The following is a 57,446-nucleotide window of genomic DNA, read 5'->3' as shown; positions in this document are numbered from 1 at the left end:
CAGCCGGTACGCGCGCAGCGCGACGTCGACGTGTTCGGCGTGCGCGAATGCGGCGAGCGCCTCGTCGAAGCGCCGCTTGCCGATCCAGCACCACGGGCAGATCAGGTCGGACCAGATTTCGACGGGCAGGGTCGGGCGGGCAGTCGGGGCAGGGGTCGTCGTCATGGGCAGTTCCGGGCGGCAAAAAGTGTAACCGCGACTATATCACTTTATGCTTCGGCACTTCGCCGCCGGCCGCTCCGCGCGGCACGGGCCGGCCGGCGACGCATCACGAAGCATGGACACGGATGCCGGATCCCGATAGCGGCTGCCGACGACGACGGCGGCGCACACCGCTTACGCTTCCCCCTGGGTTTCCTTCAGGTGCTTCAGGTGCTTGTAGACGGTCGCGCGGCCCATCCCGAGCACGTTCGCGACGTAGTTCGCGGCGCTCTTGCCGCGGAACGCGCCTTCCGCGTACAGCGCCTCGACGAGCTCGCGGCGATGTTCGCGCGTGAGGCCGTTCAGGCCCACCTGCCGTTCGCGCAGCCAGCCGTGCAGGAACGTGTTGATGCGCTCCTGCCAGTCGTCGCGGAACAGCTCGTCCGGTTGCGCGACGATGCCCGCGCCCTTGATGAACACGTCGAGCGTCGCGCGCACGTCGTCGAACACCGCGATGTTGAAGTTGATGCACATCATCCCGGCCGGGCGGCCTTCGTCGTCGAACAGCACGTTGCTCACGCAGCGCATCCGGCGGCCGTCCCAGTTCAGCTTCTCGTACGGGCCGATCACGCGCTCGCGCGCCGAATGGTCGATTTCCTCGAGCGCCGAGTCGTCGCCGACCTCGCGCTTCGACAGATTGTTCGCGAGGTACAGCACGGTCTGGTCGTGCAGGTCGTGGATCACGACTTCCGCATACGGGAAGAACAGCGCCGCGATGCCGTCCGCGATCGGTGCATAGCGGGTCAGCAGCAGGTCTTTGACGGGGGATTGCTTCTTGCGCATCGGAATCGCCATCTCGGGTGAGCGGGGGCCGGGCGCTGCGTCGACGCGGCGCACGGGCGTACCGTCGATCGGCTGGCCCGTGCGCCCGCGCGCTGCCGCGGCGGTTGCGCCATTGTATCGGCCCCGCATGCGCGCGCCGCTCATGCGCGCGTCAGATGCGCGTACAGCGCATGCGCGATCGCGATGTCCTCGAGCCCGAGGCCGATCGAGCGGAACAACGCGTGACGCGTGCGCGACGGCGCGGCGCACGTGCCGGTGACGAGCGCGGGCAAATCGCCGACGATCCGCTCGGGCGTCCAGCCGTGTTCGGCCGCCGCGATCTGCATCTCGCCCGCGCTCGCGGGCGTCGTGTGCCGGTAGTCGCAGTACACGTCCATGTCCGGCAGCCAGGCGGGCGGAATCTCGTGCGCGCGTGCGACGTTGGTGCTGATCGACGTGACGAGCGCGGGGCGGGTGAGCATGCCGTCCGCGAGCACCGGCGTGCCCGACGACGTGCACAGCATCACGACGTCGGCGTCGCGCACGCACGCGTCGACGCTCGCGGCCGCACGGGCGCGCGGATCGATCCGCGCGAGCGTGGCCTGCAGCGCCCGATCGCCGGCGAGTGCGGGGGAATGGACGCTGATCGACGCCCAGTCGCGCAATGCCGCGGTGTGGCGCAGATGCGCGAGGCCGACCGCACCGGTGCCGATCACCGCGAGCCGGCGGGCGTCGCGCGGCGCGAGGCAGTCGACCGCGAGCGCCGTCGTGCCGGCCGTGCGCTCGACCGTCAGCAGCCCGGCGTCGCACCACATCAACGGCTGGCCGGTGCGCATCGACATCAGCGCGGTCCAGGCGGTGACGATCGGTCTGGCGCCCGTCACGACGTACGGCGACAGCTTCGCGCCGAACACCTGCTCGTCGGCAAGCGCGCCGAGGTAGGTGATGAAGTCGCCGGCCTGCTCGGGGAACAGCGTCAGCGTTTGCGGCGGCTGCACCGCGCGGGCCGACGCCAGCGACGCGAACATGCGGCGCAGCGTGCCGAGCACGTCGAGCGACGGCAGTGCGGCGCGCACCGCGGCTTCGTCGACGGTCAGCGGCAGGGTCGGGGCGGGTTGCGTCATGGCGTGTCTCCGGTCGGGGCCGGACAGGACGGTCTCGAAAGAGCGGGTCCGGCGGTGTTCGTGATGGATTAAAAGTCTAATATAGACAAAAGAATGCGGGTGAATTTTTCTTTTCGGGACGGAATCCTGCCGCTGTGCCTACGAAAAATCTCAGCAAATCAAGGACGTTCCGGACAGCACGCAAATTTCCGAGCACGCCAGTCGAGCCGGGATTATCGTATCCCCTATAGTCTATAGTAGACTAAGAGTCTATATTTGAGCTGCAGACCGACGTGTCGCCGCACGGCAGCCCGGCTGCACCGCATGCCGATCCGGCGCCCGGCGACGGCGTCGTGCGACCGGTCTTCATCGCCCCAATCAGGAATCGAAGGACATCCGTCATGAACTGGAAGCTTTCCCTCTGCGCCGTCGCGGCGCTTGCGTGCGCGGCCGTCACGGCCCACGCGGAACAGACCACGCTGCGCTTCGGGATCGAAGCCGCGTACCCGCCGTTCGAGAGCAAGACGCCGGCCGGCCAGCTGCAGGGTTTCGACGTCGACGTCGGCAACGCCGTGTGCGCGAAGCTGAACATGAAGTGCGTGTGGGTCGAGAATGCGTTCGACGGGTTGATCCCGGCGCTGCAGGCGCGCAAGTTCGACGCAATCAATTCGGCGATGAACATCACCGCGAAGCGCAAGCAGAGCATCGATTTCACGCCGCCGATCTACGTGGTGCCGATCGTGATGGTCGCGCGCCGCGGTTCGCCGCTGCGGCCCGATGCCGCAAGCCTGCGCGGCAAGCACGTCGGCGTGCTGCAGGGTTCGTCGCAGGAGGATTTCCTGAAGGCGCACTGGGCGAATGCGGGCGTGGACGTCGTGTCCTATCAGGATCAGGACCAGATCTACGCCGATCTCGTCGCGGGGCGTCTCGATGCGGCCGTGCAGGAAGCGCAGACGGCCCAGGACGGTTTCCTCGACAAGCCGGCCGGCCGCGACTACCAGATCGTCGGCGAGCCGCTGAAGGATCCGGCGACGCTCGGCGAAGGCACCGGCTTCGGACTGCGCAAGGGCGACAAGGCGCTGCAGGCGAAGATCGTCGGCGCGCTCGACGCGCTGAAGAAGGACGGCACGCTGAGCGCGCTGTCGCAGAAGTACTTCAAGCGCGACATCGTCGCGAAGTAAGCCCGGTCGCGCGCCGGCCGCGGTGCCGGCGCGTGTTGCACCGGATCCCGCACCGAATCTCGACGCAGTACGGAAGAGCATGGATTTCGACGTCATCGTTCTGGGGGCCGGCATCGTCGGCGTGTCGTCGGCGCTGCATCTGCAGGATCGCGGGCTGCGCGTCGCGCTCGTCGACCGGCGTGCGCCCGGCGAGGAAACGAGCCACGGCAATGCCGGGCTGATCGAGCGCTCGTCGGTCGTGCCGTATGCGTTCCCGCGCCGGCTCGGCACGCTGCTGCGCTATGCGCGCAACCGCTCGGTCGATCTCTATTGGGACTACAAGGCGCTGCCCGCGTATGCGGGCTGGCTCGCGCGCTTCTGGCGCGAATCGTCGCCGCAGCGGCTCGCGGCCGCCGCGCGCGACATGCTGCCGCTCGTCGCGGCGAGCGTCGTCGAGCATGAAGCGCTGCTCGCGCGCACCGACGCGCAGCCGCTCGTGCACGACGGCGGATGGATCGAGGCGTTTCGTTCGCCCGCGCTGTTCGACGCCGAAGCGCGCGCGCAGCAGCAGGTGGCCGACGCGCACGGGTTGCGGATGCGCGTGCTCGATGCGCGCGCGTTGCGCGACCGCGAGCCCGGCATCGGCGACGCGTTCTGCGGCGCATTCCACTGGCAGGATCCGAAGACCGTGTCGAGCCCGGGCGGCCTGACGAAGGCGTACGCGCGGCTGTTCGAGCGCGACGGCGGCACGTTCGTGCGCGGCGACGCGACGACGCTCGTGCAGGTGCGCGACGGCTGGCAGGTCGATACGGAGCACGGGCCGATCGCGGCCGGCTCGGCGGTCGTCGCGCTCGGGCCATGGTCCGATCATGTGTTCGCCCCGCTTGGGTACCGGATTCCGCTACGCGCGAAGCGCGGGTATCACATGCATTACCGGCCGACCCGCGCGCCGCTGAACGTGCCCGTGTGCGATACCGAGGCGGGTTTCGTCGTCGCGCCGATGGACGGTGGCCGCCTGCGGCTCACGACCGGCGTCGAGATCGCGTTGCGCGGCGCAGCGCCGACCGGCGTGCAGCTCGCGCGAGCCGAGCCGCTGGCGCGCGACGCGTTCGGCATCGGCGAGCGGCTCGATGCGCAGCCGTGGCTCGGGATGCGGCCCTGCACGCCCGACATGCGGCCGGTCATCGGGCCGGCGCCGCGTCATCGCGGTTTGTGGTTCGTGTTCGGTCATTGCCACCACGGCCTCACGCTCGGGCCCGCGACCGGGCGGCTGCTCGCCGAGATGATGACGGGCGCGCCGACCTATATCGATCCGCGTCCGTACCGGCCCGGGCGTTTCGGTTGAGCGCGTCGCGGCACGATGGCCGCCGCGCGGGGCGGCCGTCACAGTTTTTCATTTCGCTGTCCGCATGATCGAAAGCCGCGCGGCCGGAAATGATCTGCGTAATCGATCGGAAAGAAATCGCGGAATAATAAAATCAGCAAACAAGCGATTTACCAATGCATTTTCATGGAAATGAAATGCGAAACAGGCAGGTCGTCGGGAGACGCTTCCTGACCGACCGTTCCGGTGTTCCCCGATGTACCGGAACACGTTACTTCGCGGCTCGCAAACGTTACGTTACATCGGCACTGCTGCCAGTCTGTTTGTCAGATGATTGACTCGGTTAGATGCATTTATTTAGCCGGAAAACCATATAAAAACGTTATTGGCTTCCAATAAGCCAACGAATGAATCCGTTTTATTCCGGTGGCACACTTCCTGCAATCCGTCCCCTTGCTTTATCAACGTAGTGCCAACGGAGACGGATGAAGATGGGACAAAATCTTAAATTGACGGGTGTGGCGCTGTCGGTGGCGACGGTGTTCGGGGTGCTGGCTTCCGGTTCGGCTAGCGCGGGGACGCTCGATGCGTTGCCGATTCCGCAAGTGATCGTGGCTCCGTCGTCGAACGGCGTGTCGGTCGGGCTGGCCGCGACCGGCACGTCGCCGCTGGGTACGGTGACCGTGGCGGCAGGCGGGTCGGGCGCGATTCAGACGTCGTTCGGCAATCCGGGGCAGGCGTTGTCCGGCGCGGTGAATGCGCTGACGGGCGCGCTCGGCGCCGGTGGCGGCACGGTGACGCCGCTCGCGCCGGTGCAGGGCGTCGTGAACCAGGTGACGGGTGCGCTCGCCGGTGGTAACCCGGCAGGTGCGCTGAGCGGGGCGGTGAATACGGCGACGGGGACGTTGAGCAATGCGGTCGGCACGGTCACGGGTGCGCTGGGGAATGTCGGGGGTGGCGCGAACCCGCTGGCACCGGTTCAGGGTGTCGTCAATCAAGTAACGGGTGCGCTGGGCGGCGGCAATCCGGCAGGTGCGCTGACTGGTGCACTGGGTACGGTGACGGGCGCACTGGGGAATGTCGGTGGCGGTGCGGATCCGTTGGCGCCGGTTCAAGGCGTCGTCAATCAAGTGACGGGTGCGCTCGGTGGCGGTAACCCGGCGGGCGCGCTGACCGGTGCGCTGGGTACGGTGACGGGCGCGCTGGGTAACGTCGGTGGCGGTGCGAATCCGCTGGCGCCGGTTCAAGGCGTCGTCAATCAAGTGACCGGGGCGCTGGGTGGTGGCAATCCGGCCGGCGCGCTGACTGGTGCGCTGGGTACGGTGACGGGTGCGCTGGGTAACGTCGGCGGCGGTGCGAATCCGCTGGCGCCGGTTCAAGGCGTCGTCAATCAAGTGACGGGTGCGCTCGGTGGCGGTAACCCGGCCGGCGCGCTGACTGGTGCGCTGGGTACGGTGACGGGCGCGCTGGGTAACGTCGGCGGCGGTGCGAACCCGCTGGCGCCGGTTCAAGGCGTCGTCAATCAAGTGACCGGGGCGCTGGGTGGTGGCAATCCGGCCGGCGCGCTGACTGGTGCGCTTGGCACCGTTACGGGCGCGCTTGGCGGTGGCAATCCGGCTGGTGCGCTGACCGGCGCACTCAATACGGCGACCGGGACGCTCAGCAATGCTCTTGGTACGGCCACGGGTGCGCTGGGCAACGTCGGGGGTACCAATCCGGCAGGCGCATTGACGGGCGCGCTCGGCACGGTAACGGGGGCATTGGGTAACGTCGGCGGCACCAACCCGGCAGGCGCATTGACCGGTGCTCTGGGCACGGTCACGGGTGTGCTGGGCAATGTCGGCGGCAGCAACCCGGCGGGCGCATTGACCGGCGCTCTGGGCACGGTAACGGGCGCACTGGGCAACGTCGGCGGCAGCAACCCGGCAGGCGCGCTGACTGGTGCGCTCGGTACGGTGACGGGCGCACTGGGCAACGTCGGCGGCAGCAACCCGGCAGGCGCATTGACCGGTGCTCTGGGCACGGTAACGGGCGCACTGGGCAACGTCGGCGGCAGCAACCCGGCAGGCGCATTGACCGGCGCTCTGGGCACGGTAACGGGCGCACTGGGCAACGTCGGCGGCAGCAACCCGGCAGGCGCATTGACGGGCGCTCTGGGCACGGTAACGGGCGCATTGGGCAACGTCGGCGGCGGCAACCCTGCAAGCGCACTGACCGGCGCTCTCGGCACGGTCACCGGCGCACTGGGCAACGTCGGCGGCACCAGCCCGCTGGCACCGATCCAGAACGTCGTCGACCAGGTCACCGGCACGCTCGGCAGCGGCAATCCGGCTGGCGCGCTCAGCAACGCGGTCAACACGATCACGGGCTCGCTCGGCAACGTCGGCGGTGCGTCGAGTCCGCTGGCACCGGTGCAGGGTGCGGTCACGCAGCTTGCCGGCACGCTGGGTAACGGCGACCCGGCCGGCGCGCTGTCGAACGCGGTGAACTCGGTGACGGGCGCCCTCGGCAACCTCGGCGGCACGAACCCGGTGGCGCCGGTACAGGGCGTCGTGAACCAGGTCGTCGGCACGCTGTCGGGTGTCGGCGGCAGCAGCCCGATCACGCCGATCACGAACCTCGTCAGCGGCCTGCAGAACGCGCTGCCGACGGGCGGCAACGCGGCTGGCGCGCTGACGAACGCGGTCAATTCGGTAACGGGCGCGCTCGGCAGCCTCGGCGGCACGAATCCGCTGGCGCCGGTGCAAGGCGTCGTGAGCCAGGTCGTCGGCACGCTGTCGGGTGTCGGCGGCAGCAGCCCGATCGCGCCGATCACGAACCTCGTCAGCGGCCTGCAGAACGCGCTGCCGAACGCGGTCAGCTCGGTGACGGGTGCGCTCGGCAGCCTCGGCGGCACGAACCCGCTGGCGCCGGTGCAAGGCGTCGTGAACCAGGTCGTCGGTACGCTCGGCAGCAACCCGGCCGGTGCACTGAGCAACGCGGTCAGCTCGGTGACCGGCGCACTCGGCAGCCTCGGCGGCACGAACCCGCTGGCACCGGTGCAGGGTGTCGTGAACCAGGTCGTCGGCACGTTGTCGGGCGCAGGCGGCAGCAGCCCGATCGCGCCGATCACGAACCTCGTCGGCGGTCTGACCGGCGGCACCAACCCGGCCGGCGCACTGACCGGTGCGCTCGGTTCGGTGACCGGTGCGCTCGGGAACGGTCCGGCTGCGCTCGGGCAGGCGGCCGGCGCGCTGTCCGGCGCGGCCGGTTCGACGGCGGCGGCGGGCGGCAGCCTGCTCGGCTCGGGCGCCAGCGCGGCCGGCAGCACGGCCGGCGCAGCCGGCTCGCTGGTGTCGACGACCGGCAACGCGACGGCGACGGTCGTCAATGCGGTCGGCACGACGCTGGGCACGGCGCTGGGTTCCGCGCCGAGCCTGTCGGTCACGCCGCATTCGGGCAGCGGCTCGGCCAGCAACCCGCTCGCACCGGTGTCGACGCTGCTGCAGGCGGTGACGGGCGCACTGCCGAAGTAACCGTCCGGGGCACGCGCGGCGGCGGTTCATCGCCTGCTGCGCACGACCGGTTGCGCGACGCGGCATGACAGCAATGTCATGCCGCGTTTTCTTTTGGATTCGCGATTCCGTTCGTCGGAGGAATACCAGGCCTGCATGCCGCCGCGCGCCATGTGGGGCGACATGGAATAACCGCCCGCGCCCGTTCGTTTACATACCGAGTCGCGGCGCAACCGGACGGCGGGATAATGACCATGACGAAGTCGACCGTTCCGTCGGGCGGCACCATGCCGCGATGCCGTGCCAGGCCATGACAAGGAGAACGAGAATGAAAACGATGCTGTTCGCGATCGCGCTGACCGCCGCCATTGCGCGGCCGGCAGCCGCGGAACCGCCGCAGGTCGGCGACGGGAAGCTGGTCGACGAAGACCACATGACGCTGTACGTGTTCGATCACGACGCGCCGGGCAAGAGCGCCTGCGGCGGCACGTGCGCCGTGAACTGGCCGCCGGCGCTCGCCGACGGATACGACAAGGCATCGGGCGCGCTGACCCTCGTCGCGCGCGACGACGGCAAGAAGCAATGGGCGTATCGCGGTCGCCCGCTGTATCGCTGGAAGATGGACCGCAAGTCCGGGGACGCCGGCGGCGACGGGATCGGCGGCATGTGGCACGTCGCGCGCCCCTGATCGAGTGAAGGACCGACGGACCGAAGCCGCGGCGACGCGCGAGGCATCCGGATGAGCTACGAATCGGATCTGCTGGTGTGGCTGCCGCATCTCACGCGGTATGCGCGCGCGCTGACGGGCGACCGGGCCTGGGCGGACGATCTCGTGCAGGACACGCTCGAGCGCGCGCTGAACCGGCCGCCGCGCGACGGCGGCAATCTGCGCGCGTGGCTGCTGACGCTGCTGCGCCATCGTTTCATCGACCAGTTGCGCGCGCGGCACGAGATCGCGGTCGACGACGCCACCGCGCCGTGGCAGACGATGGCCGCACCGGCCGACGAGATCGGCGGGCTGGTGCTGCGCGACGTGCAGCGCGCGCTGTACCGGCTGCCCGTCGAGCAGCGTGAAGTACTGCTGCTGGTCGCGCTCGAGGAGTTGAGCTATCGCGATGCCGCGCAGGTGCTCGGCGTGCCGGTGGGGACGGTGATGTCGCGGCTGTCGCGGGCGCGAGAACAGATGCGTGCGCTGCTGTCCGGCGAGCCGCCGGCGCACGGCGCGGCCGCGTTACGGGTGGTCGGGAAGACATGATGGACGATTCGCACAAACCTTCGAACGATCGGGACGACGGCGCCGATGCATCGGCCCAGCTGCTGTCGGCGCTGCTCGACGGCGAGCTGTCCGGGGACGAGCGCCGCGAGGTGCTCGCACGGCTGCAGTCCGATCCGCGGGAAGCCGGGCGCTACGAGCATTACCGTGCGCAGCGCGACGCGCTGCACGCGCTGTTCCCGCTGCCGGCGGTCGCGCCTGCGCTGTTCGTGCAGCACCGTGCGCCGCGCCGCCGCGTGGTTGCCTGTACGTTCGCGGGGCTGGCTGCCGGGCTGGTGCTCGGCATCGCGCTGCATGCCGGCTGGACGACGTTCGGCGTCGACCCGGCGTTCGCCGCGCGCGCGGATGCCGCGTATGCGGTGTACGCGGCCGATCGCGACCATCCGGTCGAAGTCGACGCGCGCGATCCGGCGCGCCTGGCCGGATGGCTGTCCGCGCGTCTCGGCCGTCCGGTGCGCGCGCCGTCGCTCGACGAATACGGCTACGCGCTGCTCGGCGGCCGGCTGCTGCCGGGCGTCGCGGGGCCCGCCGTGCAACTGATGTACCAGCGTGCGGACGGCGCGCGCGTGACGTTGTACATGACGGCCTACGCTGCGCGGCATCTCGCGCCGCAGGCGATGTCGGCCGACGGCCGTCATACGTATTTCTGGTCGGATCGCGGCATGGGTTATGCGCTGTCGGGGCAGGGCGACGAGCGGCGTGTGCGCGAGCTCGCGATCGACGCGTGCGGCGCACTCGGCGGCTCGACCGACGCGTGGAAGGGATGACGCGCGCGGCATCGACAGGGAGCACGGCATGAATGCGAAGGCGGCGATGGTAACGGTGGCGCTGATGGCCGGCGCCGTGCTCGCGCGGGCGGACGGCGATGCGCCGGTGCGCGTGCCGGTCGACGCCGACGGCGTGCAGCGGGTGACGATCGTCGGCGGCAGCTATTTCTTTCGGCCGAATCACGTGATCGTCCGCGCGCACGTGCCGGTCGAGCTGACCCTGTCGGCCGAACCTGGCCTCGTGCCGCACAGTTTCGAAATCGACGCGCCGCAGGCCGGCATCGCGGTGCACACCGAACTGGCCACGACGCCGCGCACCTTCCGCTTCACGCCGACGGAGCCCGGCCGCTTCGCCTACTATTGCACGCATCGACTGCTGTTCTTGCGCAGCCATCGCGAGCGCGGCATGGAAGGCGTGCTCGACGTCGAGGCGGCGCCATGATCGCCGCATGGGTGGCCGCAAGCCTGATAGGAGCAAGCATGACAGCCGACCCGGTGACCGTTGCGCAGGCCCGTTTCGATCAGGTGCACTCGTACCGCGCGACGATCCGCTCGTCGGCGCGAAGCGGCGAGCACACCGAATTCCGCTATGCGTACCTGAAGCCCGGCTTCGTCCGGATGGATTTCGTGTCGCCGCATCGCGGCGCGGTGCTCGCGTACGATCCGGGCGACGGCAAGGTGAGGCTGCGCCCGTTCGGCGAGCATGCGCTGCCCGCGCTGACGCTGTCGCCGTCCAATCCGCTCGTGCGCGACCGCAGCGGCCACCGCGTGGACCGCTCGGACGTCGGCGAACTGTTGCGCAACGTGCATGCGCTGCAGCAGGGCGGCGCGACGGTGACGGAAGGCGAGGAAACCGTCGCGGGCCGGACCGCGCTGCGCGTGTCGGTGACGGGCGCGCCGGCGCACGCCGTCGACGGCGTGCATCGCTACCGGCTGTGGCTGGACGCCGAGGACGGCTTTCCGCTGAAGGTCGTCAGCTTCGCGGATGGCGAAGGCGAGCCGCTCGAAACGGTGACGCTCGACGACGTCGAGATCGACGTCGCGTTTCCCGCCCGCTTTTTCTCGCCCTGATCGCGCCGCCGATTCCGCGGATCCCGATTCCCTGCCGGAGGTTGCATGGCGAAGTACCGGTTTTCGACGACGTGGCGCGTGGATGCGCCGCTCGCCGCGGTCTGGGACGCGATCTACCAGGTCGACCGCTGGCCCGAATGGTGGAAGAGCGCCGTGCGGACGGTCGAGATCGAGCCCGGCGACGCGCGCGGCATCGGCGCGCTGCAGCGGTACACGTGGAAAGGCGCGCTGCCATACCGGCTCACCTTCGACATGCGCGTGCTGCGCGTCGAGCGGCCGCACGTGCTCGAAGGCCGCGCGAGCGGCGCGATCGAGGGCGACGGCCGCTGGTCGTTCGCCGCCGACGGTACGCGCACGGTCGTGCGCTACGACTGGCACATCCGCACGTGCGAACGATGGATGAACTGGCTGGAGCCGGTCGCGCGCCCGCTGTTCATCTGGAACCACGACGTCGTGATGCGCGAAGGCGCGAAAGGCCTCGCACGGCTGCTCGGCGCGACCGTCGAGACCGACGGCCGCACGTTCCAGCCGGTCGCGGGGTGCCCCGACACCTGACGATCCGGCCGCGGCGCGCAGTGTGCGGGCGGCGCCCGAGCGGCCTTTTTCACGCGGTGCCGGACGGTCGCGGGAACTCGGTGCTTACCCCGTGTCAAACCGGGGCAATGGTCGGGAAATCCCGTATCGTGCCCGCTCCCGGAGTGCGGGGTTCAGGTCTATTTGATTGTTTATAAAGGGATTTTTTGATCCGCTTCATGTTTTTCCGCCGCCCCGCGCGGGCGAAAAAAACCTCCGGCTCCCCTTCTTGAATTTGTCAAAACCCGTCCATATAATTAGCACTCGCTGCACGAGAGTGCTAACAATTCTCTGCCGGGCGACATGCCGGGCAGATTCCCTAAGCGTTCTTCAATCTCAGTCAAGAGAGGAGTGAATATGAACCTTCGTCCTTTGCACGATCGCGTGATCGTCAAGCGCCTGGATCAGGAAACCAAGACCGCCTCGGGCATCGTGATCCCCGACGCAGCAGCTGAGAAGCCGGATCAAGGCGAAGTCCTGGCCATCGGCCCGGGCAAGCGCGACGACAAGGGCGCGCCGATCGCGCTCGACGTGAAGGTCGGCGATCGCGTGCTGTTCGGCAAGTACGCTGGCCAGACCGTCAAGGTCGACGGCCAGGAGCTGCTGGTCATGCGCGAAGAAGACATCATGGCCGTGGTCAACGCGAAGTAAGCGTCCACTGACGGTACATATTCCCAAGAATTCAAGGAGTTAGAAGATGGCAGCTAAAGACGTCGTATTCGGCGATTCCGCCCGTTCGAAGATGGTCGAAGGCGTGAACATTCTGGCCAACGCGGTCAAGGTCACGCTGGGCCCGAAGGGCCGCAACGTCGTGCTCGAGCGCAGCTTCGGCGGCCCGACGGTCACCAAGGACGGTGTGTCGGTCGCGAAGGAAATCGAGCTGAAGGACAAGCTCCAGAACATGGGCGCGCAAATGGTCAAGGAAGTTGCTTCCAAGACCAGCGACAACGCAGGCGACGGCACGACGACGGCGACCGTCCTCGCGCAATCGATCGTTCGCGAAGGCATGAAGTACGTCGCATCGGGCATGAACCCGATGGACCTGAAGCGCGGCATCGACAAGGCAGTCGCAGCGGCTGTCGAAGAGCTGAAGAAGATCAGCAAGCCGTGCACGACGAACAAGGAAATCGCACAGGTCGGCTCGATCTCGGCGAACAGCGACTCGTCGATCGGCGATCGCATCGCTGAAGCGATGGACAAGGTCGGCAAGGAAGGCGTGATCACCGTCGAAGACGGCAAGTCGCTGGCTGACGAGCTCGACGTCGTCGAAGGCATGCAGTTCGACCGCGGCTACCTGTCGCCGTACTTCATCAACAACCCGGACAAGCAAGTCGCCGTCCTCGACAACCCGTTCGTGCTGCTGCACGACAAGAAGGTGTCGAACATCCGTGACCTGCTGCCGGTGCTCGAGCAAGTCGCGAAGGCTGGCCGTCCGCTGCTGATCATTGCTGAAGACGTCGAAGGCGAAGCGCTCGCAACGCTGGTCGTCAACAACATCCGCGGCATCCTGAAGACCGTTGCGGTCAAGGCGCCGGGCTTCGGCGATCGCCGCAAGGCCATGCTGGAAGACATCGCGATCCTGACCGGCGGTCAAGTCATCGCGGAAGAAACCGGCCTCACGCTCGAGAAGGCAACGCTGGCAGAACTGGGCCAGGCGAAGCGCATCGAAGTGGGCAAGGAAAACACGACGATCATCGACGGCGCAGGCGAAGCGGCAAGCATCGAAGCGCGCGTGAAGCAGGTTCGCACGCAGATCGAAGAAGCAACGTCGGACTACGACCGTGAAAAGCTGCAAGAGCGCGTGGCCAAGCTGGCCGGCGGCGTGGCAGTGATCAAGGTCGGCGCTGCGACCGAAGTCGAAATGAAGGAAAAGAAGGCACGTGTCGAAGACGCACTGCACGCAACGCGCGCAGCTGTGGAAGAAGGCATCGTGGCAGGCGGCGGCGTTGCGCTGATCCGCGCTCGCACCGCGATCGCAGGCCTGACCGGCGCGAACGCCGACCAGAACGCCGGCATCAAGATCGTGCTGCGCGCGATGGAAGAGCCGCTGCGCCAGATCGTCACGAACGGCGGCGAAGAAGCGAGCGTCGTGGTGGCGGCAGTTGCTGCAGGCAAGGGCAACTACGGCTACAACGCAGCAACGGGCGAGTACGTCGACATGGTCGAAGCCGGCGTCGTCGACCCGACCAAGGTCACGCGCACCGCGCTGCAGAACGCAGCTTCGGTTGCAGGCCTGCTGCTGACGACGGACGCAGCTGTCGCAGAACTGCCGAAGGAAGACGCTCCGATGCCGGGCGGCATGCCGGGCGGCATGGGCGGCATGGGCATGGACATGTAATCGACTTCGGTCGAGGGTGTCCGGAGCGCGCAGCGATGCGCGTTCCAGCCAAAAGAAAAGACCCGCAGCGATGCGGGTCTTTTTTTATGCGCGCGCGAAAAAGGCGGACGGGCCGCCCGCAGCGCACGCGTGCCGCACGCCGCGGCGGCTGCGGGCCGCCGTGCGCGCGTCAACGGTCAATGCCGATGCGACGTTCTCGGCACCGGATCGGCCTTCACGGCCGGCGGCGTGTCCGCATCGTCGTTGCTGCGCGCCCAGAAGAACCGGTCAGGCAGATACGCGCCCATGCCGGGCCGGAACGCGTCGCGCACGGCCTGATACAGGTACTCCTGCGCTTCACGCACCGCTTCGGGCGGCTCCTGGCCGTTGGCGAGCAATGCGGCAATTGCCGCGCCGAGCGTGTCGGTGATGCCCATCAGCCGGTGCGGCGAGCGATCCCACATGTCTTCGCGCAGCTGCCCTTCCTCGCCGTACAGCGTGTTCACGAGCCGGTGCGAGCCCGTCTCCGACGACAGGATGTATTCGCAACCCTGCGACAGCAGGTGCGACACGGCCGCGTCGAGGTTCGGCGCCTCGGCATCGCCGTCCGGCTGCGCGAGCGCGATCAGCGTCGCGTGATCGGCGACGAGCAGCGTCGTCTGCGGCGCGAGCAGGTCGGCGATCGATTCGCGCAGGTCGTCGGCGGCGAGCACGTGTTCGTCGTCGAGCGTGAAGTCCGGTGCGAGCACGAGCGGCACGCCGTCGTAGTCGGCGACCACTTCGGCGATCGCGCTCACGACTTCCGCGCGCGTCGCGGCGCCGATCTTGAACGCGGCAACCGGCATGTCCTCGAGCAGCATGCGCGCCTGGGCGGCGACGACATCGGGATCGAGGCCGGTCACTTCGTCGCAGGCGGCCGAGTCGCGCACGGTATAGCCCGTCAGGACGGAGACGCCGTGACAGCCCATGCTCGCCAGGGTCATCAGATCGGCTTGGAGGCCGGAGCCGCCGGTGGGATCGGACAGGCCGAAGGTGAGGACGATCGGAGGGGCGTTGCTGGACATGTAAAAATGGGGCAAGAAAAAAACGGGGAACCGACGGAGATGCGGACAGCGACGCGAAATGGGCGGCTTTTGCCCTGTGTTGCCCGGCAGGCCGCACCTTGCAGCCATTATGCGGCGGAATCCGGCCCGCACGTCGGATTTTTTAGCGCAGCGCAACGTAGTTGCCGCCCTCCAGTGCGATTGCTAGGCAGTCCGGCCCCGACACGGTACCATCATGGCTCCCGAATTTACCGACTTTCCCGACGCGGCTTAAGATGGAATACAAGAGCTGGATGTGCCTGATTTGTGGCTGGATTTATGACGAAGAAGCCGGGCTGCCCGAAGAGGGCATCGCCCCGGGCACGCGCTGGGAAGACGTCCCGATCAACTGGACGTGCCCCGAATGCGGCGCTCGCAAGGAAGACTTCGAGATGGTCCAGATCTGACCGGACCCTTGGCCCGCGGACACACCGCTCCGGCCTCGCGATCGCCCGGCGCCAGCGCGCCGCGGCGCGCGCGAGCGAGTTGACGATGACAGGCGCGCGTGTCCATGACGTCCGATCCGGCGAACACTCCCCACCCTGACGCTCTGCCCAACCCGCGCGGCGGCGCCGTGCGCGCGGCCGACGCGTGGCTCGCGGCGGCCGTCGACGCATTCGAGCGTCGCGACGATGCGGCCGAGCCGCTGTCGGCCGCGGCTGCGGTGCTGGCGGAAGCCGGCTGGTTGCCGGCCGCGCGTTTCGCGGGGCAACTGGCGGCCTCGGCGCCGCCAGGCGCCGCCGAACCTGCCGCTGCCGTCTGGCGGATCGCGCTGGACGATTTCCGCGCGGCGGTCGGGCGTCACAATTTGCGCGAACTCGCCTGCTCGCCGGTTCTCTTCGACCATTTTCGTGCGCTGCGCGCGCAAGGCGCGGCGGACCTGCACGCGAGCGTGCCGCTCGACGTGCTGGCGCTCGTCGGGCGCGCCATGCCGCCTGCGACGCTGCGCGCGTTGCCCGACGCGTTCGCCAGCCGCGCGCGGGCTCGCTACGAGCAGGCGCTGCTCGGCGTGTTGCGCGCGTCGAACGGTGCGCGGGACGCGGCGCTCGACGAACTCGATACGACCCTCACCGCGCTGGCCGACGGCGCGCCGTACGACTTCTGGCGGCTCGCCGCCGCGTGCCTGCGCGCGCTGCGCGCCAGCGCCGCGCCCGAGCTGAAACGGTTTCTCGCGCGAACCAACCTGCTCCTCGGCGAGCACGCGCAGGGCCGGCGCCACGCGCCGCCCGAACTCGTGCGCGAGACGGTTGCGCTGCTGTGGCGCGATTTCGCGCTGTTCGGCGCGGCGGCCGAGGACGTCGCGCTCGTCGACGTGCTGCACGACTACGGATTGACCGTCGACTGGCACGTTGCCGGCACGCCGGCGTCCGAAGCATTGTGGGAAGCCGATGCCGCGCGCGCCGAGCACGACGCGGTCGCGGCGGCGCCCACCCGCATGCTGGGCGTCGTGACCGTCAACGCGCACGCCTATGAGGACTTCCTGCAGACGGCCGACGCGTCGATGGCCGATCTGGCGGTCGACCCGGCCGCGGCCGATGCGGGCGCCGCATGGCGTGCATCCGCGGCCGCCTATCGCGTCGGGACCGCCGCGTGCGCGCTCGGGCTCGGCCACGCAGCGTTGCTGGCCGATACGCTCGGGCTCGCGTGGCGCCGTGCCGCGCACGGCATGCCGCTTGCGAACGGCGGCCTCGACGCGCACCGCCGCGCGTCCGACATGCTGCGCGCCGCGCTGCTGAAGATCGCCGCGGGCGTGGCGCCGCCGGATCTGACCGCGGCGTCCGAAGCACTCGGTGCGGCGCTCGGCCGGACCTGACGCACAACGGGGCGCGACCGCGGCGGCAGCCCTTGCCGCACGGGCCGGCAACACGCTGCCGACAGCCGCCGCGCGCGTGTTAGAGTGCCGTGTAATCCGCGCGCGTCGTTGCCAGCGTCGTGCGGCGTTGCTTGTTGATCGCGACCCGGTCAGGTCGCGGCGTCTTTGCTAAAATTCAAACCATGTCAAAGCCTTCCGATCGCATCAATCTCACCAACCAGTTCCTGATCGCCATGCCGAACATGGCGGATCCGACGTTTTCGGGAACGGTGATCTATCTTTGCGATCACAGCGAGCGCGGCGCGCTCGGCCTCGTCATCAACCGTCCCACCGACATCGATCTCGAATCGCTGTTCAACCGAATCGACCTGAAGCTCGACATCGAGCCGCTGCTGCACATTCCCGTGTACTTCGGCGGTCCCGTGCAGACCGAGCGCGGCTTCGTGCTGCACGAGCCGGTCGAGGGCGCGAACTACAACTCGTCGATGTCGGTCGAGGGCGGGCTCGAGATGACGACGTCGAAGGACGTGCTCGAGGCGGTCGCGACGGGCACCGGCCCGAAGCGCTTCCTGCTGACGCTCGGCCATGCGGGCTGGGGTGCCGGGCAGCTCGAGGAAGAGATTTCCCGCAACGGCTGGCTGACGGTCGCCGCCGACCCGCGCATCGTGTTCGACACGCCGGCCGAGGAGCGCTTCGAAGCCGCGCTCGGCCTGCTCGGCGTCAGCTCGTCGATGCTGTCCGGCGAAGCAGGGCACGCATGAGTGGCGCGAGCGCGCGCGATGCGACGCTCCTGGCGTTCGACTACGGCGAGAAGCGGATCGGGGTCGCGATCGGCAATGCGCTGACGCGCTCGGCCCGCGCGCTCGTCGTGATTCCCAACCTGAACCGCGAGCACCGCTTCAAGGCGGTCGGCGAGCTGCTGGCCGAATGGCGGCCGGACGCGCTCGTCGTCGGCCTGCCGATGCATCCGGACGGCACGCCGCACGAGATGACGCAGCAGGCGAAGCGTTTCGGCAACCAGCTGAACGGCCGCTTCGGGCTGCCCGTCACGTGGGTCGACGAACGCTATTCGTCGGTCGAGGCCGAGGCCGGGCTGCGCGAGCGCAACGTGCGCGGCCGCGCGCGCACCGACATGCTCGATGCCGAGGCCGCGCGCGTGATCCTTCAACAGTATCTCGATCAATTGTCCGACCATGAGCACCATTGACGCCGACGCGCTCTACCGCGTCCTGCTCGACCAGATCCGCGAAGCGTACGGCACGGCGTTCGCCGACCCGGGCGGCCCGCGGCTCGCCGGCATTCACAGCGGCGGCGCGTGGCTCGCCGAGCGCCTCGCGCGCGATCTCGGCGCGCCGGCGTTCGGCGTCGTGAACGTCGCGCTGCATCGCGACGACTACGCGAAAAAGGGTCTGCACAGCCAGGCGAGCCCGACGTCGCTGCCGTTCGAGGTCGACGGCGCGCGCATCGTGCTCGTCGACGACGTGCTGTACACCGGCCGCACCGTGCGCGCCGCGCTCAACGAGCTGTTCGACTACGGCCGTCCGGCCGCCGTCGAACTCGCGGTGCTCGCCGATCGCGGCGGCCGCGAGCTGCCGGTCGCCGCGCGCTTCTCGGGCGGCACCCTCGACGTGCCGGCCGACGCGACGCTCGTGCTCGCGCGCGACGACGCCGCGCAGTTCACGCTGCGGCTCGAGACGCAACGCGCCTGAGCGAACCGCGAAACCGTATCCCGGGCCGCCGGTTCGCGCCGCGGCCCGTTTGCATAGTTGGAATCACGCACACCATGACCACCGACACCACTGGCCGCACCGGCAATCCCGCTGCGTCCGCGAGCCCCGAGCGGTTCCGCTACGGTTTCCTGAAGGGCAACCCGCAGCTCACGAAGAACGGCGAGCTGAAACACCTGCTGTCGATCGAGGGCCTGCCGCGCTCGATCGTCAACCACATCCTCGATACGGCCGAGCAGTTCGTCAGCGTGACGGACCGCGAGGTGAAGAAGGTGCCGCTGTTGCGCGGCAAGTCGGTGTTCAACCTGTTCTTCGAGAACTCCACGCGCACGCGCACGACGTTCGAGATCGCCGCGACGCGCCTGTCGGCCGACGTGCTGAACCTGAACATCAATGCATCGTCGACGAGCAAGGGCGAGTCGCTGCTCGACACGATCAACAACCTGTCGGCGATGCACGCCGACCTGTTCGTCGTGCGCCACGCATCGAGCGGCGCGCCGTACCTGATCGCCGAGCACTGCGCGCCGCACGTGCACGTGATCAACGCCGGCGACGGCCGTCATGCACACCCGACGCAGGGCCTGCTCGACATGTACACGATCCGCCACTACAAGCGCGACTTCACGAAGCTGCGCGTGGCGATCGTCGGCGACATCCTGCATTCGCGCGTCGCGCGCTCCGACATCCACGCGCTCACCACGCTCGGCGTGCCGGAAGTGCGCGCGATCGGCCCGCGCACGCTGCTGCCGGGCGGTCTCGAGCAGATGGGCGTGAAGGTGTTCCACAACCTCGACGAGGGGCTGAAGGGCGTCGACGTGATCATCATGCTGCGCCTGCAGAACGAGCGGATGAGCGGCGCGCTGCTGCCGTCCGCGCAGGAGTATTTCAAGACCTGGGGCCTGACGCCCGAGCGCCTCGCGCTCGCCGCGCCCGATGCGATCGTGATGCACCCGGGGCCGATGAACCGCGGCGTCGAGATCGACTCGCAGGTCGCCGACGGTCCGCAGTCGGTGATCCTCAACCAGGTCACCTTCGGCATCGCCGTGCGGATGGCGGTGATGGGCATCGTCGCCGGCAACAGCGACTGAGCCCGCGACTGAACCCGTTTCCGCGCATCCTGATCCAGGCACTCAACGCAATCAACGCATTCACAGACAGCGCATGAAGATTCATATCCAAGGCGGCACGCTGATCGATCCGGTCGCCGGCACCGAACGGCAGGCCGACGTATTCGTCGCGGACGGCAAGATCGCCGCGTTCGCCGCAGCCGGTTCGGCGCCGGCCGGTTTCAACGCGGACAAGACGATCGACGCGTCGGGCCAGATCGTCGCGCCCGGCCTCGTCGACCTGTGCGCGCGGCTGCGCGAGCCGGGCTACGAGCACAAGGCGACGCTCGCGTCCGAGATGGCTGCGGCCGTCGCGGGCGGCGTGACGACGCTCGTGTGCCCGCCGGACACCGACCCCGTGCTCGACGAGCCGGGCCTCGTCGAGATGCTCAAGTTCCGCGCACGCAACCTGCGCCAGGCCAACGTGCATCCGCTCGGCGCGCTCACCGTCGGCCTGAAGGGCGAAGTGATCACCGAGATGGTCGCGCTGACCGAATCCGGCTGCGTCGGCTTCACGCATGCGAACGTGCCGGTGCGCGACACGCAGGTGCTGCTGCGCGCGCTGCAGTACGCGAGCACCTATGGCTACACGACGTGGCTGCGTCCGCTCGATGCGTTCATCGGCCGCGGCGGCGTTGCCGCGAGCGGTGCGCTCGCGTCGCGGCTCGGGTTGTCCGGCGTGCCCGTCGCGGCCGAGACGATCGCGCTGCACACGATCTTCGAACTGATGCGCGTCACGGGCGCGCGCGTGCACCTCGCGCGCCTGTCGTCGGCGGCCGGGCTCGCGCTCGTGCGCGACGCGAAGGCCGAAGGGCTGCCCGTGACCTGCGACGTCAGCGCGAACCACCTGCACCTGATCGACGTCGACATCGGCTATTTCGATTCGCAGTTCCGGCTCGATCCGCCGCTGCGCGGCGAACGCGACCGCGAAGCGATCCGCGCGGCGCTTGCCGACGGCACGATCGACGCGATCTGCTCCGACCACACGCCGGTCGACGACGACGAGAAACTGCTGCCGTTCGCCGAAGCGACGCCCGGCGCGACGGGGCTCGAACTGCTGCTGTCGCTGGCGGTGAAGTGGGCCGACGAAACGAATACGCCGCTCGCGCAGGCGCTGCGCCGCATCACTGCCGCGCCGGCCGACGTGCTGCAATTGCCGGCGGGCCGCCTGGCCGAAGGCGGCGCGGCCGACCTGTGCGTGTTCGATCCGCGTGCGCACTGGCGTGTCGAGCCGCGCGCGCTGAAGAGCCAGGGCCACAACTCGCCATTCCTCGGCTACGAACTGCCGGCCTGCGTGCGTGCGACGCTCGTGGCCGGGCAGGTCGCGTTCGAGCGTCACTGAACCACGCCGGATCCTCGCCATGACCGCTCTTCGCAAGCTGCGTCTCGTCTTTCACCTGCTGCGCGGCATGGCGATCGTCGCGCTGCGCTTTTCGCATGTCACGCCCGCGCAGCGCGCCGAGCTGACGCGCCGCTGGTCGCTCAAGATGCTGCGGATCTGCGGGATGCGCGTCGTCGTGCACAACGACGGCGCGCGGCTCGACGCGAGCGCACTCGTGGTCGGCAATCACGTGTCGTGGCTCGACATCTATACGATCAACGCGTGGCGGCCCACGCCGTTCGTGTCGAAGGCCGAGGTGCGGCAGTGGCCGGTCGTCGGCTGGCTGGCCGAGAAGCTCGATACCGTGTTCCTGCAGCGCGAGAAGCGCACCGAGGCGATGCGGATCATGCACGAGATGGCCGAGCGGCTGCGTAACGGCGGGCTGATGTGCGTGTTTCCGGAAGGCACGACGTCGGACGGGCAGGCGCTGCTGCCGTTTCACGCGAACCTGTTCCAGGCCGCGGTGTCGGCCGGCTGCGCGGTGCAGCCGGTGTGCCTGATGTACGAGGACGCGCGGGGCCGGCAGTCGGTCGCGCCGGCCTACACGGGCGAGCTGTCGCTCGGGAAGTCGCTCGACATGGTGCTGCGCGGCGGCCCGCTCGTCGCGCATCTGTACGTGTGCGAGCCGATCGCGCCGGGCGGCGATCGGCGCACGACGTCGGCGGCGGCGCGCGATGCGATCGCGGCCGCGCTCGCAGCGATGCAGGCGAAGGTCGGCAAGCCGTCGCCCGAAGCGCTGGCGGAGCTCGAGAAGCATGCGTATCCGGCGACCGAAGTCGGCGCCGGAGCCGCGGGCGATGCGGCGGCCGAGGAGCCGGTGCCGGGGCGCGAGGGGTGATGCTTTATTTCGCCCGCGCGCGGTGTGTGCGGGCGATGTGCGCGGGCTATTCGCCGCCCGGCGTGCGGCACGCTTCGCACTGCACCTGCGTGACCGTGCGCTGTGCCGGATCGGCCGTCAGGTGCACGGCCGACAACTGATTTCCCCATACGCACCCCGAATCGAGCGCGACCACGTTGTCGCGCAGCATCAGGCCGAGCGCGGCCCAGTGGCCGAATACGAGCGTCACGTCTTCAGTGCGGCGGCCCGGCACGTCGAACCACGGCAGGTAGCCCGGCGGCGCGCTTTCGGGGCCGCCGTTCGTCTTGAACTCCATCGCACCGTCCGGCGTGCAGAAGCGCAGACGCGTGAACGCGTTGAACGCGACGCGCATCCGGTCGCGTTTTTTCAGGTTCGGACTCCATTGATTCGGTTCGTTGCCGTACAGGCCTTCAAGCGTGTCGCGCCAGTCGGGCGCGCGCAGCGCGCGCTGGAGTTCGTCCGCGAGTTCCAGTACGAGCGTGGCATCCCACTGCGGCAGTACGCCGGCATGGACCAGCAGCATGTCGTTTTCGAAGTGCGCGAACGGGCGGTGGCGGACCCAGTCCAGCAGTGCTTCGGCGTCCGGGGCGTCGAGGATTTCGCCGATGGTGTCGCCGGGGCGTTCGGTGCGGATGCCGGCCGAGACGGCGAGCAGGTGAAGGTCGTGGTTGCCGAGGACTGCGGTCACGCGCGGGCCGAGGTCGACCAGCGTGCGCAGCGACGCCAGCGAGCCGGGGCCGCGGTTGACGATGTCGCCGGCGATCCAGAGCGGGGTGTCGGCGAGGGCTGACAGCTTTTCGAGCAATGACCGGAAAGCTGAATGACAGCCTTGGATGTCGCCGATGGCAACGGGAGTGCTGGTCATGAGAGGCGAATCCCTGCTGATTTCTCAGATGAAAGAAGAGTACGCGGAACGCTGCGCCATTTTACGATTGTTGTTCTCTGAAACAGCCTTGATTTGACAGGAAATTTCATCCTCGGCACAGGTGCGGAGCGCTGTATCAAGTTGTTAGCGGCATGGCTTTTGCGCGGCGCGGCTACCTATAATTGTGGTTTTCCCGAACAAAATTAGCATTTCATGACTTTGGCGGTCATGCCGACCGGTTAAAATCCGCGGTCTGATGTGGCGACCATCGCCAGGTGCTTCGAATTTTGACGCGGCGGCCGCCGAAAGGTGCTCGGCGCGCATTACTACCCAGGGAGTCTCATGATTCTGGTCACGGGCGGCGCAGGGTTTATCGGTGCGAACTTCGTACTCGACTGGCTGCGCGATGCTGACGAAGCGGTGCTCAATGTCGACAAGCTGACCTATGCCGGCAACCTTCGCACGCTGCAATCGCTCGACGGCAATCCGAAGCACGTGTTCGCCCGCGTCGACATCTGCGATCGTACCGCGCTCGACGCGCTGTTCGCCGAGCACAAGCCGCGCGCGGTGCTGCATTTCGCCGCCGAAAGCCACGTCGACCGCTCGATCCACGGCCCGGCCGATTTCGTGCAGACCAACGTCGTCGGCACGTTCACGCTGCTGGAGGCCGCTCGCCAGTACTGGAACGGCCTGAACGGCGCCGACAAGGCCGCGTTCCGCTTTCTGCACGTGTCGACCGACGAAGTGTTCGGCTCGCTGTCCGCGACCGACCCGCAATTCTCCGAGACGACGCCGTACGCGCCGAACAGCCCGTACTCCGCGACCAAGGCCGGCTCGGATCATCTCGTGCGTGCGTACCATCACACGTACGGCCTGCCGACGCTGACGACGAACTGTTCGAACAACTACGGCCCGTACCAGTTCCCCGAAAAGCTGATTCCGCTGATGATCGCGAACGCGCTCGCCGGCAAGCCGCTGCCCGTGTACGGCGACGGCCAGAACGTGCGCGACTGGCTGTACGTGGGCGACCATTGCAGCGCGATCCGCGAGGTACTGGCGCGGGGCGTGCCGGGCGAGACGTACAACGTCGGCGGCTGGAACGAGAAGAAGAACCTCGAAGTCGTGCACACGCTGTGCGATCTGCTCGACAAGGCGCGCCCGAAGGCGGCCGGTTCGTATCGCGACCAGATCACCTACGTGACGGATCGCCCCGGCCACGATCGCCGCTACGCGATCGACGCGCGCAAGCTCGAGCGCGAGCTCGGCTGGAAGCCGGCGGAAACGTTCGAGACGGGCCTCGCGAAGACCGTCGACTGGTATCTGGACAACCAGGTGTGGGCCGACGAAGTCGCGTCGGGCGAGTACCGCAAGTGGGTCGAAACCAACTACGCGAAGCGCGCTTGAGGAGACACGCGATGGCACGTAAAGGCATCATCCTCGCGGGCGGTTCGGGTACGCGGCTGTACCCGATCACGCACGTCGTCTCGAAGCAGTTGCTGCCCGTGTACGACAAGCCGATGATCTACTACCCGCTGTCGACGCTGATGGTCGCCGGCATCCGCGACGTGCTGATCATCTCGACGCCGCAGGACACGCCGCGCTTCGAGTCGATGCTCGGCGACGGCAGCCAGTGGGGCATGAACATCCAGTACGCGGTGCAGCCGTCGCCCGACGGCCTCGCCCAGGCGTTCATCATCGGCAAGGAATTCGTCGGCAACGACCCGTCGGCGCTGATTCTCGGCGACAACATCTTCTACGGCCACGATCTCGCGAAGCAGCTCGAGCGTGCGCATGCGCAGGAGAGCGGGGCGACCGTGTTCGCGTACCACGTGCACGATCCGGAGCGTTACGGCGTCGTCGAGTTCGACCAGGCATTCCGTGTGTTGTCGATCGAAGAGAAGCCGGAGAAGCCGCGTTCGAACTATGCGGTCACGGGTTTGTATTTTTACGACAATCGCGTGTGCGATATCGCGGCCGACATCAAGCCGTCGGCGCGCGGGGAACTGGAGATCACCGACGTTAATTCGCGCTATCTCGCCGACGGTGCGCTGAACGTCGAGATCATGGGGCGCGGTTATGCGTGGCTCGATACAGGTACCCATGATTCGCTGATCGAAGCGGCGAGCTTTATCGCGACGCTGCAGAAGCGACAGGGGCTCGTCGTCGCATGCCCTGAGGAGATCGCGTATCGCAGGGGCTGGATCGACGAGGAGCAGGTGCTGAAGCTGGCTCAGCCGCTATCGAAGAACGCCTATGGGCAGTACCTCAGGAACCTTCTTACGAATCAGGTCGCATGGCTATCCAAGTAACGGCAACGGCGCTACCCGAGGTCAAGCTTATCGAGCCGAAGGTGTTCGGTGATGCGCGAGGGTATTTTTACGAGAGCTTCAACGGGCGCGAATTCGCGGAGCAGGTCAGCCCCGGCATCGAATTCGTCCAGGACAATCATTCGCGCTCGACGAAGGGCGTGCTGCGCGGGCTGCACTATCAGGTTGAGCATGCGCAGGGCAAGCTCGTGCGCGTGGTCGAAGGCGAGGTATTCGACGTGGCGGTGGACATTCGTCGCAGCTCGCCGAACTTCGGTAAGTGGGCGGGCGTGACGCTGTCGGCGGACAACCATCGGCAGCTGTGGGTGCCGCCGGGCTTCGCGCACGGCTTTGTCGTGCTGTCGGAAGCGGCGCAGTTCCTGTACAAGACGACCGATTACTGGTACCCCGAACACGAACGTTGCATCGTATGGAACGATGCAGAGATCGGCATCGAGTGGCCGCTCGATGGCGAACCGCTGCTGGCGGCGAAGGACGCGGCGGGCAAGTGCCTGAGCGAGGCCGAAGTCTATGCGTGAGGGCCGACATCTCGAGCCGACGATCCTCGTGACGGGGGTGACCGGTCAAGTCGGATTCGAGTTGCTGCGTACGTTGCAAGGGCTCGGTCGTGTGGTCTCGTGCGACAGGTCGATGCTCGACCTTTCCGATCTCGCTCGCGTGCGCGACGTCGTGCGCGAGCTGAAGCCGTCGTTGATCGTGAATCCCGCTGCATACACGGCGGTGGACAAGGCTGAGGCCGATATCGAGGCGGCGCGCCGGTTGAATGCCGACGTGCCGCGCGTGTTTGCAGAAGAGCTGGCGCGCATCGGCGGTACGCTGATTCACTACTCGACCGATTACGTGTTCGATGGCACGAAGGCGAGCCCGTACACGGAAGGCGACGCGACGAATCCGGTGAATGTTTACGGTGCGACGAAGCTGGAAGGCGAGCGGGCGATCGCGGCGACTGGCTGTGCGCATCTGATTCTGCGCACGAGCTGGGTGTATGGGCGACGCGGCAGGAACTTCCTCCTGACGATGCTGAAGCTTGGCGCCGAGCGCCCGGAATTGCGCATCGTCGCGGATCAGGTCGGCGCGCCGACCTGGGCAAAGACGATTGCCGCGGCAACGGCACACATTGTCGCGCAGGGGGCTGCCTCGGCCGAGGCGGACTGGTGGGTGCGCCGCTCTGGCGTGTATCACCTCACGTCGGCTGGTGCGACTTCGTGGTGCGGTTTTGCGGAAGCGATCTTCGCGAGCGCGATGAGCGAGCGTGCACCCAAGGTCGTGCCGATCGCATCGAGCGACTATCCGACTCCGGCGAAGCGGCCCGCCAATTCGAGGCTGGCGCTCGACAAGCTGACAGCGGCGTTCGGTCTGCACATGCCGGACTGGCACGACGCGTTGCAGCTGTGTCTGGCTGAATGACTCAGGCAGGACGAGAAAACGAGGGGCGCCGGCCGGGCAGTTTCGTCGCGGCTTTCATTTTCGATTGATGACAATGCATACGGATTCAGTTTATTTCCTTCACATTCCCAAGACCGGAGGATCGTCCCTCATTTCTTTCCTTGAAGATCAATTCGACAGGGAAGACGTTTGCCCGGCGCAGGTGCTCGAGGAACTGTTCGTGTTGCCCCGCGAATCCGTCGACCGATACAGGCTGTTTCGCGGGCATCACTGGTATGGCATCGAGTCGTTCGTCGGACGAGACCTGACTCACATCACGATGTTGCGGGATCCGGTGCAGCGCACGGTATCGTGGTACAGGCACGCGCAGCGCCATGCCGACACGTATCGACATCGACAAATGAACGATGAAGGGTGGACGTTGCTGGATTTCGTTCGGGATCCTGAAACGAACTGGGACATCGTCAATACGCAGACCCTCTTTCTCGCGGCCGATTTCGATTACGAGAAGCTGACGCGCGATCCGGTCGGCTATGGTCGCGCGGCGGTCAGGGAGTACGCGGCACGCAGGCACGATCGCGAGTTGCTGGGCCGCGCGAAAAAACGGCTCGAGTCGTTCGCGTTCTTCGGCATCACCGAGCGCATGCGCGACTCGATGAACCTGCTTGCTTACGCGATGGACTTTTTCCCGAGGTTTGTCACGCCGCGACTCAACACCTCTTCCGATCGGCCCGTCGTTCATGAACTGTCGTTCGAGGAAATCGAAGCGATCAATGAACTGACCGTCCTCGATCAGGAGCTCTATGCATGGGGGTGCGCGCTGTTCGAGGAGCGCCTTGGCAGTATGGTGCGCGAGTTGCTGGCCGAGCGTTTCGAGCAATCGGATGCGCTGCTGAAGAAGTCCTGGCACGCGCCGGTGACGGCGCAGGCGAAGGCCGCAATTTCGATCACGGTGCTCGATGCACCGTCGACAGTTGCTGCGAACGAGTCGTTTTCCGTGCGCGTCCGGTTGTCCAATCGGTCCAACTATCAGTTGTCCAGTCGCGCGCCGAACCCGGTGCATGCATCGTATCACTGGCTCGACCGTGCGTGCTCACAGATCGTGGTGTTTGACGGAGAGCGAACAAGACTGAACGGGTCGCTGATGCCGTGCGAAGAACACGAGATGCAAGTGTCGATCGTGGCGCCGCCCGCGGCCGGGCCGCACGTGCTGCGGTTGACGCTGGTTCAGGAAGGAATCACCTGGCTCGACGACGGCCCATCCGGCGCGTTCGGCGATGTCGAGGTAATGGTTCGGTAACGTATGGTCGTCCGGCGCGGTCGGCTTGGGCGGTCCGCGCAAAGGGCACGGGGTTCGAGCTTTGTGTAGCGGCCGTTCCCGGCGCCCGGACGGTTTCGGAGGCCGTAGTTCGCCGGCTATAATTCCTGCTTGGCCTGGTCGGTTACGATCGGCCGGCAGGCCCGCCGGCGGTGGTTTGATACAAGTGGCGAAGGTGTTGGCTTCGTCAGCGGATACTAAATCTGGAGTGAATGTGATGTTAATCCCCGTCATCCTGTCCGGTGGTGCCGGCACGCGGCTTTGGCCGGTTTCCCGCGAAGGGCATCCGAAGCCGTTCATGAAGCTCTCCGATGGCGAGAGCCTGCTGATGAAGACGTACCGTCGGGCGGCCGCGGTGGTCGGTCACGATAGCGAGGCTGCTCACGCCGAGTTGCTGACGGTCACCAACCGCGACTACTACTTCATGAGCAAGGACGAGTTCGTCTGCGCGGCGCTCGGTGATCAGCAGTCCGGCGTATTCATGCTCGAGCCGTCCGGTCGGAATACTGCACCCGCGGTCGCGATGGCGGCACACCATGTGGCGGAAAAATACGGGCGTGATGCATTGATGCTGGTGCTCGCTGCCGATCACCTGGTGCAGGATCAGCAAGGATTCGCCGAGGCTGTCGCAAGCGCGGTGGACCTGGCGAAGCAGGGCAAACTGGTGACGTTCGGCATCGTGCCGACTTGCCCGGATACCGGCTTCGGTTACATCGAGGCCGGCGACCGGATCGGCAATGGCCGAATCGTGCAGCGCTTCGTCGAGAAACCCGATGCGACGAAGGCCGCCGAGTACCTGGCGACGGGCAACTACCTGTGGAATTCCGGCATGTTCTGCTTCGGTGCGGGCGCGATTCTCGACGAGATGGCTCGTCACGCACCGGACGTCGCTGCGGCCGCAGACGCATGCTGGACATCGATGCAAGTCGACAAGGCAACGGCATCGATGCTCGAGATACCGGCCGAATCGTTCCAGAAGATGCCAGACATCTCGATCGACTACGCAGTGATGGAACGTTCGTCGAATGTGGCCGTGGTGCCGTCCAGTTTTGGATGGAGCGATATCGGTTCGTGGGGCGCGGTGCGCGATCTGGTCGAGCCGGACCAAGACAGCAACCGCGTCGTCGGTGACGCGATCTTCGTCGATAGCCGGAATACCTACGTACAAAGCCCGGATCGCGTGGTCGCGGCAGTTGGTGTGGCCGACCTGATGATCATCGATACGCCGGATGCGCTGCTGGTCGCGCATCCTGATCGCGCCCAGGATGTGAAGCAAGTCGTTGCACGCCTGAAGAAGCGCGATCACGACGCGTACAAGTTGCATCGCACCGTGAGCCGGCCGTGGGGCACGTACACGGTGCTCGAAGAAGGGCCGCGATTCAAGATCAAGCGCATTGAAGTCAAGCCGGGTGCAAGCCTCAGCCTGCAGATGCACCATCACCGCAGCGAGCACTGGATCGTCGTGTCGGGAATGGCCAAGGTCGTCAATGGCGATCGCGAGATCTTCGTGCGCACCAACGAGTCGACCTACATCCCGGCGGGCCACAAACACCGACTCGAGAATCCGGGCGTACTGGATCTCGTGATGATCGAGGTGCAAAGCGGTGAATACCTCGGGGAAGACGACATCGTCCGCTTCCAAGATGTGTACGGGCGGGCTTGATGCTGGGCATGCTGAGAGCCCTATGGGCGTATCGCGGCTTCATCCTGGGGAGCGTCAAGCGGGAATTTCAGTCCAAGTACCGTAATTCCCTGCTTGGCGCGGCATGGACTGTCCTTAACCCGCTCGCGATGATCGTCGTCTATACGGTGATCTTTTCGCGCGTCATGCATGCGCGGCTGCCCGGTGTGGACAGCGGCTTTGCGTACAGCATTCATCTGTGTGCGGGTGTGCTGCCGTGGGGGATGTTCGTGGAAATCGTCAGCCGCGCGCAGAACGCGTTCATTGAGAATGCCAACCTGATCAAGAAGCTGAGCTTCCCACGGTTGTGTCTGCCCGTGATCGTGGTGGCCAACTCGCTGGTCAACTTCGTGATCGTGTTCGGACTGTTTGTGGCGTTCCTGCTGGTGACCGGCAACTTCCCGGGTGTCGTGTTCGCGGCCGTTGTTCCGCTCCTGATTCTGCTGACGTTGTTCGCGATTGGCCTCGGGATCACGCTTGGCGTACTGAACGTTTTCTTCCGGGATGTCGGGCAATTCTTCAACATCGTGCTGAATTTCTGGTTCTGGCTGACGCCGATTGTCTATTCGATCGACATCCTGCCCAAGCCGATCCAGGCCGGAATGCAGTTCAACCCGATGGCCTCGCTGGTCCAATCCTTCCAGGTCGTGATGATGCAGGCGCGGTGGCCTGACTGGTCGCAACTATGGTTCGTGACGGCGCTGAGCGTCGGCTTGTGCTTGCTCGGCTTCAGCCTGTTCCGCAAGCATGCGGGCGAAATGGTGGATGAACTCTGATGGGCACCATTACCGTTAGCAATGTGGGCAAGGCCTACAAGCAGTACCCGACGCGCTGGTCGCGACTCGTGGAATGGATGGACCCGCGCCGCAAGCCGCATCACACACTGCACTGGGTGTTGCGCGACGTGAGCTTCTCGGTGCAATCCGGCGAAGCGCTGGGCATCATCGGCATCAATGGTGCGGGCAAGAGCACGCTGCTGAAGATGATCGTCGGGACCACGCAGCCGACCGTCGGCAACGTGGCCATGACCGGTCGCGTTGCCGCGCTGCTGGAGCTCGGGATGGGGTTTCACCCGGACTTTACCGGCCGTCAGAACGTGATGATGGCAGGGCAACTGCTGGGTTACTCCGTCGACGAGCTGCTCGCGCTGATGCCGGAAATCGAGGCGTTTGCCGAAATCGGCGAATACATCGACCAGCCGGTGCGTGTGTATTCGAGCGGCATGCAAGTGCGGTTGGCATTCAGCGTCGCGACCGCGCGTCGCCCCGATGTGCTGATCGTCGACGAAGCGTTGTCGGTTGGCGATGCATATTTTCAGCACAAGAGTTTCGACCGGATTCGTGAGTTCCGCAAACTCGGGACAACACTGCTGATTGTCGCGCATGACAAGGCCGCAATTCAGGCAATCTGCGACCGCGCGATCCTGTTGAACGCCGGGCGACTGGAGATGGAAGGGCCGCCCGAGGCGGTCATGGATTACTACAACGCGATGCTGGCCGACCGCAAGGACCATGACGTTCGTCAGGAAAGGCTCGAGAGCGGCGCGGTGCAGACAGTGTCCGGAACGGGCGAGGCCGTCATCGACGCCGTCGAGTTGCTGGACGAGTCGGGCCAATCGATCGAGGTTGCAGGCGTCGGGCAACCGGTCGCGCTGCGCGTGATGGTCCGGTGCGTGGAGGCGATTCCCGAGCTGGTGGTCGGCTACATGATCAAGGATCGGCTCGGACAGACGGTGTTTGGTACGAACACCTATCACCTGAAACAGGTGATGGTCGGGCTCGAAGCCGGACAGGTGATCGAGTTGCGCTTCGAATTTACCGCGAATCTCGGCGTGGGCAGTTATTCGGTCGCTGTCGCATTGCATACGGGTGACGCGCATCTTGCCAACAACTATCAGTGGCGTGATCACGCGCTCGTGTTCAATGTCGTCAATATCAAGATGCAGGACTTTGTCGGCGTGGCCTGGCTGCCGACGACGGTGCGGAGCTTGCCATAGTGGATAGTTTCTATCGTGCATTTGAAGATCGGTATCGGGGATCGCGCAAGCTGATCAAAAGCCGACTGACGAGCTACTCGCCTTTCTTGCAGCCGCTTGCGGCGAAGTATCCGGGCGGGAAGACATTCGATCTCGGTTGCGGCCGGGGCGAGTGGCTCGAGCTGATGGTCGAGGCCGGGTTTGAACCGATGGGTGTGGATCTCGATGCGGATATGCTCGAGGCATGCCGTGAGCGCGGATTGCCGGTCGAGCAGGGCGATGCAATCGCCTATCTCGCGGCGCTCGAATCCGACAGCCACGCGTTGATTTCCGCATTCCACGTCGTCGAACACGTGAGCTTCGAACAGCTCGGCGAGATCGTCAGGGAAGCGCTGCGTGTGCTGAAGCCGGGCGGCTTGCTGATTCTCGAGACGCCGAATCCGGAAAACATCTCGGTGGCGACGACCAATTTCTACATGGATCCGTCGCACCAGAAGCCGATTCCGCCGTTGTTGTTGTCGTTTGTTGCCGAGCATGCGGGCTTCGATCGCGTAAAGGTCGTCCGTCTGCAGGAGTCTCCGGAATTGCATGACGCCGCGGCGCCGGTCCACCTCCTCGACGTTGTTCGTGGCGCGAGCCCCGACTATGCGATTGTCGCGCAGAAGAATTGGGAATCGACCGACGGCGTGTTCGACGACGCGTTCGACGCGGAATACGGCCTGACGATCGATACGCTGATTCAGCGATACGAAGCCGGATTGACGTCGGATATTTCGCAAATCGGCGGTCGTGTCCAACAGATGGGCGTTCGACTTCAAGCCGTCGAGGGGCAACTGCGGCTGGCGGAAGGGCGATTGCAACTCGCGGAGGATCGAAGCCGGTTCGCCGAGGAGCAACGGCTGCTGGCCGAGAAGTATCTGCACGAGGTCGAGGCGCGCACGCAGCATGCCGAAGAACTGGCCCGGATGGCCAGTTCGAGAGTGATCGATGCGCAGTTGCTGCATGTCGAAGATCGGTGCCGGCAGCTCGAGGCTCAACTCGCACTGGCCGAGAGCAAGCTGCGCGATGCCGAGGCGCGCGCTCAGCACCAACACGATGTGGCACAGCAGACCTATGCGCATCTGCAGGCCGTCTATCGCAGCACGTCATGGCGGCTCACCGCTCCGCTGCGCTGGGTGAGCCGCGGCTTGCGCGGCAAGGGAGTCGCACCGGCGAAGCAGGCACTGAAACAGCAGGTGAAGCGTGCAGTGCGCTACGCATATCGGCAACCGGCGTTGCGCCGCCTCGCAGTGGCAATCGTCAATCGCGTGCCGCGCCTGAAGGCGCGCCTCGTGCCCTACGTGGCTGCGGCTGCGGCAAGCCAGCCAGTAGCCGGCGCATCGACGCACATTCACGTCGACAATCTGAGCGCACATGCGAATCGCATTCACGCACGCCTGGTCGCCGAATTCGACCGACTGCAGCAGGAGAAGAATTGATGCGCATTGTTATCGACATGCAAGGTGCGCAGACCGAGAGCCGATTCCGCGGGATTGGCCGCTATGTGCTGGGTTTTGCGAAAGGCGTCGCGCGCGTGCGCGGCGAGCATGAAGTCGTTCTGGTTCTGAACGGGATGCTGCATGAATCGATCGAACCGATTCGCGCGGAATTCGACGGGTTGCTGCCACAGGAAAATATTCGTGTTTGGCACGCGATTGGGCCGGTCGAGGAAGTGTTCGACGACAACATCACGCGCAGGGAGATCGCCGAACTGAGCTGGGAGGCGTTTCTCGCGAGCTTGCGGCCGGACATCGTGCACGTCGGCAGCCTGTTTGAAGGCGTGACGGGGTACGGCGTGTCCAGCATTGGCCAATTCGATTGCGCCACGCCGGTCAGCGTCACGCTACACGATCTCATTCCGCTCGTGCATGCGGAGCGATATCTCGACCCGCATCCGGTCACGTCGCGCCATTACTACCGCAAAATCAGTTATCTGCAGAAGGCGGCATTGCTGCTCGCGAATTCCGAGTTTTCTCGGCAGGAAGGGATCGAGTATCTGGATTATCCGGCGGAGCGAATTATCGCGGTATCGTCGGCGATCGAGGATTCGTTCAAACCGATCGCCGTCGATGCGGCCGAGGCCGATCGTCTGCGCCGGCAATTCGGCATAAACGCGTCGTTTCTGCTGTATACGGGCGGCGCGGACGAACGCAAGAACCTGCCGCGGCTGATCGAGGCGTATTCGCTGCTGGCCGGTGAGCTTCGCGCGAAGGTGCAGTTAGTCTTCGTCGGCAAGATCCCGGAATCCGTCAAGGCCGAGCTTTACGGGCACGCGGCACGGTTCGGCGTGAAGGAATCCGAACTGAAGTTCACCGGCTTCGTCAGCGACGAGGATCTGCACGCGCTGTACGCGATCTGCGACGCATTCGTCTTCCCGTCGTGGCACGAAGGATTCGGTCTGCCGGTGCTCGAGGCGATGGCATGCGGCGCGCCTGTCATCTGCGCGCATGCGGGCAGCCTGCCGGAGGTCATGGGCTGGCATGACGCGATGTTCGATCCGATGGACGTGCCCGCTATGTCGCGGAAGCTGGCCGAGGTGCTGGAGGATTCGGCGTTCCGCCAGCAGCTGCGCGAGCACGGCCTGACGCAGGCCGGGAAATTCTCGTGGGATGCGGTAGGCCGCCGGGCGATCGCCGAATGGGAGAAGCTCGATCCTCCGCCCCGACCTTCGTGGCTCGAGCAGTCCCGCGAGCAGGAACGCCTGGTCGAACTCGTGGCGGCGAAGGCCGCCCGGTCAGCAGACAGGAATATGCTGGTCCCGCTTTCCGCGTGCCTTGCGCAGAACCAGGCGACGGGCTATGTACGACAGATTCTGGTCGACGTATCGGAGTTTTGTCAGAACGATGCGGGCACGGGCGTGCAGCGGGTCGTCAGGAACTATCTGGACTGCTTGCTGAAGCATCCGCCAGCAGGATATCGAGTACAGCCCGTGTATGCGACGATGGCTCACGGATATCGGTACGCTCGCCGCTTCACGCAGAAGTTCCTCGGTGAGCCGGCGGACGACTCGATCCAGGACAGCGACGTGCAATGGCAGCGCGGTGATGTGTTCTTCGGTCTGGACATGCAACACTCCGTTCAGATCGCACAGGCGGCGTTTTATCAGAAGCTCAGGCAGCAGGGCGTGTACGTCAAGTTCCTGGTCTACGATTTGCTGCCGATCGAGTTTCCGGAGTATTTCTTCGACGCGAACCTGAAGGCGCTGCACGAACAACTCCTGGCTGTCATGGCGATGACGGACGGCACTATCTGCATTTCCCGGGCGACCTCCGACGCGCTGCTGGCCTGGATTCGCGACAAGAACATCCCGACGTCGCCGAACTTCCGCAGTACGTGGGCGCACATTGGTGTCGATTTCCCGGAGGTGGTTGAGGGTGCGCTGCCACCTGACGCGGCGGCGGTGATCGCTGCAATGCAGAGCCGTCCGAGCTTCCTGTGCGTGTCGACCATCGAGCCGCGCAAGAACCAGGCACAGGTTCTGGAGGCGGTCGAGGGATTGTGGTCGGCAGGGCAGGACGTGTGCCTGACCTTCGTCGGGCGTCTTGGGTGGAAGATGGATGCGCTCGCGGACAAGATGCGCAAGCACCCGGAATTCGGCAAGCGCCTGTTCTGGCTGGCCGGCATCGACGACAACTATCTTGTCAGTCTGTACAAGTCTGCCAGCGGCCTCGTCGCCGCCAGCGTCAACGAGGGTTTCGGCCTGTCGTTGATCGAGGCCGCCTACTACGGACTGCCCGTCGTCGCGCGGGACATTCCCGTATTTCGCGAGGTCGCTGGCGACGGCGCCTATTATTTCGGCGGCAATTCGGCCGGCGAACTGAGCGCGGCGCTCGCGGCGTGGATCGAGCTGTACCGGCTTGGGCAGCATCCGAAGCCGACGGGCATTTCCTGGCTGAACTGGGAAGACAGCACGGCACTGCTTGCGTCGCGGCTCGTCGACGGTGTGTCGAACACGCGTCAGTTGCTCGTCGATATTTCCGAACTGGTGCAGCGCGATGCGAAGAGCGGCATCCAGCGCGTCGTGCGCAGCATTCTCCGGGAGTGGATGTTGCAGCCGCCCGAAGGCTATCGCGTCGAGCCGGTGTATGCGACTGCGGATCAGCCGTATCGCTACGCGAGACGCTACATGGCGCGCTTTCTCGGGAAGGAAGACAATTCGCTGACTGACGATTCGATCGAGTATGGCCCTGGCGATGTATTTCTCGGGCTCGATCTCGCGCCGGCAGTCGTGCCGCATTACGCCGGCTTCTACCAGAAGTTGCGCGAGCAGGGCGTGCGGGTCAAGTTTGTCGTCTACGATCTGCTGCCGCTGCGTGACAATCATTTTGAGCAGCACGTCGTCGATCACTTCGTGCGCTGGCTGGATATCGTCGCCGAAAGCGACGGCGCGGTGTGCATCTCGAGGGCGGTCGCCGATGAATTCGAGGGCTGGATGGCCGGACGCAAGATCGCGCGCCGGCGGCCGTTCGCGCTGAACTGGTTCCACCTCGGCTCGGATATCGCAAACTCCGTGCCGACCACCGGCATGCCGAAAAATGCGGCAACGGTGCTGGCGGCGCTGGCCGCGCGAGCGAGTTTCCTGATGGTTGGCACCCTCGAGCCGCGCAAGGGACACACGCAGGTACTAGAGGCATTCGAGCAATTGTGGGCGTCCGGCGTCGACGTGAATCTCGTTATTGTCGGCAAGCAGGGCTGGATGATGGACAATCTGGCCAACCGGCTGCGTTCTCACGCGGAGCAGGGGCGCCGGCTATTCTGGCTGGAGAGCATCAGCGACGAGTTTCTCGAGAAGGTGTACGCGGCGAGCGGTTGCCTGATTGCAGCGTCCACCGGAGAGGGTTTCGGGCTACCGCTGATCGAGGCGGCGCAGCACGGCGTGCCAATCCTGGCCCGCGACCTGCCGGTTTTCCGCGAAGTAGCTGGCGAGCACGCATCGTATTTCGCGGCGAACGACGCGTCCGCGCTGGCTGGCGCCATTCGCGAGTGGTTGGCCGGAAAGGCCTCGGGCACGATCCCGCTGTCGGTCGGGATGCCGTTCCTGTCGTGGCGGCAGAGTGCAGCGATGCTGACGGAAAAGATATAGGGCCGGCGTGCCGGAAGGTCGGGATCGATGCGGATCGACAAATTCCTGCCAAGGGCCCGACGTGTTGAATAGTTATGTTGAAACGAATTTGAGGGGATGATGAAGACTTCCATTATTACTGGCATCACGGGCCAGGACGGCGCCTATCTCGCGCAGATTTTGCTCGAAAAAGGCTATACCGTTTACGGCACCTATCGCCGCACCAGCTCGGTGAACTTCTGGCGCATCGAAGAACTCGGCATTGCCAAGCATCCGAACCTTCATCTGATCGAGTACGATCTGACCGATCTGTCGGCGAGCATCCGCCTGCTGCAGACGACGGGCGCGACGGAGGTCTACAACCTCGCCGCGCAAAGCTTCGTCGGCGTGTCGTTCGATCAGCCGGTCACCACCGCTGAAATCACCGGTATCGGTCCGCTGAACCTGCTCGAAGCGATCCGCATCGTCAACCCGAAGATCCGCTTTTACCAGGCGAGCACGTCCGAAATGTTCGGCAAGGTGCAGGCGATTCCGCAGATCGAATCGACGCCGTTCTACCCGCGCAGCCCGTATGGCGTGGCGAAGCTGTATGCGCACTGGATCACGGTGAACTATCGCGAGAGCTACGACATCTTCGGCTGCAGCGGGATCCTGTTCAATCACGAGTCGCCGCTGCGCGGCCGCGAATTCGTCACGCGCAAGATCACCGACTCCGTCGCGAAGATCAAGCTCGGTCAGCTCGACGTGCTCGAACTGGGCAACATGGATGCGAAGCGCGACTGGGGCTTCGCGAAGGAATATGTCGAAGGCATGTGGCGCATGCTGCAGGCCGACGAGCCGGACACCTTCGTGCTCGCCACGAACCGGACCGAGACCGTGCGCGATTTCGTCCGCATGGCGTTCAAGGCAACCGGTGTCGAGCTCGAATTCAAGGGCAGCGACGTGAATGAAACCGCCGTCGATGTCGCGACCGGCAAGACGGTGGTTCGCGTCAATCCGAAGTTCCATCGCCCGGCTGAAGTCGATCTGCTGATCGGCAATCCCGAGAAGGCGAAGCAGAAGCTCGGCTGGGAGCCGAAGACGACGCTCGAGGAGCTGTGCGCGATGATGGTCGAAGCGGATTTGCGTCGCAATGAACGCGGCTTCTCGTTCTGACGCCCCGCGCGCCCTGGTGACGGGGCTCGGCGGCTTCACCGGCGACTATCTGGCGCAGTCGCTCCGGGCGGCCGGCTATCGCGTGTTCGGTACCGCGCACGGTGCCGAAGCCACGGGATCCGACATGTATCGGGTTGACCTGTGCGATCGCGCGGCATTGGCGCAAGTCGTCGCCGACGTGCAGCCGGACGTGGTCGCGCACCTCGCCGCGATCGCGTTCGTCGCACATGGGGACGCCGACGCGATGTATCGCACCAACGTGGTCGGCACGCGCAATCTGCTGGAGGCGCTCGCGACCCTGGAGAATCGCCCGAAGGCGGTCCTGCTGGCGAGCAGTGCCAACATCTACGGTAACGCGGCGGTCGAGGTCATCGACGAGTCGGTCGAGCCGAATCCCGCGAACGATTATGCGGTCAGCAAGCTGGCGATGGAGTACATGTCGCGCCTGTGGCACGACAAGTTGCCGATCGTCGTCGCGCGTCCGTTCAACTACACGGGCGTCGGGCAGTCGCCGCAGTTTCTGCTGCCGAAGATCGTCAGTCATTTTCAGCGTGGCGAACGCGTGATCGAGCTCGGCAATATCGACGTCGAGCGGGATTTTTCCGACGTACGCCGCGTGGTGGAGGCGTACCGGCGCCTGCTGCAGCTGGCGCCAGCCGGCGGCGTGTTCAACGTCTGTTCGGGCCGGGCCGTATCGCTGAAAGCGGTGATCGCGATGATGGAACAGATCGCCGGCTACACGATCGAGGTGCGCGTCAATCCGGCATTCGTACGAGCGAACGAAGTGCGTCGATTGCAGGGTGACGGTGCGCGCTTGCAGGCCGCCGTCGGGCCGCTCGAGGACATTCCGCTGGAAAGCACGCTGCGCTGGATGTTCAGCGGAGGGCGTGGGTGAAAGTCGGATTCGGTACGACCGCCCTTGCGCGAAGCAGCGCGCATGGCGGCGTTGACGGCATCGGGTCGTATACGCGTGAGCTGGGGCGGGCGCTGCTGGCCCGCAGCGGGATCGACCTGGTTCCCGCCGGCTTCGGCGCGGTCGTCGGCAACGATGCGTTTCCGGGCGCCCGGCCGCCGGTGAATCTCGGTCGGCACGAGATCGCGACGGTGCTGGGCGCCGTCACGCCGTGGTCTTGGGTCGACGGGCAAGCGTTGCGCGCGGAGCGCGTGGACATATTCCATGCGACGGATCACCTGATTCCGAAGCTGTCCGGCATCCCCGTGATCGCGACGCTGATGGACGCCATCCCGTTGTCGCATCCGGAATGGACGACGATCCGGCTGGCTGCGTTGCGCCGCTGGCTGCTGCGTCGCTCAGGTCACTGGGCCGACCATGTGATCACGATCTCCGATTACTCGAAGCGGGAAATCGTCGAGCATTTCGGCATCGCGCCCGACCGGATCTCTGTCGTTCCGCTGGGCGTGCATCCGCGCTTTTTCGAACGAATCGATCCGGCCGAGCGGGCCGCGGTGCTGAAGCGGCTCGGTCTGCCCGAGCAATTCTTCCTGTGCGTCGGCACGCTGCAGCCGCGAAAGAATCTCGAGCGGGTGGTCGACGCCCATGCTAGCCTGCCGGCCGCGCTGCGCCGTGACGTGCCGCTGGTGATCGTCGGTCGGGCCGGGTGGGGATGCGAGCAGCTCGTGGCGCGCTTGAGTGCTGACCAGGGAGGTAGCGTTCGGTGGCTACAGTACCTCCCCGACCATGACGTGCGCGCGCTGATGCAGTCCGGCAGCGCGCTCGTGTTCGCGTCGCTGTGCGAGGGTTTTGGGCTGCCGGTCGTCGAGGCCTTTGCTTCGGGGCTCCCGGTGGTCGCGTCCAACACGACGTCCGTTCCCGAGGTCGCAGGGGATGCGGCTATCCTGATCGATCCCGCCAGCGTTGGCGAAATCGCCGACGGGATGCGACTGATCGTCGAGCAGCCGGGCAAGGTCAATGCATTGCGCGCGGCCGGACTGGCACGCGCACGCGCGCTGAACTGGCCAGCCTGTGCGGATCAGACTGTTGCTGTCTACGACGCCGTCCTGCGCGGTACGTGTGGTTCATGACTCAATTCGCTGCTAGGAGCACCGTGTGAAGTTGGGGGTGGACATCACCTGGATGGTGGGCAACTATCGCGGGATGGGGCGGTTCGCGCGACAACTGGTGGAGCCGGTTGGCGCGTCGGTGCTCGGTCTCGGGCCAGACGGCGTGCGCGCAGACGAATGGCCATGCGTCAGTGGCGGCCACGGCTTCTTCCCGTGGTGGGAGCAGGTGGAGTTGCCGCGCCTGTGCCGTGAGCAAAAGCTCGACTATCTGCTGTGCCCGTACAATACGGGGCCGTTGCGGTCCACGGGGAATACGCGGGTGATTGCGGTCGTCCATGACCTGATCTACATGAAGCCGTGGAATGTGCTGCCGCCGGCGCAATCGCTGTACCAGACGCTCGGGCGTGTCTACCGCCGGCATGTGGTGCCGCGGCTCGTGCGCCGGGCCGACACCGTGCTGACCATCTCGCGGTATTCCCAGCGCGAGCTGATGGACCGGTTCGGGCTGCAGGAAACGGACGTCCCCGTCATTCCGTGCATGATTTCGGATGACTGGTTCGCACCGCCATTGAGTCAGGCGGCGCGCCAGCCGGTTTTGTTCACGGTGGCGGGCGAGGCGCCGAGCAAAAACGTCGATCGCCTGCTGCAGGCCTTCGCGCTGGCACGGCCCGCGCTGGGCGACGACGCGCGGCTCAGGATCGCAGGAATCAAGGCTGACCATCACGCGCATTTTGTCGAGCGGGCACACGCGCTTGGGCTCGAGGGTGTCGTCGAACTGCTCGGCTACGTATCGCGAGCGGAACTGCGCGAACAGTACCGGCAGGCTCGCGCCTTCATCTTCGCATCGTTGTTCGAGGGGTTTGGGATTCCGTTGCTGGAAGCGATGGCGTCCGGCACGCCTGTCGCGTGCAGCAACACGACGTCGATGCCGGAGATTGCGGGAGATTGCGGCCTGCAATTCGATCCGTGCTCGGTTGACGACATGGCGGAGCAGATACGCCGAGTATGGGACGATAGCACCCGATTCGACGTGGCGACCGGCGCCGGCATGGACCGCGCGCGCACCTTTTCGGCCTCCTCGGTGCGTCCTTCGATCGAGGCTTTCTGGGCGCGCCTGTCATGAACCCGGTCAAGAAGAAACTGCTGGTGCTGACCCCCCGGTTCCCGTATCCGGTGATCGGCGGCGACAAGTTGCGGATCTATCACCTCTGCAGGGTGCTCTCGCGCCATTACTCGCTGACGCTGCTGAGCCTGTGCGAGTCGCCGGAGGAGCTGCGTGCCGAATTGCCCGACGATGGCGTGTTCGACCGAGTCGAACGGGTTTTTCTGTCCAGAGCGCGCTCGTACGTCAACACGTTACTCGCGCTGCCGACCCGCACGCCGCTGCAAGTGGCGTACTACCGAAGCCGCGCGTTCCAGGCGGCCGTGTCCCGGCTGCTGCCGTCGCACGATGGCGTGTTCGTCCATCTAGTGCGCTGCGCGGAGTATGTGCGCCAGTCCGACAAGCCGCGCATCCTCGAAATGACCGACGCGATTTCGCTCAACTACAGTCGCGTCAAGCAACTCAGGAACGCGCGAGGACTGAAGTCGCGCGTGTTCAGCATCGAGGCGAAGCGTCTGCTGGACTACGAACGCACGATTGTCGACGACTTCGACCTTTCAGTGCTGGTGTCGCAGGCCGATCGCGATTACCTGTTTCCCGGGCAGCCGGACAAGCGCGTGATGGTGTGTTCGAACGGCGTGGATCTGTCCGGACTGCCGTATGCGACGCGAAGCATGGCAAGCCGCTTGCTGGTTTTCATTGGCGACATGCGGACGGTTCAAAACCAGGACATGTGCCATTACTTCGCCGAAGCGGTGCTACCGTTATTGCGCAAGCGCGCGGACTATCGGTTTCGAATCGTCGGATCCATCGCGCCCGCGTTGGCGGAACGATTCCGCGAGTACGACGGTGTCGAGGTGACCGGCCGGGTCGAGTCGGTTGCCCAAGCCGCGGCCGACGGCGCCATCGGCGTGTGTCCGATGCGGATCGGCGCGGGGGTGCAGAACAAGATCCTCGAGTACATGGCGCTCGGGCTGCCGGTCGTGACGACATCGCTCGGGCACGAAGGGCTGGGCGCGACGAGCGGGCAGGATCTGCTGATCGCAGATACGCCGGAGGCGTTCGTCGAGCGAATCGAGTGGCTGGTGGCACACCCGTCGGCGGCGGTGGAAATGGCCGGCCACGCTCGGCAATTCGTCGAGCGGGAGCACGGCTGGGTCGAGATGACGAGGGCGCTGATCGAGCGGGTCGAGGGCGTGTTGGCCGCTGGCTCGGAGCGTTCGACGGGCGGTGGCCGGCCCGTGTGACGAATCAGCTTTCGTGATGCCGGAAGCTGAACTTCTTGTGTCCGATGTAGCTGGAGAACACCGGGACAATCACGCCAACCAAGTGAGCAATGTCCCGGTCATGCCAGTGCAGGCCGATTTTCGGGAACACGTAATAGGCGAGGCCAACGCTGACCCCCCACGTCTGGAGTACCGCGACCAGGTTTACCAGTGTGAAGAAGAAGGCCGAGCGTCCCGTGGACTGGGTGCTTTCCGTGAAGACGAACAGCTTGGCCAGCACGAACGCCGTGATCATGCCAGTCACGTAGGCGGCGACGATCGCGGCCGAGTAGGGCATCCAGAGGTTGTACAGCATCCGGCTGCCCCAGTTGACGGCAGCGGCGAAGCCGCCCGTCAGCAGGAACAGCAAGAACTTTCTTGAGACCAGGCCGCGCTTCGCCGAGGGAGCGATTTCCGTCATACCATCTTTGCCATTTCGCGCGCCAGCCCGATGCTTTCGGAGATGCCGCGATCTTCCGGGTAGTAATACGACGTGTCGGCGACGAGCAGCCCCTGGACCGGTAACTGGATCGGGGGCAGGCGGTCCGCGAAGCCGGGCTCACAGACCGGCTGCGCGAAGCGGTAGCGGCTGGCGCGAACGTCGATGAAGTCATCGGGCGCAATCGCGGGATTGATTTTCATCAGGTACCGCTTCACTTTGTCGATGAAGACCGAATCTTCCTGCTGATACACCGGATGTTCGCCGGGTACGTAGAACGGGACATAGACGACATGCGCGTCGAGTGGGCGCAGGTTCGTATATTCGACGATCCCGGGAATGTCCATCTCCGGATCGTTGGTGTTAAGCCAGAAGTTCTCGGTGACCGGCTTGCGCAGCTTGGCGATCACGCAGACGACGGCGACGTTCTTCACGCTCGCGAACTTTTCCAGGATGTCCTGCGGGAGATCGGGCATCACGCGCGGCACGTAGGGCAGCGGAATGGTGCTGATGACCTTGTCGAACGCATGCGACTGGCCTCCCGCCTCAATGCCGGCGACCTTGCCGTTTTCGATCAGGACCTTGCTGACGGGTGTGCCGAGCTTGAATTCCCCGCCGTTCGCTTCGATATAGCGGCGCATGCCTTCGAGCAGGGTGTCCGAGCCACCATCGAGGTAGCCGAGCTTTTCCTTGAAGAGGTTGTAGCGCGACCGGCCGATCCGGCGTACGCGGCTCCAGATCCACGCCGCGGACAGACTGCGCGCATGGTCGTAGAACTTATAGTCGAACAGACGGCGCCACAGCACCTCCCACGCTTCGTCACCTACCCAGCGACGAATCCATCCTGTCGCCTCGAGCTTGTCTAGCGGCTTCCAGTCGTCGCGGCGCGTACAGAGAAACGCGTGCAATCCGTAGCGTATCTTCGCGGTCAGCCCGAGTCCCTTGAACTTCAACAGTGCGACCGGGTTGCCCCAGGGCTGCACGCGGTTCTGGTAGAAGTACCCCATCTTCGTCTCGCGCCAGTGCATCTTGTCTTCGAGACCGAGCTCCTGCAGTACCTGCAGGAACGCGTGATCTGAAATGGCGTGGAAGTGATAGTAGCGTTCGATCGAGAGGCCGCCGAAATCGAAGCATGCGGCCATGCCACCGACGCGATCGTCTGCCTCGAAGACGACAGGCTTTCGCCCGTCCTTGACGAGCTGATAGGCGACACCGAGCCCCATGGGGCCGGCACCGAGGACGGCAATACGGTCTGCGCTCATGACTTTAGAACTCTAGTGCGATATGGCTATAGGTGGGGTCGTTGAAGGTTTCGATCATGGCTTGGTCCAGCGGCGTGGCCTGGATGCCGAAAATGCCTTCCCAATCAATCACCTCGAACTCGTCGCCGGCGGTGAGCGCTTTCAACTGGTCCGCGGTGAACGGCGGATTGCTGTCGAACAGCGCATAAACCTTGAGCAGCACGTAGAACAGGCTGTACGGAATCCTGACGATCGCGCAGTGTGCGTGCGTCGCGCGCTTGATCTGGCGGATCAGATCGATGTAGTCCACGCGCTCGAGCCCCGTAATGTTGAATGCCTGACCGGATTTCCCGGAACGGATGCAACTGACGATCACATTGCAGAAATCGCCGACGTAGAGCGGCTGCCGCATGTAGCGGCCGCTGCCCGGAATCGGGAACACCGGTACGCGGTGCATGAAGCGCGACAACCAGCCGAGGTGTTTGCGGTCGAACCAGCCGAACATCAGCGTTGGACGCAGGATGACGCAATTGATGCCCGACGCGGCGACGATCTCTTCCTGTTCGCGTTTTGTTTCCGTGTACCAGTCGTCCCCCACGGAATTGACCACCGACGAACTGATGTGCACCGTATGAGGAATCGCGTAGCGCTTGATCACCTCGAGCACGTGCTTCGTCGAGGTGATGTTGTTGCGCACGAATGGCTCGCGGGTCGGTGCGCCGATCTGGGCCTGCAGCATGACGACCGTGTCCGCGTGTTCGAAATGCCTTTCCCAGTCGCCGGGCTCGGCAAGATCGGCGAACACGGCGGTGACGTCCGGATGCACCTGGCGCAGCACGTTCAAGTTGGCTTCGTGCTTGTCCAGGACGACGATGTTCGAGTAGCCGTGCTGTTTCAGCCGGGCAACGAGGTTCTGACCGACCAGGCCTGCGCCGCCAGGAAGGACGATACGGGTTTGATTCATGATTTCAGGTGTCTGCATGAAAGGGGGCGGGCGCGTCGCGATCGTCACAGGGACAGGCGCTTGAAGACGAATTGCGGTATCGAACGGATGATCAACATGATCAGCGACCAGAAGCACGGCGTATACAGCACGTTCTTCTTCTTCTCGATGGCTCGGGTGATGTCCTTCGCGACCTTGTCGGGCGACGCGACGAGCGGGCCGGGCAGGGGCAGTCCTGCCGTCATCGCGGTAGCCACGAAACCGGGCTTGATCGTGACGAGGTGTACGCCGGCCTTGTAGAGCCGCGCGCGCAACCCTTCGCAGAACGTGGCCAGCGCGGCTTTTGCGCTGCCGTACAGATAGTTGGACGGCCGACCCCGGTCGCCGGCGACTGAGCCGATTACCCCGATCGCGCCGCCTCGCGCGGCCTCAAGCATGTTTGCCACTGCGGTCAGCAACGCAATCACCGAGGTCGCGTTCGTATTGAATTCCCGCACGGCAACGGCAGGATCGGCCTGACACTGAGTCTGGTCGGGTAGCGTGCCCGGTGCGATCAGGACGATGTCGGGCGCTCCACCGAACGTACGCCGGTAGCCGTCGAGCATGGCAGCGTGCTGCCCCAATTCGTCGATGTTCAACGTGTGCGTGGCCGCGAGCGCCGCGCCACGCGCTTGCAGGTCATCCGCCACTTGCTGCAGACGATCCGCGTTGCGCGCGACCAGGAACAGCCGGGCGCCCTCGCTGGCCCAGATCCGTGCGCAGGACATCGCAATGCCTGAGGTCGCACCTACTATCAGAATATTTTTCGGCATGGTCATGTACGGGTGACGCGATCCCAAAAACGGGAAAGAAGCGCGGGATCGCGCAGGGTTTCGACTCGCTCCCAGTCCGGATAGGCCGTCCGGAAGTCCTGGCCCGCCATATGGGCATCCTTTGCCGGATAGATTCTTCCAGTGGCCTCGCGGACGATGCTATCGAGAACGGCAAACAGCCGTCGGTTCGGCTCGTCTCGCTGCGGGAAGTCGAGCGCGAGCGATGTGCCCTCCATCGGGAACGACAGTAGGCCGGGCGACTGGACGTCCCCGCAACGCTTCAGCACGGCCAGAAACGACCCGGTTCCGCTGTCGGCGATCGCGCGCAGCATATCGCGCGTGGCATCGCGGGCAACCGCACGCGGCACGACGCATTGATATTGCTGGAAGCCGCGGCGGCCGTAGATGCGGTTCCACTCGAGCAGTCCGTCCAGCGGATAGAAGTACTGGTCATAGCTGGCGGTGGAGCGGACTTCGCGGGTGTGCTGGCGGTGATAATACAGGCCGTTGAACGTGCGCAGGGTCGCCTTGTTGAAAATCGGCACCGGAAAGGTGAACGGCACCGTCCGTTTTCCGCGTCGGTCCACCTCGAGCGGTCCTTCGTGTGCATGGTCGCCGACCATGAAGATGCCGCGCCCGAGCTGCTCGCCCCGGCTCAGGCAATCCACCCAGGCGACGCTATATTCATGCACGGGATCGTAGGCCTCAGACAGCTCGAAGAACTCGTCCAGGTTGCCGAAGCGAATGCTGGTCACGTCGATTCGGCTCGACCGAACCGGCATCAGCTGGATCTCGGCCCACTGGATCAATCCCGTCAGGCCCAGGCCGCCGATCGTCGCGGCATAGAGTTCCGCATTCGTGTCCGCGGCGCATTCGAGCATGGTGCCGTCGCTGCGGGCCAGCATGAAACGGCGTACATGGCGACCGAACGTGCCGCGTACGTGGTGGTTCTTGCCATGGACGTCGTTCGCGATGGCGCCGCCGAGCGTCGCGTATTTGGTTCCGGGCGTGACGGGCAGCATCCAGCCGCGCGGTATCGCGACTTCCAGAATCTGTTCCAGCGTGACGCCGGGTTCCGCACGCAATACGCCCGTTTCCCAGTCTGCGGCGATCAGGCGGTCCAGCGTTCGGGTCCGAAGCACGTGGCCGGAAGCAGCCAGGCAACTGTCGCCATAGCTTCTGCCGTTGCCGAACGCAAGCGTGGTTCCGTGTGCGCCGATGACGTTCGCCCAAGTTCCGCGCAGGTCGTTGCGCCATGCGATGTCGTGCGGGGTTTGCGGTTGGGCGGGATAGCGTCCCCATGAAAGAACCGTGCGCATCGTTCAGATGGCCGCCCAGAAGACCAGACCACACAGTCCGATCACGACGAGGCTTACCCGGTCGCGGACGGCGAAGATGATGGGATCGTCGTGCATGTGGCCGCGATGCGCGAGGATCCATGTGCGACTGATCCAATAGAGCAGAAGCGGGCAGGCCAGCCAAATGATTTGAGGATGGCTGTACAAGTGCGCGGTTCTCGGATCCTGGATATACATCGCCAGCACCAGCACCGACAGATAGCCCGACGCGCTCCCCAGCGACGAAACCAGTTCGAGATCACTCGCGACGTAGCCGCGTCCGCGCGACTGGGTCAGCCCGCGTTTCTTCATCGAGAGCAGTTCCGCGTAGCGCTTGACGAGGGCAAGGCTGAGGAAGATGAACATCGAGAAGGCCAGCAGCCAGAACGTCAGATGCGTCGCGATTGCGGTGGTGCCCGCAACGATACGTACCGTATACAGCAGCGCGAGCACGACGACGTCGATCATCACTAGGCGCTTCAGCACCGTCGAGTAGGCGAGCGTCAGCGCGTAGTAGCCGAGGAGCACGATCGAGAACCGCCACGGTAGCGCGGTGAACGCCAGCGCGAAAGCACCGGCGAGCAGGATGGGAAATGCGGCCAGCCCCCACACAAGCGGCAGTGCGCCGGACGCAAGCGGTCGTCGGCATTTGGTCGGATGGTGTCGGTCGTCTTCGAGATCGAGCAGATCGTTCAGCAGATAGACGCTCGACGCGCAGAGGCCGAAGGCCACGAATGCCAGAACGGCATTGGCGATCAGATGAAGCGAACCGAGCAAGTGCCCAGCAAGCAGCGGCAGAAAGATCAGCAGGTTTTTCAGCCATTGATGCATGCGCAGCGATCGGGCCCACGTTTTCAGCGCCGGCGGGCGCGATTCGAATACGCGCTCGACGTTGCCTGCCTTCTCGGCCGCCCGCCTGACTGCGGCCGGGGCATTGACGACGTAGGCGCGCTCGGCCGCCTGCTAGACGGGAAGATCGTCTCGCGAGTTGCCGGCATAGTCGAAACCACGCTCGCCGAAGCGCGCTACGAGCCGATCCCTTTTCCGATGCGCGGACAGGTTGATCTGCTCGTTGGTCGCCACGACTTCGTCGAACAATTCGAGATGCCGGGCGATCGCGTGCGCATACTTTTCGTGGCTCGCGGTGGCGAGTACGATCGAGCGCCCGCTCGCGCGTTCGTCCTTGAGCCAGTCGACGATTTGCGGGTCGAACGGCAGTACGCTGACGTCAAGATCGGTCTCGGCGGCCAGCTGCGACTTGAGCACGGGCTTCCCGCCCCGGATCAGCCATGTGAGCGGAGTGAAGCAACGAAACGGCGAAGCCTTGAGGTAACAGAACCCTGATTCGATCAGGACGTCGGAACGAAGCAGGGTTCCATCGAGGTCGACAACGAGCGGTCTGATCATAGGTAGGTGCTGCTAGTGGCGCATCGAATCAGACAGTATGAGTAGACGGGCGGAAGTACTTTCGACATCACCTTAATGTACCAGGCCGAGTCCGTATAGCGAGACACCCAGCGTTCGAGGGTCGTCGGACATACCAAGGGATTTGGGCGATACGACGTCGGGTGCGACGAACCTGATGTCGATCGGACCTTGATTCGCCTGTTCGATCGGGATGCGAATCATTTGCCGCGGCGCGCTCGCATCGAACGTGGCATGGTAGGCCGGCACGTTGTTCACATAGATCGTCAGATGTTGGGCGAAATTCGGGCGAGGCAGGAAGGCTCCGAGATCCAATTGCAGGACGCCGGAAAATTTCTTGCGTACCTTGAGTAGCAGGTGCGCCTCGTGTGCCTGCATCCAGACGAATTGTGATTCCACGGACGACCAGCCGCCATTGAGAACGGATCCGAACATGCCGGGGTTGTGCTCGGCGGAAACGAAGCCAAGGTCGGAGAAGTCGTCGGGATACCTTCGGAGCAGCAGATCGGCTCCTTCGATATCCGTCGGCGTACGATTGCCGGGCAAGAGGTTCGAAACCTCGTACCCTTCGTTGTTTGCGACCTCGCTTTGTGTGCATTGCGCGTCTTTCGTGTAGCTGATATGCCAGTTCTGGTTGACACAAATCAGGTCGCTCCCGGCGCGCTTTGCATAAATCAGGAGCCCCAGGGTCGTTTCCCAGATCTTGGCGGGATTCGGCTTGCTATCCAGATTGAGTACGATTCGCCCCGTTGGCTTCGTCTTCGCGAGGCCGTTGTACACATCAGCTATGCCTGGTTCATTGTAGAAAATTGCGTAGTCCGGCGTATTGTCGATTTTGACTACGGCAACAATGAGGAGGGCGGGTACGGCGATAACCGTCAGGAGTCTAAAAAGTCTTGATGGGCATGCGCGCGTTGCCCAGGCGACGAACAGGCTCGCAGCCAGTGCGGGAACCGAATAGTAGAAGTAACCGATGTATTTTTGATGAAGTTCATCCACTCCAAACTTGGAATAAAAGAGCATGGCTGCCGTCGCCGCGACGAGCGTGGCCAACAAGGCCATGCCGTTGCTCGCGGTGCGGCGCCTGCCGAACATACCGTAGGCGAGAATCGCAACCATGGCGATTACCGCTAAAACGAATGTCGCGGTACTGCCCCAGTATCTCCCCGAGTATCTGATTGTGTCACCGAACGTATTGGCATGATGCTGCCTGCCGAACGAAATATAGCTCGCCACCGGGCCGGGGAAATGGCGGATCGTCTCGATGATGAGGGGAACGAAAAAGAGAAGTAGAACGAAGATGGCTCGGACAACCGTCAGACCATTCGTTTTCCAGTATTCGCGAGCAAAGATATATTGGTCGCGTCCCAATCTGCCGCGTTGAAGATGGTTATAGAGCAGGAGCAGTGCGAAGACGATACCGAGTGTGGAAATGAACGATACATGTCCGTTGATCAGGAATCCAGTGCTCAGCGCCAACGGCAACAGCGTGTCGGTCTTGCCTGATGCAAACCTGGACGCAGCGATCAGCGCGGTTGCGAACGGGAAGAAATAGAGCTCCGGAAACCACATTCCGGCAAAAAACTGAAAATTTTGCTGGGCGACGACGCACACAAATACTGCCATCATCAGACTGGCGCTACGCGTCGAGTCGGCAATTTTTCGGAGCATTCGGAAAATGATGGTGATCCATCCTGCGTTATACAAGATCACGGACACCATTTGCCCGGAGAACGGGGACGGGAGAAGATGTGTCCAGTCGTAGAAGAACAGTTCGCCGAATGCCAGCACGTAGAGAATTGCCGGTCCGGGATGATAAAATCCGACGCGTGAATAATTTCCGACAAATAAATCGAAATGCTTCGCTTTCTGGATCAGAAGACTATTTGCCGCGAAATCAGTTGCTTCCAAATTGTGAGCGTTGATCAGGTGCCAATTGATCAGCAATAGTGTGAGCGCAGCGGCGAGGAAAATAAATAAATCAAGAATGCGGATGAATTTCGGAATGGAATTCTTGATTAATTGGGGCTGTGCGTTTGCGTCCAATATTGATCCCGTTGGTAAGGCCTGTTCTGTGTAACGTCTCGGCGAGCGACTTGTCCAGTGCCGACTTTCGCGGGGTGAGGCGGGCGCTATCATGCAGTAAAAAGCGTGATACTTCAACCTCTTGCATGCGTGTCGAATGTATGGTGCAGCTAAAATTCGGGATAGTGGTGACAAGTGGGGGTGCGACGATCGTCTGCTACCCGAAGGACCGGTGCCGAAGCGCTTTCACGGTATGTGCGAGATCCGACGGTAGGCAGCCGGTATACTTCGGACCTATTTCGCATTCGAGCATCAAGCATTGAATGATTCGCGATCCCGCGCGGTCGCGCACCGAATTCGTGTTTTTCTTCAACCGCATTACCTGGAAACATCACCAATGCATGTCGTGGTAACGGGGGCGAGCGGCTTCGTGGGCCGCGCCCTATGCCGTATCCTGGTCGAGCACGGGCATCGGGTGAGCGGCATCGTTCGCCGCGCCGGCACCGTGCCGGCCGGTGTCGCCGAATGGGTGCATGCCGGCCCGGAGTTCGCTGATATAGAAACCTGTTGGCCGGCCGCGTCCGGTGAGGTCGATTGCGTCGTGCATCTGGCCGCGCGCGTGCATGTGATGAATGACGCGGCCGCGGATCCGGACGCCGCGTTTCGCGCGATGAACGTCGACGGCACGCTGCGTGTTGCCGAAGCCGCGCACCGGCATGGCGTGCGTCGCATCGTGTTTGTCAGCAGCATCAAGGCCGTTGCCGAAACCGACGGTGGCCAGCCGCTGCGCGAAGACAGCCCCGCTCGTCCCGAAGATCCCTACGGGCGCTCGAAGCGTGATGCCGAAGTGCTGCTTCGACAGTTCGGCGATTCCACCGGTCTGGAGACGGTGATCGTTCGGCCGCCGCTGGTCTACGGTCCCGAGGTCCGCGCGAATTTCCTGCGAATGATGGACGCCGTATCACGCGGGGTGCCGCTGCCCCTCGGCTCCGTTGCCGCGCGTCGCAGCATCGTCAGCATCGACAATCTGGCGGACGCGCTGCTGCACTGCACGATCGATCCGCGCGCGGCCCACGAATGTTTCCACGTCGCCGACGATGACGCACCGTCGGTCGCGGGGTTGCTGCGCATGGTCGGCGACGCGCTCGATCGCCCGGCGCGGCTCTTCCCCGTGCCGCTCGCCGCTCTCCGGTTGGCCGGCCGCCTGACCGGCCGCAGCGCGGCCGTCGAGCGTCTGACTGGCAGCCTGCAACTCGATACGAGCCATATCCGCCGCGTCCTCGGCTGGCGACCGCCTCAAACGACCCGAGAGGGTCTCGCGGCGACCGCTGCATGGTATCGTTCGCGCGACACTCAGAACTAGCCAATATGTCCCTCCCGATTTCCACGTGGACCGTCGCGATTGCGCTGGCCATGGCCGCCGCGATCGCATCGACGGTCATCTTGCGCGCGCTGCTCGCCACCGGCCTCGCATGGCGGCTCGCCACCGACATTCCAAACGATCGTTCGCTTCACACGTTGCCGACGCCGCGCGTTGGCGGGTGGGGCATCATGCCGGTGGGTGTCATCGCGCTGCTGGCGCTCGCACCGGGGCTGTGGCTGATCGCAGTCGCTGCGGCGGGGCTTGCCGCGATATCCCAAATCGATGACCGGCGGGGGTTGCCGGCACGTGTGCGATTTTCGGCGCATCTCGTGGCAGTTGTTGCGCTGATCGCGGTTTATCCCGCCGATGCGCCCTGGTGGCTGCTGGCCGGCGTGGGTTTCATGATGGTCTGGCTGACGAACCTGTACAACTTCATGGATGGCGCCGACGGGCTTGCAGGCGGGATGGCCGTGTTCGGCTTTGGCGCCTATGCGGTTGCGGCGCTGGCCGGCGCGCATCCATCCACCGATCTCGCGATAGCCGGTTCCGCGGTCGCAGGCGCTGCGTTCGGCTTTCTTCTGCTGAATTTCCACCCGGCCCGGCTGTTTCTCGGTGATGCCGGCTCGATTCCGCTCGGATTCCTGGCGGGTGCACTCGGCTATTGGGGCTGGCGCACCAACGCATGGCCGATCTGGTTCCCGGCGCTGGTGTTCGCGCCCTTTATCGCCGATGCATCTGTAACACTTTTGAGACGTCTGTTACGTGGCGAAAAGTTCTGGCAGGCGCACCGGGAGCATTATTATCAAAGGATGGTCCGGGCAGGCGTAGGTCACCGCCGGACTGCTCTTTATTGGTACCTCATCATGCTCGCAGGCATAATCGTCGCCGTGTGGGCTAAGGGCCGCCCGGAACTGCAGCAGTGGCTGTCGTTCTTCGCGTGGTACGGCGTCCTGGCATGTATCGGATTGGTGATCGACATGCGTTGGCGCCGGTTTCAGTCGGCCGCCGAAAACAACTCTTGAGGTTTCCCGCCGATGTTGCGATCCAAAGCATCATGGCTTTCGCTGAGCGCTTTCCTGTTTGACCTGACGGCGGTCACCGCCGCGTGGTTATTCGCCTATCTCGTACGCTTCAACGGTAGTGTTCCGCCCGATTTCATGGGCGGTGGCTTGGCCGCGCTCCTCTGGGTACTGCCGGTCTATGCATTGATGTTCCACGTGTTCGGCTTATACCGAGGTCTGTGGGTGTTCGCCAGTCTTCCGGACTTGATGCGGATCTCCAAGGCGGTGATTGGCGGCGGTGTGATTGTGATGATTGGAGCCGTGATGTTCCAGCCGTCGCCAATCATCCCGCGCTCGGTGCTACTTGTGTCCCCGCTGATGCTGTTCCTGGTCATGGGGGGCGCCCGCGCGCTGTACCGCGCGACGAAGGAGTTCTACCTGTACGGCGGACTCGTCGGCCAGGGCAAGCCGGTGCTCGTGCTCGGTGCCGGTACGGCCGGCGCGAGCCTCGCGCGGGAACTGTCGCGGTCGGGCGAATGGCGTCTGGTGGGTCTCCTCGATGACGATCCGACCAAGCAAGGCCGCGAAATCTATGGCTACAAGGTCCTCGGCTCGTTCAATGACCTGAAGCACTGGACCGACGCGCTGAAGGTCGAATACGCGATCATCGCGATCCCGTCGGCATCGGTCGAGACGCAGCGCCGTGTCGCGACGCTATGCGTGCGCGCCGGCATCAAGGCGATGGTGCTGCCGTCGCTCACCGCGCTGATGCCGGGGCAGGGGTTCCTGTCGCAGGTGCGGAACATCGACCTCGAGGACTTGCTGGGCCGCGACGCCGTCACGATCGACACGCCGCACGTCGAGGCGCTGCTGCGCGGCCGTGTCGTGATGGTGACCGGCGCGGGAGGCTCGATCGGTTCGGAGCTGTGCCGGCAGATCCTGCGGTTCAAACCGGCGCAACTGGTCGCGTTCGACCTTTCCGAATATGCGATGTACCGGCTCGCCGAGGAACTGCGCGAGCGTTTCCCCGACCAGCCCGTCGTGCCGATCATCGGCGACGCGAAGGATTCGCTGCTGCTCGACCAGGTGATGTCGCGCTATGCGCCGCATATCGTCTTCCACGCGGCCGCATACAAGCACGTGCCGCTGATGGAGGAGCACAATGCGTGGCAGGCGCTGCGCAACAACGTGTTGGGCACTTATCGTGTCGCGCGCTCCGCTATCCGTCACAACGTACGCCATTTCGTGTTGATCTCGACCGACAAGGCCGTCAATCCGACCAACGTGATGGGCGCGAGCAAGCGGCTTGCCGAAATGGCGTGCCAGGCATTGCAGCAGACGAGCGACGGTACGCAGTTCGAGACGGTGCGCTTCGGCAACGTGCTCGGCAGTGCCGGCAGCGTGATTCCGAAGTTCCAGCAGCAAATTTCGAAGGGCGGGCCGGTGACGGTCACGCACCCCGAGATCACGCGGTTCTTCATGACGATTCCGGAAGCGTCGCAACTCGTGCTGCAGGCGTCGAGCATGGGGCGCGGCGGCGAGATCTTCATCCTGGATATGGGCGAGCCCGTCAAGATCGTCGACCTCGCTCGCGATCTGATCCGTCTCTATGGGTTGTCGGAAGAGCAGATCCGGATCGAGTTCACGGGGCTGCGCCCGGGCGAGAAGCTCTACGAGGAACTGCTCGCGGACGACGAGACGACCACGCGCACGCCGCACCCGAAGCTGCGGATCGCTCGTGCGCGGGAAGTGCCGGATCATCTGCTCGATGAACTGTTGCCGTGGCTGATGCAGCATCGCGTGCTTAGCGACGACGAGGTGCGGCGCGATCTGCGGCGCTGGGTGCCGGAATATCAGACGACCGTCGCCCCGGTGCTGCAAAGCGTGCCGAGACGCGCGGTTGCGAGCGAATGAGCGCGCCGCAATCGGTTGCGGTCGAATAACCAGCGATCGCGGAATCCATGCCGTTCAGGACCGAGCTGAACGGCATTTTAATTGGTGGATTCGGTGCGAATTCAGTCGGCTTGACGCGTGACGTGTCGCGGAAGCGATGCTTTCAGTTGTGCAACATCCGAGGCGCGGCTGCAGGTGGAAATTGCGCCGCCCGACTATCCGATTCGATACATCGGAGTATTTGACTACCGATCGATTCCTTCCTATGTTTTCCTCAAGGTAGCCGTGCGATTGCCGTAAAGAAAAAGGTGAAAAGCCAAATACGAGCTCTACGGTCCATACCAATTCGATGAAAACGGAACAACTTGCCAGGGGAATAGGCGCGGCACTCATGGTGCTCGCGCTTGCGGGCTGCGGCGGCGGCGACGACGACGCGAGTTCGGCGGTGGTCACGGCACAGACCGGTAAATTGTCGGCGCTTCGGGCGACGGGCAACGTGGTGAGCGCCGCGCCGATGAGCGCGACCGCACCGGTCCATGTCGCGCTGGTCCTTAAGCTGAATGATGCAGCTGGGTTGAGCCACTTTCTGCACGAGGCACGAACGCCCGGAAGCGCCAGCTTCGGGGCCGTGCTGACCTCTGCGCAGATTGCCGCACGATATGCACCGACCGCTGAACAGGTCGCCAGCGTGAAGACCTATTTGGGAAGTAAAGGCTTCACGAACATCAAGGTTGCCGACAACAACATGATCGTCGAAGCCGATGCCCCGGCCGGCGTGATATCAGGCGTGTTCCAGACGTCGCTTGCCCCGGTCGCGATGGCGGACGGCACCAGCTCGCATATCAACACGACCCCGGAGACGGTGCCCAACGCGATCAGTGGGGTCGTCCAGGGAGTTCTCGGGCTCGATACCGCGACTCGCCTGCATCCCAATTTCGTGCGTGCTTCCAATGCCGCCGCTGCGCCGACTGTAAATGCGTCGCCCACGACATCCGCAGTCATGGTAGGCCACAATCCGACGGAATTTCCCGGCATCTATTCAGTCGGCAGCGTCCCGACGGCGGCCAATACCACGATCGGCATCATTGCCGTAGGCGACGTGACGCAGCCTGTCATCGACCTGACCACGTTCGAGAGCAACAACCGGTTGCCTGCCGTACCCGTTTCGGTGATCAAGGTCGGAACGCCAAGCTCCGACACGAGCGCAAACATGGAGTGGTCGCTCGATAGCCAGGCCATCGTCGGGATGTCCGGCGGCGTCAAGCAGCTCAATTTCTACGTGGCGCCGTCCTTCTCGTGGAGCGATATGGCGCTGGCGATCAATCGCGCCGTGAGCGACAACACCGCCCGGGTCATCAACATGTCGATCGGCGGTTGCGAGAACTGGGCGCCGACGGCCTCGATCGACACGCTATTCCAACTCGCCGTCGCGCAGGGACAGACGTTCTCGGTCAGTTCCGGGGATTCGGGCAGCGTCGCATATGGCTGCACCGGCACATCGGTGCAATACCCCGCCACTTCGCCCTATGTCGTATCGGTAGGCGGCACGAGCCTTTCTACGAACGGGGATGGAAGCTACGCCGGCGAGACGGCCTGGAGCGACAGCGGCGGCGGCATCAGCGGCATCGAACCGATTCCGTCATGGCAGTCCAACGTACCCGCGCTCAAGGGGCGGGCGTTCCGCGGTCTGCCGGATATTGCGTTCGATGCCGATCCCAACAGCGGTGCACAGATCATCGTCGGCGGACAACTTGTGATGGTTGGCGGCACGAGCCTGTCCGCGCCGCTGTTCAGCGCGACGTGGGCGCGGATTCTGTCGGGGAGTTGCGCGACGAAGCCGGGGTTTGCGGCGCCCACGATCTACAGCGCTCAAGCAACGACCGGATCCATCTTTCGCGACGTCACGTACGGAAGCAATGGCGCATATAGCGCCGGTTCCGGATGGGATTTCGTGACCGGCTGGGGCTCGCCGAACGTGGGCTTGCTGTATTCCACGATATGCGTTCAGACGGCCCCGATCTACGGCGGCGTGATTAACCAAGGAACGACGCTCAAGCCCGGGCAAATCGTGTATTCGGCTTCCAAAAGCCATAAGCTGGCCATGCAGAGTGACGGCAACCTCGTCCTTTACAACGCAACCAATGGTGCTGCGGTGTGGAATTCCGGGACGTACGGAAATACCGGAGCGTATGCCGTCCTCCAGACCGACGGCAACTTCGTGGTCTATGGCCCGAGCGGCAACGCGCTGTGGTTTTCGTCGAGCTACGGCGCGTCCTATAGCCAGTATCTTGCTGTGCAGGACGACGGCAACATGGTGATATACCGATCGTCGTTCCCAATATTTTCCACGTCGACCGCTACGTCGGGATTGGCGAGTTCGTCGAGTGGAGCTGCCGTCTGGAAGGGGGGAGTCGCGATCAGCGCCGGCCAGAGTTTTACGTCAGGCAACGGTGCCAACGTGTTGGTCATGCAGGGCGACGGGAATCTAGTACTGATTCGCCAGGGCGTTCCGGTGTGGAATTCCGGTACCTTCGGACACGCGGGCGCCTATGCGGTGATGCAAGGGGACGGCAATCTCGTCGTCTACAGCGCAGCGGGTGCGCCGCTCTGGAATTCCGGTACCGGTGGCTATCCCGGTGCGGTAACGTATGTTCAGGACGACGGGAACGTCGTGATTTATACGCAACTGGCGCGCTGGAGCACAAATACCGCAGGGATCTAGTGCCTCCCGCTCGTCGCTTCGCGTTTTCGGGTGAC

49 protein-coding genes and 1 pseudogene (1 of these 50 running past the window's edge) are annotated in these 57,446 nt (G+C 64.7%); 38 read left to right on the top strand and 12 right to left on the bottom strand.

What is annotated here, in order from left to right:
• The 3 genes from Q3A80_RS07765 to Q3A80_RS07755 all read right to left on the bottom strand — a co-directional run.
• Positions 1–165, bottom strand: the 5' end (the start) of a protein-coding gene (locus Q3A80_RS07765) for a DsbA family oxidoreductase (protein ID WP_446328493.1). 570 nt of this gene lie to the left of the window's left edge; the window shows 165 of its 735 coding nt (coding positions 1–165); its start codon is at positions 163–165; its stop codon lies beyond the left edge, outside the window.
• A 171-nt stretch (positions 166–336) separates the two neighbouring features.
• Positions 337–1,128: a helix-turn-helix transcriptional regulator gene (locus Q3A80_RS07760; protein WP_446328492.1), complete on the bottom strand. Its 792-nt coding sequence runs from the start codon at positions 1,126–1,128 to the stop codon at positions 337–339.
• Complete coding sequence (locus Q3A80_RS07755) at positions 1,125–2,087, bottom strand: ornithine cyclodeaminase family protein (protein ID WP_446328491.1); 963 nt, start codon at positions 2,085–2,087, stop codon at positions 1,125–1,127. The genes Q3A80_RS07760 and Q3A80_RS07755 overlap by 4 nt, the downstream gene beginning before the upstream one ends.
• Before the next feature lie 380 nt (positions 2,088–2,467).
• On the opposite strand from Q3A80_RS07755, the gene Q3A80_RS07750 reads away from it, so the two are divergent.
• The 11 genes from Q3A80_RS07750 to groL all read left to right on the top strand — a co-directional run bounded on the left by Q3A80_RS07750 (position 2,468) and on the right by groL (position 14,066).
• The gene (locus Q3A80_RS07750) at positions 2,468–3,247 is read left to right on the top strand and encodes an ABC transporter substrate-binding protein (protein ID WP_446328490.1); all 780 of its coding nucleotides are present in this window, start codon (positions 2,468–2,470) and stop codon (positions 3,245–3,247) included.
• A gap of 79 nt (positions 3,248–3,326) precedes the next feature.
• Entirely contained in the window at positions 3,327–4,571 is a 1,245-nt protein-coding gene (locus tag Q3A80_RS07745; RefSeq protein WP_446328489.1) for an NAD(P)/FAD-dependent oxidoreductase, read from the top strand.
• Positions 4,572–5,041: 470 nt separating this feature from the next.
• Entirely contained in the window at positions 5,042–8,065 is a 3,024-nt protein-coding gene (locus Q3A80_RS07740; RefSeq protein ID WP_446328488.1) for a beta strand repeat-containing protein, read from the top strand.
• Positions 8,066–8,372: 307 nt separating this feature from the next.
• Positions 8,373–8,732 (top strand): COG4315 family predicted lipoprotein, encoded by a 360-nt coding sequence (locus tag Q3A80_RS07735; protein WP_446328487.1) that lies wholly within the window; start codon positions 8,373–8,375, stop codon positions 8,730–8,732.
• A 51-nt stretch (positions 8,733–8,783) separates the two neighbouring features.
• The gene (locus Q3A80_RS07730; protein WP_446328486.1) at positions 8,784–9,299 is read left to right on the top strand and encodes a sigma-70 family RNA polymerase sigma factor; all 516 of its coding nucleotides are present in this window, start codon (positions 8,784–8,786) and stop codon (positions 9,297–9,299) included.
• Positions 9,296–10,084 carry an anti-sigma factor family protein gene (locus Q3A80_RS07725; RefSeq protein WP_446328485.1) on the top strand — a complete coding sequence of 263 codons (789 nt, stop codon included), beginning with the start codon at positions 9,296–9,298 and terminating at the stop codon, positions 10,082–10,084. The genes Q3A80_RS07730 and Q3A80_RS07725 overlap by 4 nt, the downstream gene beginning before the upstream one ends.
• A gap of 28 nt (positions 10,085–10,112) precedes the next feature.
• Positions 10,113–10,526 (top strand): quinol oxidase, encoded by a 414-nt coding sequence (locus tag Q3A80_RS07720; RefSeq protein WP_446328484.1) that lies wholly within the window; start codon positions 10,113–10,115, stop codon positions 10,524–10,526.
• Positions 10,523–11,155 (top strand): LolA family protein, encoded by a 633-nt coding sequence (locus Q3A80_RS07715; protein WP_446328483.1) that lies wholly within the window; start codon positions 10,523–10,525, stop codon positions 11,153–11,155. The genes Q3A80_RS07720 and Q3A80_RS07715 overlap by 4 nt, the downstream gene beginning before the upstream one ends.
• Before the next feature lie 45 nt (positions 11,156–11,200).
• Positions 11,201–11,710 (top strand): SRPBCC family protein, encoded by a 510-nt coding sequence (locus Q3A80_RS07710; protein WP_446328482.1) that lies wholly within the window; start codon positions 11,201–11,203, stop codon positions 11,708–11,710.
• Between the two features lie 375 nt (positions 11,711–12,085).
• Positions 12,086–12,379: a co-chaperone GroES gene (gene groES, locus Q3A80_RS07705; RefSeq protein WP_004186661.1), complete on the top strand. Its 294-nt coding sequence runs from the start codon at positions 12,086–12,088 to the stop codon at positions 12,377–12,379.
• Positions 12,380–12,425: 46 nt separating this feature from the next.
• On the top strand, positions 12,426–14,066 hold the full coding sequence (gene groL / locus Q3A80_RS07700; RefSeq protein WP_011883504.1) for a chaperonin GroEL: 1,641 nt from the start codon (positions 12,426–12,428) through the stop codon (positions 14,064–14,066).
• A gap of 176 nt (positions 14,067–14,242) precedes the next feature.
• Here groL and Q3A80_RS07695 read toward each other — a convergent pair whose 3' ends face one another.
• A complete protein-coding gene (locus Q3A80_RS07695; RefSeq protein WP_124664626.1) occupies positions 14,243–15,109 on the bottom strand; it encodes a hydroxymethylpyrimidine/phosphomethylpyrimidine kinase in 867 nt (288 codons plus the stop codon).
• 254 nt (positions 15,110–15,363) lie between these two features.
• Here Q3A80_RS07695 and Q3A80_RS07690 point away from each other — a divergent pair, with 254 nt between their 5' ends.
• The 8 genes from Q3A80_RS07690 (at position 15,364) to Q3A80_RS07655 (ending at position 21,992) form a co-directional block, all read left to right on the top strand.
• On the top strand, positions 15,364–15,534 hold the full coding sequence (locus Q3A80_RS07690) for a rubredoxin (protein ID WP_004186709.1): 171 nt from the start codon (positions 15,364–15,366) through the stop codon (positions 15,532–15,534).
• A gap of 104 nt (positions 15,535–15,638) precedes the next feature.
• Complete coding sequence (locus Q3A80_RS07685) at positions 15,639–16,940, top strand: hypothetical protein (RefSeq protein WP_446328481.1); 1,302 nt, start codon at positions 15,639–15,641, stop codon at positions 16,938–16,940.
• 182 nt (positions 16,941–17,122) lie between these two features.
• Entirely contained in the window at positions 17,123–17,701 is a 579-nt protein-coding gene (locus Q3A80_RS07680) for a YqgE/AlgH family protein (protein WP_446328480.1), read from the top strand.
• Positions 17,698–18,147, top strand: coding sequence for a Holliday junction resolvase RuvX (ruvX, locus tag Q3A80_RS07675; RefSeq protein ID WP_446328479.1), 450 nt, complete (start codon positions 17,698–17,700; stop codon positions 18,145–18,147). Before Q3A80_RS07680 ends, ruvX begins: the two co-directional genes overlap by 4 nt.
• Positions 18,134–18,649 (top strand): bifunctional pyr operon transcriptional regulator/uracil phosphoribosyltransferase PyrR, encoded by a 516-nt coding sequence (gene pyrR / locus Q3A80_RS07670; protein WP_446328478.1) that lies wholly within the window; start codon positions 18,134–18,136, stop codon positions 18,647–18,649. Before ruvX ends, pyrR begins: the two co-directional genes overlap by 14 nt.
• A 74-nt stretch (positions 18,650–18,723) precedes the next feature.
• The gene (locus Q3A80_RS07665) at positions 18,724–19,755 is read left to right on the top strand and encodes an aspartate carbamoyltransferase catalytic subunit (RefSeq protein WP_446328477.1); all 1,032 of its coding nucleotides are present in this window, start codon (positions 18,724–18,726) and stop codon (positions 19,753–19,755) included.
• Positions 19,756–19,828: 73 nt separating this feature from the next.
• Entirely contained in the window at positions 19,829–21,115 is a 1,287-nt protein-coding gene (locus Q3A80_RS07660; RefSeq protein ID WP_446328476.1) for a dihydroorotase, read from the top strand.
• Positions 21,116–21,134: 19 nt separating this feature from the next.
• Positions 21,135–21,992: a lysophospholipid acyltransferase family protein gene (locus tag Q3A80_RS07655; RefSeq protein WP_446328475.1), complete on the top strand. Its 858-nt coding sequence runs from the start codon at positions 21,135–21,137 to the stop codon at positions 21,990–21,992.
• 46 nt (positions 21,993–22,038) lie between these two features.
• Here Q3A80_RS07655 and Q3A80_RS07650 read toward each other — a convergent pair whose 3' ends face one another.
• Positions 22,039–22,878, bottom strand: a complete 840-nt coding sequence (locus tag Q3A80_RS07650; protein WP_446328474.1) for a symmetrical bis(5'-nucleosyl)-tetraphosphatase — start codon at positions 22,876–22,878, stop codon at positions 22,039–22,041.
• A 342-nt stretch (positions 22,879–23,220) separates the two neighbouring features.
• Between Q3A80_RS07650 and rfbB the strand changes: the two genes are divergently transcribed.
• The 15 genes from rfbB (at position 23,221) to Q3A80_RS07575 (ending at position 42,192) form a co-directional block, all read left to right on the top strand.
• Complete coding sequence (gene rfbB, locus Q3A80_RS07645; RefSeq protein ID WP_446328473.1) at positions 23,221–24,282, top strand: dTDP-glucose 4,6-dehydratase; 1,062 nt, start codon at positions 23,221–23,223, stop codon at positions 24,280–24,282.
• Between the two features lie 11 nt (positions 24,283–24,293).
• Complete coding sequence (gene rfbA, locus Q3A80_RS07640; protein ID WP_446328472.1) at positions 24,294–25,187, top strand: glucose-1-phosphate thymidylyltransferase RfbA; 894 nt, start codon at positions 24,294–24,296, stop codon at positions 25,185–25,187.
• A complete protein-coding gene (gene rfbC, locus Q3A80_RS07635; protein ID WP_446328471.1) occupies positions 25,172–25,723 on the top strand; it encodes a dTDP-4-dehydrorhamnose 3,5-epimerase in 552 nt (183 codons plus the stop codon). The genes rfbA and rfbC overlap by 16 nt, the downstream gene beginning before the upstream one ends.
• Positions 25,716–26,612, top strand: a complete 897-nt coding sequence (gene rfbD, locus Q3A80_RS07630) for a dTDP-4-dehydrorhamnose reductase (RefSeq protein WP_446328470.1) — start codon at positions 25,716–25,718, stop codon at positions 26,610–26,612. Before rfbC ends, rfbD begins: the two co-directional genes overlap by 8 nt.
• Before the next feature lie 73 nt (positions 26,613–26,685).
• Positions 26,686–27,891, top strand: a complete 1,206-nt coding sequence (locus Q3A80_RS07625; protein WP_446328469.1) for a sulfotransferase family 2 domain-containing protein — start codon at positions 26,686–26,688, stop codon at positions 27,889–27,891.
• 235 nt (positions 27,892–28,126) lie between these two features.
• The gene (locus tag Q3A80_RS07620) at positions 28,127–29,572 is read left to right on the top strand and encodes a mannose-1-phosphate guanylyltransferase/mannose-6-phosphate isomerase (protein ID WP_446328468.1); all 1,446 of its coding nucleotides are present in this window, start codon (positions 28,127–28,129) and stop codon (positions 29,570–29,572) included.
• On the top strand, positions 29,572–30,366 hold the full coding sequence (locus Q3A80_RS07615) for an ABC transporter permease (RefSeq protein WP_446328467.1): 795 nt from the start codon (positions 29,572–29,574) through the stop codon (positions 30,364–30,366). The genes Q3A80_RS07620 and Q3A80_RS07615 overlap by 1 nt, the downstream gene beginning before the upstream one ends.
• Entirely contained in the window at positions 30,366–31,586 is a 1,221-nt protein-coding gene (locus Q3A80_RS07610) for an ABC transporter ATP-binding protein (protein ID WP_446328466.1), read from the top strand. Before Q3A80_RS07615 ends, Q3A80_RS07610 begins: the two co-directional genes overlap by 1 nt.
• Entirely contained in the window at positions 31,586–33,043 is a 1,458-nt protein-coding gene (locus tag Q3A80_RS07605) for a methyltransferase domain-containing protein (RefSeq protein WP_446328465.1), read from the top strand. The genes Q3A80_RS07610 and Q3A80_RS07605 overlap by 1 nt, the downstream gene beginning before the upstream one ends.
• On the top strand, positions 33,043–36,687 hold the full coding sequence (locus Q3A80_RS07600; RefSeq protein WP_446328464.1) for a glycosyltransferase family 4 protein: 3,645 nt from the start codon (positions 33,043–33,045) through the stop codon (positions 36,685–36,687). The genes Q3A80_RS07605 and Q3A80_RS07600 overlap by 1 nt, the downstream gene beginning before the upstream one ends.
• A gap of 99 nt (positions 36,688–36,786) precedes the next feature.
• Entirely contained in the window at positions 36,787–37,821 is a 1,035-nt protein-coding gene (gmd, locus tag Q3A80_RS07595) for a GDP-mannose 4,6-dehydratase (protein ID WP_446328463.1), read from the top strand.
• Complete coding sequence (locus Q3A80_RS07590) at positions 37,799–38,716, top strand: NAD-dependent epimerase/dehydratase family protein (protein ID WP_446328462.1); 918 nt, start codon at positions 37,799–37,801, stop codon at positions 38,714–38,716. Before gmd ends, Q3A80_RS07590 begins: the two co-directional genes overlap by 23 nt.
• Positions 38,713–39,864, top strand: a complete 1,152-nt coding sequence (locus Q3A80_RS07585; RefSeq protein WP_446328461.1) for a glycosyltransferase family 4 protein — start codon at positions 38,713–38,715, stop codon at positions 39,862–39,864. The genes Q3A80_RS07590 and Q3A80_RS07585 overlap by 4 nt, the downstream gene beginning before the upstream one ends.
• Positions 39,865–39,901: 37 nt before the next feature.
• The gene (locus tag Q3A80_RS07580; protein ID WP_446328460.1) at positions 39,902–40,966 is read left to right on the top strand and encodes a glycosyltransferase family 4 protein; all 1,065 of its coding nucleotides are present in this window, start codon (positions 39,902–39,904) and stop codon (positions 40,964–40,966) included.
• Entirely contained in the window at positions 40,963–42,192 is a 1,230-nt protein-coding gene (locus tag Q3A80_RS07575; protein WP_446328459.1) for a glycosyltransferase, read from the top strand. The genes Q3A80_RS07580 and Q3A80_RS07575 overlap by 4 nt, the downstream gene beginning before the upstream one ends.
• A 4-nt stretch (positions 42,193–42,196) precedes the next feature.
• On the opposite strand, the gene Q3A80_RS07570 is transcribed toward Q3A80_RS07575, so the two are convergent.
• The 7 genes and pseudogenes from Q3A80_RS07570 to Q3A80_RS07540 form a co-directional block, all read right to left on the bottom strand.
• Positions 42,197–42,631, bottom strand: a complete 435-nt coding sequence (locus Q3A80_RS07570; RefSeq protein WP_446328458.1) for a GtrA family protein — start codon at positions 42,629–42,631, stop codon at positions 42,197–42,199.
• Positions 42,628–43,911 (bottom strand): NAD(P)/FAD-dependent oxidoreductase, encoded by a 1,284-nt coding sequence (locus tag Q3A80_RS07565; RefSeq protein ID WP_446328457.1) that lies wholly within the window; start codon positions 43,909–43,911, stop codon positions 42,628–42,630. Before Q3A80_RS07565 ends, Q3A80_RS07570 begins: the two co-directional genes overlap by 4 nt.
• Before the next feature lie 4 nt (positions 43,912–43,915).
• Entirely contained in the window at positions 43,916–44,854 is a 939-nt protein-coding gene (locus Q3A80_RS07560; RefSeq protein WP_446328456.1) for an NAD-dependent epimerase/dehydratase family protein, read from the bottom strand.
• A 44-nt stretch (positions 44,855–44,898) separates the two neighbouring features.
• Positions 44,899–45,651: an SDR family oxidoreductase gene (locus tag Q3A80_RS07555; RefSeq protein ID WP_446328455.1), complete on the bottom strand. Its 753-nt coding sequence runs from the start codon at positions 45,649–45,651 to the stop codon at positions 44,899–44,901.
• Complete coding sequence (locus tag Q3A80_RS07550) at positions 45,648–46,964, bottom strand: FAD-binding oxidoreductase (RefSeq protein WP_446328454.1); 1,317 nt, start codon at positions 46,962–46,964, stop codon at positions 45,648–45,650. Before Q3A80_RS07550 ends, Q3A80_RS07555 begins: the two co-directional genes overlap by 4 nt.
• A gap of 3 nt (positions 46,965–46,967) precedes the next feature.
• A pseudogene (locus tag Q3A80_RS07545) lies at positions 46,968–48,389 on the bottom strand (UbiA family prenyltransferase).
• A 72-nt stretch (positions 48,390–48,461) separates the two neighbouring features.
• Positions 48,462–50,453, bottom strand: a complete 1,992-nt coding sequence (locus Q3A80_RS07540) for a hypothetical protein (protein WP_446328453.1) — start codon at positions 50,451–50,453, stop codon at positions 48,462–48,464.
• A gap of 376 nt (positions 50,454–50,829) precedes the next feature.
• Between Q3A80_RS07540 and Q3A80_RS07535 the strand changes: the two genes are divergently transcribed.
• The 4 genes from Q3A80_RS07535 to Q3A80_RS07520 all read left to right on the top strand — a co-directional run bounded on the left by Q3A80_RS07535 (position 50,830) and on the right by Q3A80_RS07520 (position 57,411).
• A complete protein-coding gene (locus Q3A80_RS07535; RefSeq protein WP_446328452.1) occupies positions 50,830–51,795 on the top strand; it encodes a UDP-glucose 4-epimerase family protein in 966 nt (321 codons plus the stop codon).
• A 5-nt stretch (positions 51,796–51,800) separates the two neighbouring features.
• Positions 51,801–52,817 carry an MraY family glycosyltransferase gene (locus Q3A80_RS07530; protein ID WP_446328451.1) on the top strand — a complete coding sequence of 339 codons (1,017 nt, stop codon included), beginning with the start codon at positions 51,801–51,803 and terminating at the stop codon, positions 52,815–52,817.
• A gap of 12 nt (positions 52,818–52,829) precedes the next feature.
• The gene (locus Q3A80_RS07525; protein WP_446328450.1) at positions 52,830–54,710 is read left to right on the top strand and encodes a polysaccharide biosynthesis protein; all 1,881 of its coding nucleotides are present in this window, start codon (positions 52,830–52,832) and stop codon (positions 54,708–54,710) included.
• Positions 54,711–55,038: 328 nt separating this feature from the next.
• A complete protein-coding gene (locus Q3A80_RS07520) occupies positions 55,039–57,411 on the top strand; it encodes a protease pro-enzyme activation domain-containing protein (protein WP_446328449.1) in 2,373 nt (790 codons plus the stop codon).
• Positions 57,412–57,446 lie beyond the last annotated feature (35 nt).

This window comes from Burkholderia sp. SR8 (assembly GCF_052851275.1).
Note: the sequence above shows the minus strand (reverse complement) of the source record. Positions and strands in the feature narration are given on the sequence as shown.

What these genes read in the sequence shown, in the direction of transcription:
- Q3A80_RS07760 (WP_446328492.1), bottom strand. Translation starts at nt 1,128, where the DNA reads ATGAGCGGCGCGCGCATGCGGGGCCGATACAATGGCGCAACCGCCGCG.
- Q3A80_RS07755 (WP_446328491.1), bottom strand. Translation starts at nt 2,087, where the DNA reads ATGACGCAACCCGCCCCGACCCTGCCGCTGACCGTCGACGAAGCCGCG.
- Q3A80_RS07750 (WP_446328490.1), top strand. Translation starts at nt 2,468, where the DNA reads ATGAACTGGAAGCTTTCCCTCTGCGCCGTCGCGGCGCTTGCGTGCGCG.
- Q3A80_RS07745 (WP_446328489.1), top strand. Translation starts at nt 3,327, where the DNA reads ATGGATTTCGACGTCATCGTTCTGGGGGCCGGCATCGTCGGCGTGTCG.
- Q3A80_RS07740 (WP_446328488.1), top strand. Translation starts at nt 5,042, where the DNA reads ATGGGACAAAATCTTAAATTGACGGGTGTGGCGCTGTCGGTGGCGACG.
- Q3A80_RS07735 (WP_446328487.1), top strand. Translation starts at nt 8,373, where the DNA reads ATGAAAACGATGCTGTTCGCGATCGCGCTGACCGCCGCCATTGCGCGG.
- Q3A80_RS07730 (WP_446328486.1), top strand. Translation starts at nt 8,784, where the DNA reads ATGAGCTACGAATCGGATCTGCTGGTGTGGCTGCCGCATCTCACGCGG.
- Q3A80_RS07725 (WP_446328485.1), top strand. Translation starts at nt 9,296, where the DNA reads ATGATGGACGATTCGCACAAACCTTCGAACGATCGGGACGACGGCGCC.
- Q3A80_RS07720 (WP_446328484.1), top strand. Translation starts at nt 10,113, where the DNA reads ATGAATGCGAAGGCGGCGATGGTAACGGTGGCGCTGATGGCCGGCGCC.
- Q3A80_RS07715 (WP_446328483.1), top strand. Translation starts at nt 10,523, where the DNA reads ATGATCGCCGCATGGGTGGCCGCAAGCCTGATAGGAGCAAGCATGACA.
- Q3A80_RS07710 (WP_446328482.1), top strand. Translation starts at nt 11,201, where the DNA reads ATGGCGAAGTACCGGTTTTCGACGACGTGGCGCGTGGATGCGCCGCTC.
- groES (WP_004186661.1), top strand. Translation starts at nt 12,086, where the DNA reads ATGAACCTTCGTCCTTTGCACGATCGCGTGATCGTCAAGCGCCTGGAT.
- groL (WP_011883504.1), top strand. Translation starts at nt 12,426, where the DNA reads ATGGCAGCTAAAGACGTCGTATTCGGCGATTCCGCCCGTTCGAAGATG.
- Q3A80_RS07695 (WP_124664626.1), bottom strand. Translation starts at nt 15,109, where the DNA reads ATGTCCAGCAACGCCCCTCCGATCGTCCTCACCTTCGGCCTGTCCGAT.
- Q3A80_RS07690 (WP_004186709.1), top strand. Translation starts at nt 15,364, where the DNA reads ATGGAATACAAGAGCTGGATGTGCCTGATTTGTGGCTGGATTTATGAC.
- Q3A80_RS07685 (WP_446328481.1), top strand. Translation starts at nt 15,639, where the DNA reads ATGACGTCCGATCCGGCGAACACTCCCCACCCTGACGCTCTGCCCAAC.
- Q3A80_RS07680 (WP_446328480.1), top strand. Translation starts at nt 17,123, where the DNA reads ATGTCAAAGCCTTCCGATCGCATCAATCTCACCAACCAGTTCCTGATC.
- ruvX (WP_446328479.1), top strand. Translation starts at nt 17,698, where the DNA reads ATGAGTGGCGCGAGCGCGCGCGATGCGACGCTCCTGGCGTTCGACTAC.
- pyrR (WP_446328478.1), top strand. Translation starts at nt 18,134, where the DNA reads ATGAGCACCATTGACGCCGACGCGCTCTACCGCGTCCTGCTCGACCAG.
- Q3A80_RS07665 (WP_446328477.1), top strand. Translation starts at nt 18,724, where the DNA reads ATGACCACCGACACCACTGGCCGCACCGGCAATCCCGCTGCGTCCGCG.
- Q3A80_RS07660 (WP_446328476.1), top strand. Translation starts at nt 19,829, where the DNA reads ATGAAGATTCATATCCAAGGCGGCACGCTGATCGATCCGGTCGCCGGC.
- Q3A80_RS07655 (WP_446328475.1), top strand. Translation starts at nt 21,135, where the DNA reads ATGACCGCTCTTCGCAAGCTGCGTCTCGTCTTTCACCTGCTGCGCGGC.
- Q3A80_RS07650 (WP_446328474.1), bottom strand. Translation starts at nt 22,878, where the DNA reads ATGACCAGCACTCCCGTTGCCATCGGCGACATCCAAGGCTGTCATTCA.
- rfbB (WP_446328473.1), top strand. Translation starts at nt 23,221, where the DNA reads ATGATTCTGGTCACGGGCGGCGCAGGGTTTATCGGTGCGAACTTCGTA.
- rfbA (WP_446328472.1), top strand. Translation starts at nt 24,294, where the DNA reads ATGGCACGTAAAGGCATCATCCTCGCGGGCGGTTCGGGTACGCGGCTG.
- rfbC (WP_446328471.1), top strand. Translation starts at nt 25,172, where the DNA reads ATGGCTATCCAAGTAACGGCAACGGCGCTACCCGAGGTCAAGCTTATC.
- rfbD (WP_446328470.1), top strand. Translation starts at nt 25,716, where the DNA reads ATGCGTGAGGGCCGACATCTCGAGCCGACGATCCTCGTGACGGGGGTG.
- Q3A80_RS07625 (WP_446328469.1), top strand. Translation starts at nt 26,686, where the DNA reads ATGCATACGGATTCAGTTTATTTCCTTCACATTCCCAAGACCGGAGGA.
- Q3A80_RS07620 (WP_446328468.1), top strand. Translation starts at nt 28,127, where the DNA reads ATGTTAATCCCCGTCATCCTGTCCGGTGGTGCCGGCACGCGGCTTTGG.
- Q3A80_RS07615 (WP_446328467.1), top strand. Translation starts at nt 29,572, where the DNA reads ATGCTGGGCATGCTGAGAGCCCTATGGGCGTATCGCGGCTTCATCCTG.
- Q3A80_RS07610 (WP_446328466.1), top strand. Translation starts at nt 30,366, where the DNA reads ATGGGCACCATTACCGTTAGCAATGTGGGCAAGGCCTACAAGCAGTAC.
- Q3A80_RS07600 (WP_446328464.1), top strand. Translation starts at nt 33,043, where the DNA reads ATGCGCATTGTTATCGACATGCAAGGTGCGCAGACCGAGAGCCGATTC.
- gmd (WP_446328463.1), top strand. Translation starts at nt 36,787, where the DNA reads ATGAAGACTTCCATTATTACTGGCATCACGGGCCAGGACGGCGCCTAT.
- Q3A80_RS07590 (WP_446328462.1), top strand. Translation starts at nt 37,799, where the DNA reads ATGAACGCGGCTTCTCGTTCTGACGCCCCGCGCGCCCTGGTGACGGGG.
- Q3A80_RS07575 (WP_446328459.1), top strand. Translation starts at nt 40,963, where the DNA reads ATGAACCCGGTCAAGAAGAAACTGCTGGTGCTGACCCCCCGGTTCCCG.
- Q3A80_RS07570 (WP_446328458.1), bottom strand. Translation starts at nt 42,631, where the DNA reads ATGACGGAAATCGCTCCCTCGGCGAAGCGCGGCCTGGTCTCAAGAAAG.
- Q3A80_RS07565 (WP_446328457.1), bottom strand. Translation starts at nt 43,911, where the DNA reads ATGAGCGCAGACCGTATTGCCGTCCTCGGTGCCGGCCCCATGGGGCTC.
- Q3A80_RS07560 (WP_446328456.1), bottom strand. Translation starts at nt 44,854, where the DNA reads ATGAATCAAACCCGTATCGTCCTTCCTGGCGGCGCAGGCCTGGTCGGT.
- Q3A80_RS07555 (WP_446328455.1), bottom strand. Translation starts at nt 45,651, where the DNA reads ATGACCATGCCGAAAAATATTCTGATAGTAGGTGCGACCTCAGGCATT.
- Q3A80_RS07550 (WP_446328454.1), bottom strand. Translation starts at nt 46,964, where the DNA reads ATGCGCACGGTTCTTTCATGGGGACGCTATCCCGCCCAACCGCAAACC.
- Q3A80_RS07535 (WP_446328452.1), top strand. Translation starts at nt 50,830, where the DNA reads ATGCATGTCGTGGTAACGGGGGCGAGCGGCTTCGTGGGCCGCGCCCTA.
- Q3A80_RS07530 (WP_446328451.1), top strand. Translation starts at nt 51,801, where the DNA reads ATGTCCCTCCCGATTTCCACGTGGACCGTCGCGATTGCGCTGGCCATG.
- Q3A80_RS07525 (WP_446328450.1), top strand. Translation starts at nt 52,830, where the DNA reads ATGTTGCGATCCAAAGCATCATGGCTTTCGCTGAGCGCTTTCCTGTTT.
- Q3A80_RS07520 (WP_446328449.1), top strand. Translation starts at nt 55,039, where the DNA reads ATGAAAACGGAACAACTTGCCAGGGGAATAGGCGCGGCACTCATGGTG.